The sequence below is a fragment of the Vibrio sp. 1580 genome (genome assembly GCF_033340055.1).
Genome location: NZ_JAWOVT010000001.1, coordinates 1 through 57,671, shown reverse-complemented (window position 1 = coordinate 57,671; position 57,671 = coordinate 1). Strand labels below are relative to the sequence as shown.

49 protein-coding genes and 2 pseudogenes (1 of these 51 running past the window's edge) are annotated in these 57,671 nt (G+C 43.7%); 28 read left to right on the top strand and 23 right to left on the bottom strand.

Annotated features, from left to right (window positions below; translation table 11 throughout):
* Positions 1-1,003 carry the 3' portion of a formate transporter FocA gene (gene focA / locus R7093_RS00250; protein ID WP_047103578.1) on the top strand. The gene continues 449 nt to the left of window position 1, outside the view, so only the last 1,003 of its 1,452 coding nucleotides appear in the window; its start codon lies beyond the left edge, outside the window; the stop codon is at positions 1,001-1,003.
* A gap of 137 nt (positions 1,004-1,140) precedes the next feature.
* On the opposite strand, the gene R7093_RS00245 is transcribed toward focA, so the two are convergent.
* From R7093_RS00245 to R7093_RS00235, 3 genes are all read right to left on the bottom strand, one after another.
* Complete coding sequence (locus tag R7093_RS00245; protein ID WP_017634178.1) at positions 1,141-1,710, bottom strand: YceI family protein; 570 nt, start codon at positions 1,708-1,710, stop codon at positions 1,141-1,143.
* Complete coding sequence (locus tag R7093_RS00240; RefSeq protein ID WP_047103577.1) at positions 1,707-2,246, bottom strand: cytochrome b; 540 nt, start codon at positions 2,244-2,246, stop codon at positions 1,707-1,709. The genes R7093_RS00245 and R7093_RS00240 overlap by 4 nt, the downstream gene beginning before the upstream one ends.
* Before the next feature lie 174 nt (positions 2,247-2,420).
* The gene (locus tag R7093_RS00235; protein WP_042520836.1) at positions 2,421-2,663 is read right to left on the bottom strand and encodes a DUF2164 domain-containing protein; all 243 of its coding nucleotides are present in this window, start codon (positions 2,661-2,663) and stop codon (positions 2,421-2,423) included.
* A gap of 183 nt (positions 2,664-2,846) precedes the next feature.
* On the opposite strand from R7093_RS00235, the gene R7093_RS00230 reads away from it, so the two are divergent.
* Both R7093_RS00230 and R7093_RS00225 read left to right on the top strand, forming a co-directional pair.
* Positions 2,847-3,479, top strand: coding sequence for a hypothetical protein (locus R7093_RS00230; protein ID WP_047103576.1), 633 nt, complete (start codon positions 2,847-2,849; stop codon positions 3,477-3,479).
* Positions 3,480-3,666: 187 nt separating this feature from the next.
* A complete protein-coding gene (locus tag R7093_RS00225; protein WP_047103574.1) occupies positions 3,667-4,455 on the top strand; it encodes an EAL domain-containing protein in 789 nt (262 codons plus the stop codon).
* A 27-nt stretch (positions 4,456-4,482) separates the two neighbouring features.
* On the opposite strand, the gene R7093_RS00220 is transcribed toward R7093_RS00225, so the two are convergent.
* The 3 genes from R7093_RS00220 to R7093_RS00210 form a co-directional block, all read right to left on the bottom strand.
* A complete protein-coding gene (locus tag R7093_RS00220; RefSeq protein WP_318146445.1) occupies positions 4,483-5,736 on the bottom strand; it encodes a DEAD/DEAH box helicase in 1,254 nt (417 codons plus the stop codon).
* Positions 5,737-5,803: 67 nt separating this feature from the next.
* Complete coding sequence (locus R7093_RS00215) at positions 5,804-6,406, bottom strand: ACP phosphodiesterase (RefSeq protein WP_017820947.1); 603 nt, start codon at positions 6,404-6,406, stop codon at positions 5,804-5,806.
* An 81-nt stretch (positions 6,407-6,487) separates the two neighbouring features.
* On the bottom strand, positions 6,488-6,661 hold the full coding sequence (locus R7093_RS00210; protein WP_162488831.1) for a hypothetical protein: 174 nt from the start codon (positions 6,659-6,661) through the stop codon (positions 6,488-6,490).
* A 314-nt stretch (positions 6,662-6,975) separates the two neighbouring features.
* On the opposite strand from R7093_RS00210, the gene R7093_RS00205 reads away from it, so the two are divergent.
* Entirely contained in the window at positions 6,976-8,406 is a 1,431-nt protein-coding gene (locus R7093_RS00205; RefSeq protein ID WP_005376380.1) for a methyl-accepting chemotaxis protein, read from the top strand.
* Positions 8,407-8,836: 430 nt separating this feature from the next.
* Here the strand turns inward: R7093_RS00205 and R7093_RS00200 are convergent, their stop codons facing one another.
* Together R7093_RS00200 and R7093_RS00195 are read right to left on the bottom strand one after the other, a co-directional pair.
* A complete protein-coding gene (locus R7093_RS00200; protein WP_047103569.1) occupies positions 8,837-9,505 on the bottom strand; it encodes an HAD-IA family hydrolase in 669 nt (222 codons plus the stop codon).
* Positions 9,506-9,700: 195 nt separating this feature from the next.
* The gene (locus R7093_RS00195; RefSeq protein WP_005386088.1) at positions 9,701-10,210 is read right to left on the bottom strand and encodes a hypothetical protein; all 510 of its coding nucleotides are present in this window, start codon (positions 10,208-10,210) and stop codon (positions 9,701-9,703) included.
* A gap of 145 nt (positions 10,211-10,355) precedes the next feature.
* Between R7093_RS00195 and R7093_RS00190 the strand changes: the two genes are divergently transcribed.
* The 4 genes from R7093_RS00190 (at position 10,356) to glgC (ending at position 16,105) form a co-directional block, all read left to right on the top strand.
* Positions 10,356-10,826: a CreA family protein gene (locus R7093_RS00190; protein ID WP_005397614.1), complete on the top strand. Its 471-nt coding sequence runs from the start codon at positions 10,356-10,358 to the stop codon at positions 10,824-10,826.
* Positions 10,827-11,060: 234 nt separating this feature from the next.
* The gene (locus R7093_RS00185) at positions 11,061-12,365 is read left to right on the top strand and encodes an inosine/guanosine kinase (RefSeq protein ID WP_005376376.1); all 1,305 of its coding nucleotides are present in this window, start codon (positions 11,061-11,063) and stop codon (positions 12,363-12,365) included.
* A gap of 236 nt (positions 12,366-12,601) precedes the next feature.
* On the top strand, positions 12,602-14,350 hold the full coding sequence (locus R7093_RS00180; RefSeq protein WP_042520819.1) for a formate--tetrahydrofolate ligase: 1,749 nt from the start codon (positions 12,602-12,604) through the stop codon (positions 14,348-14,350).
* Between the two features lie 537 nt (positions 14,351-14,887).
* The gene (gene glgC, locus R7093_RS00175) at positions 14,888-16,105 is read left to right on the top strand and encodes a glucose-1-phosphate adenylyltransferase (protein ID WP_017820952.1); all 1,218 of its coding nucleotides are present in this window, start codon (positions 14,888-14,890) and stop codon (positions 16,103-16,105) included.
* 97 nt (positions 16,106-16,202) lie between these two features.
* Here the strand turns inward: glgC and R7093_RS00170 are convergent, their stop codons facing one another.
* Positions 16,203-19,364 (bottom strand): chitinase C-terminal domain-containing protein, encoded by a 3,162-nt coding sequence (locus R7093_RS00170; protein WP_053307677.1) that lies wholly within the window; start codon positions 19,362-19,364, stop codon positions 16,203-16,205.
* 277 nt (positions 19,365-19,641) lie between these two features.
* The gene (locus R7093_RS00165; RefSeq protein WP_318146444.1) at positions 19,642-20,523 is read right to left on the bottom strand and encodes an AraC family transcriptional regulator; all 882 of its coding nucleotides are present in this window, start codon (positions 20,521-20,523) and stop codon (positions 19,642-19,644) included.
* A 206-nt stretch (positions 20,524-20,729) separates the two neighbouring features.
* Between R7093_RS00165 and R7093_RS00160 the strand changes: the two genes are divergently transcribed.
* The 7 genes from R7093_RS00160 (at position 20,730) to R7093_RS00130 (ending at position 27,271) form a co-directional block, all read left to right on the top strand.
* Positions 20,730-21,878, top strand: coding sequence for an iron-containing alcohol dehydrogenase (locus R7093_RS00160; RefSeq protein ID WP_213970398.1), 1,149 nt, complete (start codon positions 20,730-20,732; stop codon positions 21,876-21,878).
* Positions 21,879-22,172: 294 nt separating this feature from the next.
* Positions 22,173-22,829, top strand: a complete 657-nt coding sequence (locus tag R7093_RS00155; protein ID WP_005376394.1) for a lysoplasmalogenase — start codon at positions 22,173-22,175, stop codon at positions 22,827-22,829.
* Between the two features lie 169 nt (positions 22,830-22,998).
* On the top strand, positions 22,999-23,733 hold the full coding sequence (locus R7093_RS00150; protein WP_017820955.1) for an amino acid ABC transporter ATP-binding protein: 735 nt from the start codon (positions 22,999-23,001) through the stop codon (positions 23,731-23,733).
* Complete coding sequence (locus tag R7093_RS00145) at positions 23,733-24,530, top strand: amino acid ABC transporter permease (protein WP_132936459.1); 798 nt, start codon at positions 23,733-23,735, stop codon at positions 24,528-24,530. The genes R7093_RS00150 and R7093_RS00145 overlap by 1 nt, the downstream gene beginning before the upstream one ends.
* A 9-nt stretch (positions 24,531-24,539) precedes the next feature.
* Positions 24,540-25,358, top strand: coding sequence for a transporter substrate-binding domain-containing protein (locus R7093_RS00140; protein ID WP_086047417.1), 819 nt, complete (start codon positions 24,540-24,542; stop codon positions 25,356-25,358).
* An 81-nt stretch (positions 25,359-25,439) separates the two neighbouring features.
* Entirely contained in the window at positions 25,440-26,360 is a 921-nt protein-coding gene (locus R7093_RS00135) for an amino acid ABC transporter permease (protein ID WP_017820957.1), read from the top strand.
* 92 nt (positions 26,361-26,452) lie between these two features.
* Complete coding sequence (locus R7093_RS00130) at positions 26,453-27,271, top strand: EAL domain-containing protein (protein WP_005386068.1); 819 nt, start codon at positions 26,453-26,455, stop codon at positions 27,269-27,271.
* A 106-nt stretch (positions 27,272-27,377) separates the two neighbouring features.
* On the opposite strand, the gene R7093_RS00125 is transcribed toward R7093_RS00130, so the two are convergent.
* The gene (locus R7093_RS00125) at positions 27,378-27,911 is read right to left on the bottom strand and encodes an RNA-binding S4 domain-containing protein (protein WP_005376400.1); all 534 of its coding nucleotides are present in this window, start codon (positions 27,909-27,911) and stop codon (positions 27,378-27,380) included.
* A 226-nt stretch (positions 27,912-28,137) separates the two neighbouring features.
* On the opposite strand from R7093_RS00125, the gene R7093_RS00120 reads away from it, so the two are divergent.
* Positions 28,138-29,091, top strand: a complete 954-nt coding sequence (locus R7093_RS00120; protein WP_047103544.1) for an endonuclease/exonuclease/phosphatase family protein — start codon at positions 28,138-28,140, stop codon at positions 29,089-29,091.
* A gap of 17 nt (positions 29,092-29,108) precedes the next feature.
* On the opposite strand, the gene cra is transcribed toward R7093_RS00120, so the two are convergent.
* Entirely contained in the window at positions 29,109-30,089 is a 981-nt protein-coding gene (gene cra, locus R7093_RS00115; RefSeq protein ID WP_047103541.1) for a catabolite repressor/activator, read from the bottom strand.
* A 373-nt stretch (positions 30,090-30,462) separates the two neighbouring features.
* Here cra and fruB point away from each other — a divergent pair, with 373 nt between their 5' ends.
* Genes fruB through fruA form a run of 3 tightly spaced genes read left to right on the top strand, consistent with a single transcriptional unit; the run spans position 30,463 to position 34,335 of the window.
* Complete coding sequence (gene fruB / locus R7093_RS00110; RefSeq protein WP_047103539.1) at positions 30,463-31,596, top strand: fused PTS fructose transporter subunit IIA/HPr protein; 1,134 nt, start codon at positions 30,463-30,465, stop codon at positions 31,594-31,596.
* Positions 31,597-31,605: 9 nt separating this feature from the next.
* Positions 31,606-32,577: a 1-phosphofructokinase gene (pfkB, locus tag R7093_RS00105; protein WP_042520798.1), complete on the top strand. Its 972-nt coding sequence runs from the start codon at positions 31,606-31,608 to the stop codon at positions 32,575-32,577.
* 18 nt (positions 32,578-32,595) lie between these two features.
* Entirely contained in the window at positions 32,596-34,335 is a 1,740-nt protein-coding gene (gene fruA / locus R7093_RS00100) for a PTS fructose transporter subunit IIBC (protein WP_033906530.1), read from the top strand.
* Positions 34,336-34,417: 82 nt separating this feature from the next.
* Here the strand turns inward: fruA and R7093_RS00095 are convergent, their stop codons facing one another.
* From R7093_RS00095 to R7093_RS00080, 4 genes are all read right to left on the bottom strand, one after another.
* Positions 34,418-35,128 carry a hypothetical protein gene (locus R7093_RS00095; RefSeq protein ID WP_047103537.1) on the bottom strand — a complete coding sequence of 237 codons (711 nt, stop codon included), beginning with the start codon at positions 35,126-35,128 and terminating at the stop codon, positions 34,418-34,420.
* Between the two features lie 175 nt (positions 35,129-35,303).
* Positions 35,304-38,363 carry an efflux RND transporter permease subunit gene (locus R7093_RS00090; protein WP_047103536.1) on the bottom strand — a complete coding sequence of 1,020 codons (3,060 nt, stop codon included), beginning with the start codon at positions 38,361-38,363 and terminating at the stop codon, positions 35,304-35,306.
* Positions 38,363-39,424, bottom strand: a complete 1,062-nt coding sequence (locus R7093_RS00085; protein ID WP_005376420.1) for an efflux RND transporter periplasmic adaptor subunit — start codon at positions 39,422-39,424, stop codon at positions 38,363-38,365. The genes R7093_RS00090 and R7093_RS00085 overlap by 1 nt, the downstream gene beginning before the upstream one ends.
* Positions 39,424-40,497, bottom strand: a complete 1,074-nt coding sequence (locus R7093_RS00080; protein ID WP_017820965.1) for an efflux RND transporter periplasmic adaptor subunit — start codon at positions 40,495-40,497, stop codon at positions 39,424-39,426. Before R7093_RS00080 ends, R7093_RS00085 begins: the two co-directional genes overlap by 1 nt.
* A gap of 160 nt (positions 40,498-40,657) precedes the next feature.
* Between R7093_RS00080 and vdeR the strand changes: the two genes are divergently transcribed.
* A complete protein-coding gene (gene vdeR / locus R7093_RS00075) occupies positions 40,658-41,386 on the top strand; it encodes an efflux transporter transcriptional repressor VdeR (protein ID WP_005376423.1) in 729 nt (242 codons plus the stop codon).
* 71 nt (positions 41,387-41,457) lie between these two features.
* Here vdeR and gcvT read toward each other — a convergent pair whose 3' ends face one another.
* Complete coding sequence (gene gcvT / locus R7093_RS00070) at positions 41,458-42,576, bottom strand: glycine cleavage system aminomethyltransferase GcvT (RefSeq protein WP_318146443.1); 1,119 nt, start codon at positions 42,574-42,576, stop codon at positions 41,458-41,460.
* A 260-nt stretch (positions 42,577-42,836) separates the two neighbouring features.
* Positions 42,837-43,460 (bottom strand): helix-turn-helix domain-containing protein, encoded by a 624-nt coding sequence (locus R7093_RS00065; RefSeq protein WP_005376429.1) that lies wholly within the window; start codon positions 43,458-43,460, stop codon positions 42,837-42,839.
* 380 nt (positions 43,461-43,840) lie between these two features.
* On the opposite strand from R7093_RS00065, the gene R7093_RS00060 reads away from it, so the two are divergent.
* The 3 genes from R7093_RS00060 (at position 43,841) to gcvP (ending at position 48,561) form a co-directional block, all read left to right on the top strand.
* Positions 43,841-45,136, top strand: coding sequence for a serine hydroxymethyltransferase (locus R7093_RS00060; RefSeq protein WP_047103534.1), 1,296 nt, complete (start codon positions 43,841-43,843; stop codon positions 45,134-45,136).
* Positions 45,137-45,189: 53 nt separating this feature from the next.
* On the top strand, positions 45,190-45,570 hold the full coding sequence (gcvH, locus tag R7093_RS00055) for a glycine cleavage system protein GcvH (RefSeq protein WP_005376432.1): 381 nt from the start codon (positions 45,190-45,192) through the stop codon (positions 45,568-45,570).
* A 126-nt stretch (positions 45,571-45,696) separates the two neighbouring features.
* Positions 45,697-48,561 carry an aminomethyl-transferring glycine dehydrogenase gene (gene gcvP / locus R7093_RS00050; RefSeq protein WP_017820968.1) on the top strand — a complete coding sequence of 955 codons (2,865 nt, stop codon included), beginning with the start codon at positions 45,697-45,699 and terminating at the stop codon, positions 48,559-48,561.
* Positions 48,562-48,802: 241 nt separating this feature from the next.
* On the opposite strand, the gene R7093_RS00045 is transcribed toward gcvP, so the two are convergent.
* The 3 genes from R7093_RS00045 to R7093_RS00035 all read right to left on the bottom strand — a co-directional run bounded on the left by R7093_RS00045 (position 48,803) and on the right by R7093_RS00035 (position 51,454).
* Positions 48,803-49,204, bottom strand: a complete 402-nt coding sequence (locus tag R7093_RS00045; protein WP_005388788.1) for a VOC family protein — start codon at positions 49,202-49,204, stop codon at positions 48,803-48,805.
* 250 nt (positions 49,205-49,454) lie between these two features.
* On the bottom strand, positions 49,455-50,282 hold the full coding sequence (locus tag R7093_RS00040; RefSeq protein WP_025998578.1) for an MBL fold metallo-hydrolase: 828 nt from the start codon (positions 50,280-50,282) through the stop codon (positions 49,455-49,457).
* A 266-nt stretch (positions 50,283-50,548) separates the two neighbouring features.
* The gene (locus R7093_RS00035) at positions 50,549-51,454 is read right to left on the bottom strand and encodes a LysR family transcriptional regulator (protein WP_017634199.1); all 906 of its coding nucleotides are present in this window, start codon (positions 51,452-51,454) and stop codon (positions 50,549-50,551) included.
* A 93-nt stretch (positions 51,455-51,547) separates the two neighbouring features.
* On the opposite strand from R7093_RS00035, the gene R7093_RS00030 reads away from it, so the two are divergent.
* From R7093_RS00030 to R7093_RS00020, 3 genes are all read left to right on the top strand, one after another.
* Positions 51,548-52,459, top strand: a complete 912-nt coding sequence (locus tag R7093_RS00030; protein WP_047104114.1) for a DMT family transporter — start codon at positions 51,548-51,550, stop codon at positions 52,457-52,459.
* Positions 52,460-52,655: 196 nt separating this feature from the next.
* The gene (locus R7093_RS00025) at positions 52,656-53,117 is read left to right on the top strand and encodes a carboxymuconolactone decarboxylase family protein (RefSeq protein WP_047104117.1); all 462 of its coding nucleotides are present in this window, start codon (positions 52,656-52,658) and stop codon (positions 53,115-53,117) included.
* 104 nt (positions 53,118-53,221) lie between these two features.
* Entirely contained in the window at positions 53,222-53,962 is a 741-nt protein-coding gene (locus R7093_RS00020) for a helix-turn-helix domain-containing protein (protein ID WP_196363361.1), read from the top strand.
* Positions 53,963-54,081: 119 nt separating this feature from the next.
* On the opposite strand, the pseudogene R7093_RS00015 reads toward R7093_RS00020, so the two are convergent.
* A pseudogene (locus tag R7093_RS00015) lies at positions 54,082-54,234 on the bottom strand (YcxB family protein); the annotation flags it as partial.
* A 277-nt stretch (positions 54,235-54,511) separates the two neighbouring features.
* Positions 54,512-54,667, bottom strand: a pseudogene (locus R7093_RS28635) (hypothetical protein); the annotation flags it as partial.
* Positions 54,668-54,997: 330 nt separating this feature from the next.
* Between R7093_RS28635 and R7093_RS00010 the strand changes: the two are divergent.
* Both R7093_RS00010 and R7093_RS00005 read left to right on the top strand, forming a co-directional pair.
* Positions 54,998-55,567 (top strand): DUF6795 domain-containing protein, encoded by a 570-nt coding sequence (locus R7093_RS00010; protein WP_052767719.1) that lies wholly within the window; start codon positions 54,998-55,000, stop codon positions 55,565-55,567.
* The gene (locus R7093_RS00005) at positions 55,567-56,763 is read left to right on the top strand and encodes a lipase family protein (RefSeq protein WP_047104120.1); all 1,197 of its coding nucleotides are present in this window, start codon (positions 55,567-55,569) and stop codon (positions 56,761-56,763) included. Before R7093_RS00010 ends, R7093_RS00005 begins: the two co-directional genes overlap by 1 nt.
* Positions 56,764-57,671 lie beyond the last annotated feature (908 nt).

Below are 57,671 nucleotides of genomic sequence, written 5' to 3'. Positions count from 1 at the left end.
TGCGCTTAACATCGCACAACACAAACTTCACCACACTCTCATTCAAGCGTTTGCACTCGGTATTCTCTGTAACCTGTTGGTCTGCCTAGCGATTTGGCTGACATTTAGTTCTGCAAATGCAATGACAAAAGCAGCAATGACAATTTTGCCTGTGGCAATGTTTGTCAGCAGCGGTTTTGAGCACTGTGTTGCGAACATGTTTATGGTTCCACTTGGTATTGTTATCGCGAATTTTGCACCTGAATCTTTTTGGGCATCTGTCGGTGTGCCCGCGTCACAATACACAGACCTAAACATTAGCCACTTTATTACCGCTAACTTAATTCCTGTCACGCTTGGCAACATCGTCGGCGGAGCGGTATTAGTTGGCCTTTCAAACTGGTGTATTTTTCGCCGACCAGAACTAAAAGCAGCGAATATTTCTTCTATCACTACAACTACAACACTGTCGTCAGTTAAGGATTTCACCATGAAAAATGCCTCTTTTGTTAAAGACATTATGAACCCAAAACCAATCACCATTCGTGCAGAAACGCCAATTGCAGCCGCGCTGGATGTGTTACTTGATAACAACGTAACTAGCGCACCTGTTGTAGACGTACAAAATCGATTAGTTGGCTTCTTCTCTGCTCACGATGTGATGGTAGAACTATGGTGTGAGGACTACATTCCGGTGAAAGACCAAAAAGTCGTCGACATCATGAGCCGAGATGTGGTCGCAATTGACGCTGGTGATCGTCTCGTTGATGTTGTGGAATTCCTATGTATCGATAAAGAGCAGTTGTACCCAGCGAGCAGTATGGGTATTGCCACTCGCTTGACGTCTTTGTCTCTCGAAGAACGCGCTAAAAGTATCAAAGTAAGTAAGCCACAAGTGCTTCCTGTGCTTGAAAATGGGCAGATGGTCGGGGTGGTTACTCGTACTGAAGTATTAAAAGCACTACGCCCGATTTTTGGTGAGCGTTTAAACCTAGTGGAAAAAAGCGAGTTAGAAACAGCGTAATTCGCTAAACATTTACAACGTCTATTGGCTTTCAATCGCTATCACTGACTGGTTTATCGATGTTAGTGATGTGATTAAGATAATAAAAAAGCGCTCTTCAAGTGAAGAGCGCTTTTAGTGTATCTAAAAGGAACTAATTACTTCTTAATACCTTCGATATGAAGTTCCATATCGACGTAGCTTGAAGCACCCATTACTGGGATGTCAAAGTCAGCAAGCTCTAGGCGAGTGTTGCCAACAAAGCCAGCGCGCTCGCCGCCCCATGGGTCACTGCCAGCACCAACGAATTCAGCCTCAATAGTAATAGGCTTAGTAACACCGTGTAGCGTTAGATCACCAGTTACATCTAGTTTGCCATTGCCTTTATCAACCACTTTTGTGCTCGTAAAGGTTGCTTCACTGTATTTACCAGCATCGATGAAGTCACCACTACGAATGTGTTTGTCACGTTCAGCATGGTTTGAATCTAGGCTGGTTGTATCAACAACAACATTTACTTTTGAGTCAGCAATGTTGTTTTCATCAAAAGAAAAGTCACCAGAAAATGTATTGAAACGACCTTTGATGAAACTGTAACCCAAGTGGCTAACTTTAAAGTTGATTGAAGCGTGAGCACCTTTGGTATCGATGACATAATCTGCAGCTTGCGCACCAAATGGCAGTGCCATAGCGATAGCTAATCCTGTAGCGAAAAGTGACTTTTTCATTTTGAAGCTCCTAACATTTTTCTTAATGTGTTGTCTTTATCGATAAAGTGGTGTTTTAGTGCAGCAATAGCATGTAAACCTGCAATCAGGATGACTGCCCAAGCTGCATAGAAGTGAATCTCACCTGCAATATCTGATTGGCCTGGGAATAACTCTCCCGCTCCTGGCACGGTGAACCAATTAAACACTTCGATGCCGCGTCCATCAGACGTTGAAATGAGGTAACCTGAAACAAAGATGGTGACCAATAGTAGGTACATGACACCATGCGCTGCTTTAGCAGCAAGCACTTCGTAACGTTTGCCTTCTATCTTTGGTGACGCCGTCACATGTTTCCATACGATGCGTGCCAAAGTTAAAATAGCGAGTAAAATACCGACAGAGCGATGGTAATGCGGCGCAGTTCGATACCATTCGCTGTAATAGCTAAGGTCGACCATCCACAAACCCACTGCAAATAGACCAATAATGCACAGCGCTGATAACCAATGCATCACGCGTGCAGTAAGGTTGTAATTCTTTACCAGTGTATCCATCTCAAGTTCCTAGATATATTCCTAAGTTAATGCTGAGCAAGAAACACTACATTAACCTATTTACGTCATATGAAACAGATTATTTACCATCATTTACATCTAGCCAATGGTACCGTATCTATCAAGTTGTTCGAATTTTTTGAAGGAACTTTAAATCGTTTGTAAAACTGAAACTTACAGCTTAATTTCTTGTTCTATCTCATACAGCTCTTCGGAAACTTCTAACATTCTGCGTTCAACCAGTAACTTAGCATCTTCAACACCCTTGTTATAATAAATTGGCCCTAGTTTTTCTGTAATAAAATCAATTAGAAACTCACTATCGAACTGGCCAATTTCAACATCTAGCTCGTCTTGCATGTAATCTTGAATGGCGGTGGCCAGCGCCTCTTTTTGTGCGCGTTCTAGCTTTATCATTTTTTCCCTTTCAAATTTTTGTTCAACTTCTGCTTCTTTCATGTTGTTCTATGAAAGATTAGACACGGTCATTTGTGAGAAATTTGGTGTTTAGATCAAGAAGTTGCCGAAGTAAATTAGTCTATTCTCAAAAGACTATGCTAACCTTTTGCAGTTCGTTTTGTAATTATTAAGGGATATTCTTTGCTACTCGACCTAGTTATTCAAAGTGTTAATGATTTTCAAGACGACTGTCTTAAGCTGTGTGAAAAGCATTACCCTGCGGTGCATAACCAAGGCATGAGTGAGCATCATCTTGGTCTCGCGTTTTCAAGAAGGATGGAACATACTTTTCGTCACTTTGGATACAACTGCGTGATAAAGCCAATCGAAGTGTTGGATTATCCAGACCTTCCCCATCACTATCGAATTTCATCCGACATTGGCACTGTCTGGGTTCTGAGTCACCATATGGTCAGTGCAGGAAAATCTTGCCGGGAAAACTTACTCTCATCAATTACGGAATGGCAGAGTGAATATGGCTATGCCTTACAGCCTAATGACCTACTCTTTTTGGTTTGCGATCATTGGATAAGTCGCAGCAAAACGAGCCGAGAATTACTTCATTGGTGGATGGGTGAACTACCCGATCAGATCAACGAATACACAGAACAAGGAATCACACTGTACACCAGCGAGTCGCAACTCACGCAATCTTTGGACACTCGATTCGGTATTAGCCCTTGTTACATTAAGTTTGGGCATCCTTTACGGCGTTCGAACAAACAGCAGTTAGTCAGAAAATATTTGCAGTTGTATGCCGTACTGCAATGGTAGCATCAAATTGAAGTGCTGAGATTATCAATTATTTCATCAATTTGTTTGATATCACTCGACAAACCTACCCATCCATTACCATCGTTCTTGCTTGAGTTAATGAGCACACTTAGATTCATTGCCAATGAAATAGAAAAATTAGCGCGATAACGCTGATGTTGAGACATTGATTTAGGTTGTGGTAACAATGATGAGCATCTCGCAACTACTTAGTTGCATCCGGAAAGAAGCCGACGGGCAGTACATTGCGAAATACGCGAACTTCACTCTCCGCAGTGTCTTTCAACCCATATATAAGAACGATATTTCCATCGTTGGCCTTGAAGCACTGGTAAGAATTAGCAATGCCAATGGCACCATGGTTAGGCCAGATCAGTTTTTCCAATCCAAAGCGACTCCCACTCAAGATTTGCTCAATGTTGAACGCTTAAGTCGCCTAATCCATATCAAAAATTTCTCTCAGTCTCGCTTTCACACAAAACAATTGTTTCTCAATGTATTACCGGTAGCGGCAGAGATACTAGTCAAAGACATCACTTATAACCGACTGCTAAAACAAACCATTTATGAATCGCATTTGATGAATGAACAAATCGTCATGGAGTTACTTGAATTGAAGGTGGAGGATGAAGTCTCTTTGTCTCAAGCTGCTCGGGAGTTAAGTCTTGAAGGATTTAAATTAGCGATTGACGATTATGGCGTCAATGCATCGACAACTGAGCGAGTGAGAAGCGTTTGCCCAGATATAATCAAGATGGATCGCTCTTTATTGCTAAGGTATGAAAACGGTGATTTTAAAGCGCTTAACGATGCATTATCACTCGCAAAAGCGTTATGCTCTAAAACCGTTATCGAAGGAATTGAAACCGAGCATCAACTTCGCTTAATGAAAAAGCTCGGTTTCGATATGTACCAAGGGTACCTACTTGCTATCCCCCAAACGTTAGACGTCTATGAAGAGGCAAAAACAGCCTGACTATGTAAGAACAAAAGTTTGCGCGGTTTAGCGAGAGCTACGTGATTTACCACGATTCTTATGAATCGCCAATTTTGCTTTTAGCTTACGCTTCTCAGATGAACGACTACGACGACGCCCATTTTTTTCAGGCTCAACTTCTTCTACAAGACTTGGTTCGAAACCTGCCAGCCATTCTTGGGGTAAGCGTTGATCAAGCAGATTCTCGATAGCTTGCAACAAGTACTCCTCATCTCTACTCATCAGAGAAACCGCCAAACCTGACTTTCCAGCTCTTCCAGTGCGGCCAATTCGATGGACATAATCTTCTGCTTTGAATGGCATATCAAAGTTCACGACTTGTTCTAGCTCTTGAATATCTAACCCTCGTGCTGCCACATCGGTTGCAATCAAAGCACGCACCTTACCTTGTTTAAATTCATCCAAAGCTCTTTGGCGGGCGCCTTGTGATTTATCGCCGTTGATAGAAACCGCTTTGATGCCATCTAACTTGAGCTCTTTCGCTAACTCATCACTGCCTTGCTTCGTTTTTGTAAATACAAGCACTTGCTGCCAATTCCGCGAGCCAATTAAGTACGCTAGCAATTCACGTTTCCGTTTTTTATCCACTGGATAAACCATTTGTGTTACCGTTTCAGCAGTCGTATTTGCTGGTGAAACTTCGACTTCAACTGGCGATTCCATGAGTTTATACGCAATAGTTTTGATTCGCTTCTCAAATGTCGCAGAGAACAATAGGATCTGTTTCTCAGCAGGCAAACGTCGGAAGATGCGCTGCAAGTCAGGCCAAAATCCCATATCTAACATACGGTCGGCTTCGTCTAACACGAGCATATCGGTTTTAGAGATGTTTACGTTACCATTAAACAGGTGATCCAAAAGGCGGCCTGGCGTGGCAATCAAAATATCAGCGCCCTCTTCTAACTTTCTCTTTTGTACGCCAATGCTTGTACCACCATAAACACACACAATGCGAAGTTCTGTTTCTGCCGAGTACTGATTCAAATTATCAAATACCTGCTGTGCAAGCTCGCGTGTTGGAACCAAAATCAATGCTTGAGGTGTGCCGTTAAGTTTCTTTTGCTGAACGGTTTGTATGATAGGTAAACCAAACGCAGCCGTTTTTCCCGTACCAGTTTGTGCAGCAGCAAGTAAGTTTTTTCCTGCAAGGACGTGTGGAATTGACTTTTCTTGCACTGGTGTTGGCGTCACGATATTTAGATTGCCTAGCGTCTCGATTAGCTTTTGTTCGATGCCTAAATCAGCAAAATTAACAGACATGTGTAACCTCATTATTTTTGGAGCGCAGAGTTTACCAGAGCCCCTAAAGCCATACTACTTTTCTATCTCATTGAGTTGAGTCATTAAGCTGTTGCTGAAAATCATACGACTGGCGCAAAACATCTCGATAAAGTGACGAGAACTTCTCTTCTAATTCGGTGTAATCACTTTCAATCACTTTAAATGTTGTAATTAAGTCTGCCATTCTAGGACTTCTTTGCGACATCCGATGTAGTGCAAATTCTATATTGTCTAGATCTTGATAGGATTGAAGCCATCGGCCATGCCACATCCTACTGTGGAGCACCAAAAAACGTGGCGGCAAATGTTCATGAACCTCTCGGTTTACTCTCTCGTATGCCGTTTGTACAAAGTGTTCGAGAGGCACGGAATGAAAGTCGTTCCAGTGTTTTGCGAGGCAATGATCCCAAAACATATCCAAAGCGATAGGTGCAAAACGTCGCGCAACACCAGTGAAATGAGGCTTACATTCGTTGACGATTGGATGATGGTCAGTAATACGGTCAACAAATCTATGTAATCTGATGCCATTTGAGATATCGCGATCATACAGCTTGCTTGGATCTCCTTTTACGAAGTCTCCAAGCAAGTTTCCCAATAAATGGCTGTTACTGTGATCTGCGATATGCAGGTGGGCTAGAAAGTTCATTCGACGCCAGTTTTGGCCTCTAGGGCTTGGTGTGACATGAACCTAGTATAACGTCAATTACGACGAGATGAGAGTGTTCCGCTATTCGGCTTCGTTGTCTGAGCCAACGTATTCCGACAAGATAATGCCAATTTCAAGCGCATCTAGCAGCTCTAGGCTCTCATCGTTTTGGTATTGGTCGCTCATTGTGACCTCCTTTATTTTAAGCTCTCTTGCTTTTACTTGCTGACGGGCTGGCTCTTGCCATATCCACATCAGCAACTCCTTTTTATAGTCTTTATATGACACATTCATGACAGCGAGAAGTAAAGATTTAAAAACCTATGAGCATAATCAAAAGTAAACGATTGCAATTAGGTTTCATATCCACTTAACACTTTAGAGAAATGACTCTTTTATCAACATTCATGTCAATTTAAAGATATAACATACTGTTATAGGCGCCCTTAGATCTCATTTCTTAAACTAAATTTAGTGTTCGTTACATATTTTGCTGATTAACTTCGCATATTTTGTTTCGATATAGCAATAGATTTGGTCAATATCTTTTATCTCTAATGGAGCTTTAAATGAGAGAAGTTGAGTTTAGAACGATAGACAGGCTGTTTATCAAGATGTCTATCAACGACAAAATGTGGGTTATATTCCTACTATTTTTAGTAGCCCTCACTTCAGTGGCTGGAAGCCGCTACTTCAATGAAATACAACAATTTGAGCAGCAAGCCATCTCGGCGAGCGAAGCGAAGCTTTCTGGTATCGTTGATGCTCAATCAAACCGCGCTACAGAAATTGACGGCGTATCGAAATCGAACCGCGTAAGCGAGAGTTCTTTTGTCGATGGGTCTGTCACCGCTTATGCCAAGTTGCATTCTGGGGAAGTGATTAAGCTGACTCAAAATGTGTCCACACAATACGAATCGTTAAAATCATCAGCTCTATCGTCACTATTACTCAGCTTCTTATGGGTTATTCCTTTTGCCCTATTCTCTTACTGGGTGGCAACGTTTATCGGAGGAGCTCTGTGGGTTTTATATACAACAACCGAAAAAATTGGTGACGGTGACTTAACCTCTCGTCTTGGTTTCCATCCAGGTCGAGATGAATTCGGTACCATCGGCTGTGCGCTAGACAAGTCTATGGATACCTTAAGTGAACTGGTTAATAGTGTTAAAAATAATGCAACGATGTTGAGCGAGACATCTTCTGCATTCGAAAAAGATATGCAGTTGAGTGAAACCCAGATATCTCATCAATATCAAACGCTTGATTCAGTCGCGACGGCAATGGAAGAAATGACAGCCTCTGCAAAGGAGGTATCAAGTATTTCTCAACAAGCAACGACGCAGTCAGATCAAGATGCCCAGAAGATCGAACTAAGCAGAAGCCGTGTACAAAACGTGATTGGCGAGATAGAGACGTTATCTAGCTATATTGAACAAGCCTCTACGTCAGTAACCAATTTAAACGAGAATACGACGCAGATTAATGACGTGATCACAACGATTAACGCCATTTCAGAACAAACTAATCTGTTGGCACTAAACGCAGCAATCGAAGCAGCCCGTGCTGGTGAACAAGGTCGTGGATTTGCAGTGGTTGCCGATGAAGTACGTACATTAGCAAGCAGAACTCAACAGGCAACAGTAGAGATCCAAGCCATGATTGAGAAGCTTCAAATTGAGAGCCAGAACATTGCTTCAATCACCAACCGAACCGTTCAGCAAGCTCAAACCAGCAGCCAGCTTATTGATGAAATCGGCCATGATGTTACCTCTATTGCCGAGTCAGCACGCTCATTAATGGACATGAGCATTCAGATTTCCACATCTGCTGAAGAACAAAGCGCAGTTGCTAACGATATTGCATCGGAACTTTCAGAAATTCGTAGTCAATCAAGCACAATCAGAGAAGTGGCGGAGCAATCTACCGCTGGCGTCGCTAATCTCACGCAGGCCTCCGTTTCTCTTGGTGAGATATTACAACGCTACCGCACCGCATAACATTGTGGAACTTATGATCAACAAGGGCTCCTTAAGGAGCCCTTTTCTTTAAACCGTGTTCAACTATTACCTTCGGTATTTTCTACGACATCCAAGTGGATATTTGAAGTGAATCTCAAGTTCTCGCTGTACCGAATGAAATAATGTTCTTAAACAAAGCGTTCCGCTATGCTTGATCTTGCCAATTCCAATTTGCTGCTGGAAAACAATATGAATAATTACAAAGACACAAAAGACATAGAGAACCTGAATTGTCCACTCTGCCAAGGAGATGAATATCTCATTTCATCGGATGGCGAGAAATTCACATGCGCTGCTTGCGGATTTCATACAAAAAACTTCTCATCTATCCAATGTCTACATCAAACGCCTTACCTACAGTCTAAACTTAAGCACATCCACAGCTTAAGTCCGGTTTGCCATTAATAGGTCAAACAGAGCAGCCACACAGCTGCTCTTTTAATTCATCTAAATGATGGATGCGAATTACACGCTCGTCATCAACACGATTGATAGCTTCACCATTAAATAACTGCACCGTTTTGATACCGGCGTTTAGTCCCGCCTCAACTCCTTTAGGAGTGTCATCAATATAAAGACAGTCACTTGGTAAAAAGCCCATGCTCATAGCACTGTACATGATTAAATCGGGCTCAGGCTTCCAACTATTCGCATCGAATGCCGAGAACACTTTCCCTCGGAAAGCATCGAGTAAACCGGTTAACTCCAAAGCGTATTCAATTTTATCTTTAGGTCCATTAGACGCCACACAATATTCGATATTATGCGAATCCAAAAACTGAATTAATCGTTTTGCGCCATCCATCGGCTGTAAGTGACGCACAAAAAGAGACTGGACTTCTTCTCGGTATTGCGGCTCTAAAACATCAATTGGGACTTTGATATCTTTCAATTCTTTAGTATCTAAAAGGATGTCAGCGAGCTTTCCTCCTTTAAAGTGAGAAACGCACTCTTCCATCGTTAACTCAGCCCCATGCTGGTTAAATACATTGACGAGCGCTTGGCAACACAGTCTTTCGCTGTCGACCAACGTACCATCACAGTCAAATATCACGCACTTAATATTGGTAATTGCCATAGCCATCTCCAGACGTCTTAAAGGCTCAAGCCCAAGCTGATTTTAAGAATGTTTGGATTAATCTTATTTGAGTTTGGGATTGTTGAAACGACGAGCTTGGCATTTCATGGAAATAGAAGGGAGCAATTACAGTTTTTCTAAGCAAGATCACCCAACGTCATCTTGCTTTACTTTTTATGCACATTGATGTGTAAATTAGTCTTCGATAACCACTGAGTCTAACAGTTTTTGCTCGGTGCTTAGTCTTTTAGCCAGATCAGCCACAAACGAGCTTTTGTATTTTGATTCAGAAACAGCAACATCAGAGATGAGTGTATTTCCTTCGAGATGGCTAACAATAGCAGCACCAATTGGGACTCCAGATTTAAAACCAACATATAATTCAAAATCTGGTGTGAGGATAATCTGTGTCAGATATTCAATGATCATATCTTTATCATACTGCTGTTCCCAGCGCTGAGATTGCAAGATAGAGAACATAATGGTCAGTCGATGAAAATCGACCAGAAAAATATCGTCGGGGTTAAATTCAGAGTCACTTTCCAGTAGTGTGTCTTTGTCGACTACTTGATACGTTGCTTTTTCTAGCGTTTTGAAATAGACATCGCGCCCTTTCAAACTCTCTGGTGTCGGAAATTCAACTTCGACCAGATCATACAGCCATGTATTTTTACGCTCGATACTGGCTAACTGTTGTTCATTCATCTTGATACCTTCGTTTAGAGCAGTACATTAGCATGAAGCCCGCAACAAACCTAGCGCACATAGACCTTTCCGTGGCTAAATTTTGTTTTAGGTGCAAACCTCTGATAGATTTCATCAATATCTTTCCTAGTTAAGGACAAAAATAATGAAAAAGATGCTGTTAAGTGCATTGCTTGCTACTACTCTAGTTGGTTGTTCAGATAACGATGTTGCTGACGTGGGGCTCGGTTGGTTTACTTTGAAAGACATCAAAGTCGGTGAGTTGAAAGACGAGGTGGTAACAGGTGTCACATGTCACATCGCCTCTATCGAAGCGGATTTCAGCTTAGCAGATCCAAGTGATAGCTCAATATCATGTCGTCAGACTGGCGAAATCACACCGGAAATGATTGCAAAAATAGATAAGAGTAAGTCCGGTGAAATTGTATTTAAGAAGTCAAAAAGCATTTTCTTCAAAACAATGAAGGTTCGCCGTATTTATGATGCCGATAACCAAACCTTACTCTACTTGTCTTATACAACAAAAGAGACCGATGGTAGTTTTAAGCATAGCCTCTCGACAGTCCCACTTTGGGGTACCAAGGCTTACGTTGAGCCAACTGAAGTGAAAAAGTAACGCGGGTAAATTTAGTTAGCGCGGAGCAGGCTCTTTCCGGGCGCTGCTGAGCAACAAGTTTAAAAAAACAACCCATTGCAATACGACAAGCGTCATAAGCTGCAGCTGCTTTGGTTGCTATTTACTCAGCTCGCTGATTTTTTCAGCGAGCAGACTTCTTTGTAATAAATCGCCACGATTTTCATTTTTTTGTGATACAATCCCGCCTCTTTTTTTTCTCACTCAAGAACAAGCATGAAGTTTCCTGGTCAGCGTAAATCTAAACACTACTTCCCAACTCACGCTCGAGATCCATTAGTAAACCAAATCCGACAGGCACCTAAGCTATATCGCCCAACTATTGTTGGTGTCGGTCAAACCATTGTAGATATCGAAGCACGTGTAGATGACGCGTTTTTAGAGAAATACAACCTGAGTAAAGGACATTCGCTCGTTCTTGAAGAAAGCAAAGCAGATGCACTTTACGAAGAACTGGTTGAGCAAGGCCTGATCACACACCAATACCCAGGTGACACGATTGGCAATACTCTTCACAACTACTCAGTTTTAGCCGATAGCAAATCCGTTTTGCTCGGTGTGATGTCTAAGAACATTCAAGTCGGTTCTTTTGCTTACCGCTACCTTTGCCGTACGTCTTCACGCATGAACCTTAACCATTTACAAACGGTAGATGGCCCTATTGGTCGCTGCTACACCCTAATTTCTCAAGACGGTGAGCGTACATTTGCTATCAACGAAGGTCATATGAATCAACTACTTCCGGAAAGCATTCCTGAAGAGATCTTTGAGAAAGCATCAGCCCTGGTTGTTTCTTCTTACCTAATGCGTGGTAAAGAAGAAGATCCAATGCCTAAAGCGGTACAAAGAGCGATCGACTTTGCTAAGAAGCACGATGTCCCTGTTGTACTTACGTTAGGGACGAAGTACGTTATCGAAGGCAACGCACAGTGGTGGCAAGAATACATTCGCGAAAACATTTCTGTTGTCGCTATGAATGAAGAAGAAGGTGCGGCGCTAACAGGTGAAACAGAGCCGCTAGCTGCTGCTGATAAAGCACTTGAATGGGTTGATCTCGTACTGTGTACGGCAGGACCAAATGGTCTGTACATGGCTGGTTACACCGACGAGAAAGTAAAACGAGAAACCACACACGACATCCTTGAAAGCTCCCTCGAAGCCTTTAACCAGTACGAGTTTAGTCGTGCGATGCGTAAAGAAGACTGTCAAAACCCAATGAAGGTCTACTCTCACATCGGCCCTTACCTTGGTGGACCATTAGAGATTAAGAACACTAATGGTGCAGGTGATGCAGCCCTTTCAGCCTTACTGCATGACATGGCAGCAAACTCTTTCCACCAAAAAGAAGTGCCTAACTCAGAAAAGCACGAAGTACGATGCTTAACCTACTCCTCGCTTTCTCAGATCTGTAAATACGCAAACCGAGTAAGCTATGAAGTGTTGACGCAGCACTCTCCTCGCCTATCGCGAGCGCTTCCTGAACGAGAAGATAGCTTAGAAGAGACTTATTGGGATCGTTAAAACGACAGCTTTAAAGCTGAAAATATATCAAGGCCACCATTTGGTGGCCTTTTTGTTTTTATCTAGCACTGTAACGAGTAGATTTTGTTAGTATGTCGCACAATACGAAGCAGTAAACTCTTTACAAGCCTAACCGAAACAGTACCATCACCAAGCAGACCTTTGCCTCACAATAATACTCGTTATAACTCAGGTAGTTTTTCAACGCTACCTGTGTGCCACTTTGGGGATTCTCCATGCAGTCAGATATCGAAATTTGCCGAAACACACCACTTTCTTCTATTGATGTTATCGCGGAAAAAGTAGGACTATTGCCCGAAGAGTATGACACTCACGGGAAGCACAAAGCCAAAGTCCACCCAAAATGTTTGGAACGACTCAAAGCAAATGATGACGGTAAACTTGTACTCGTCACTGCGATCACGCCGACTCCTCTTGGCGAAGGAAAAACCGTTACGACGATAGGATTGGCGCAAGGTTTAGCAAAGCTTAATCAATCTGTTATTGCATGTATAAGGCAACCTTCGATGGGACCCGTCTTCGGTATTAAAGGTGGCGCAGCGGGCGGTGGTTATTCTCAAGTAGCTCCAATGGAAGAGTTAAACTTACACCTTACTGGTGACATTCACGCAGTGACAGCGGCGCACAACCTTGCTTCAGCCGCTCTTGACGCTCGCTTGTTCCATGAGCAACGCGAAGGTTATGATGCCTTTGAAGCACGTACCGGGTTAAGAGCACTTAAAATCGACACGGCCAGTATTACTTGGAAACGAGTGATGGACCATAATGATCGTGCACTACGTAAAGTCAAAATTGGCCTCAATGATGCAGGAAAAACCATCAATGGTTTCGAGCGTGACGAAGGGTTCGATATTTCAGCCGCTTCCGAGTTAATGGCTATCATTGCACTAGCCAAAGATTTAAAAGATTTACGTCAACGTATCGGGAAAATTGTCGTAGCGTACGATTTGAACGGAAACCCCGTCACTACGGAAGATCTACAAGTTGCAGGAGCAATGGCAGTAACACTAAAAGAGGCGATTGCACCAACACTGATGCAAACTCTAGAAGGTGTTCCTACGTTGATCCATGCAGGTCCATTTGCAAACATCGCCCATGGAAATTCATCCATTATCGCGGACGATATTGCGCTAAAACTATCAGGTTACACGGTAACTGAAGCCGGTTTTGGTTCGGATATGGGATTCGAGAAAGCGTGTAACATTAAAGCTGCTGCCGCCAACAAAGCCCCGGACTGTGTAGTGATCGTAGCAACATTACGCGGCCTCAAAGCGAATTCTGGACACTACGATTTACGACCAGGTATGGCTATTCCAGATTCCATTTTTAATCCGGACCAAGCAGCATTGGAGGCTGGGTTTGAAAATTTAAAATGGCACATAAATAACGTTCATAAATACGGTTTACCTGCTGTCGTTGCCATTAATCAGTTTCCACAAGATTGTGTGAAAGAGCTTAAAGCTCTTGAAGATCTGATTCACCAATTTAATCCCGAAGTTAAAGTAGCCATCAGCACCGCTTTTTCGCAAGGCGGACAAGGCGCAACGGAACTAGCTCAACATGTTATTGATGCGTGTACCACGCCTGTAGAGTTTTGTCCGTTATACAACAAAGAGCAATCATTACTCGAAAAGCTCATGGCAGTATGTGAAGGGGGCTATGGCGCAACCAATATAGAAATGACTCCTATCGCGACTGAACAGCTCAACCATTTTGAAAATCTAGGTTTTAACAACTTAGCGGTTTGCATCGCGAAGACACCATTATCGATAACCACAGACTCCGCAGTCAAAGGCGCACCAACTGGTTTTACCGTCCCAATCCGCGAGCTGCGCTTGTGTGCGGGCGCAGGATTCGTTTATGCATTATCTGGTACCGTGATGACGATGCCAGGCTTACCTGATAAACCCGCATTTATGAACTTAGATCTTGATGATGGAGGAAATATCGTCGGTCTCTCTTAGTGCAGTGATAACGTATCGCTATCAGTGAAGTGAGCATATTCATTGAGTGAGTGGTCTACTTACCTATCCACTCACTCTCAACAACTGTGAAAAGAGTTGTCTCAGGCCTTCTACTCTTGAATCGTTGATACAAAGCTCTCCTGCCTTACATCAACACGCCTGTTTTAGACCTTTAGAGTTAAGACGCTAACCCTAAGCCTTGTTTGGCCATAGTTATTAAGCTAGAAAACCCTATTTATCTTCTTGTTTTGTCGCCACTTTACATTGTAAATCCATACTTGTTGACTTCTCCTTTCTACAATTTTGCGCCAATTTGATGCACGGGCTATTTAGCGCTTCACTAATATGGTGCAGTTGTCTTACAGTGAAATTTTAACCTCCTTGATTTTTAAGGAGATATTCTATGGCTCGATTCTTGTAGTAGACTTTTCACTAATAAGCACATTAGCACATGCTTTTCAAAACCTCTGCGTTGCATACCACCTCCTTCAGGTTAGCACCGTTTTGATGCATGTCAGAAAAGGGAAAGGGAATACTATGGAAGACGCACTCGCCGTAATTTTAGCAGGAGGGATGGGGTCTAGACTCAGCCCACTCACCGATGACAGAACCAAGCCAGCCGTGCCTTTTGGCGGAAAATATAGAATTATAGATTTCACACTAACCAATTGTTTACATTCGGGTTTACGCAAGATCCTTGTTTTAACCCAATATAAATCTCATTCACTTCAAAAACACTTACGAGACGGCTGGTCGATATTCAATCCAGAGCTAGGCGAGTACATCACTGCTGTTCCGCCACAAATGCGCAAAGGTGGTGCATGGTATGAAGGAACCGCCGATGCGATTTATCACAACATGTGGTTGCTATCGCGAAATGATGCAAAGTATGTGGTTGTGTTATCCGGCGATCATATCTATCGAATGGACTACGCCGCAATGCTTGAAGAGCATAAAGAGAAAGGTGCTAAGCTCACCGTTGCCTGTATGGATGTCCCCGTAGAGGATGCTTCAGCATTCGGTGTAATGGGCACCGCAGAAAACGGGCTCGTTACTTCGTTTATAGAGAAACCTGAAACCCCTCCTACCCTTCCAGGAAGCACGACCAGAAGCCTCGTTTCTATGGGAATATATATCTTTGATATGGATGTTTTGAAAGAAGCGCTTGAAGAAGACTCAAAACTCGATTCATCAAGCCATGACTTCGGAAAAGACATCATACCTAAGCTGATTGATACAGAATCCGTTTACGCTTATCAATTCTGTGGCAGTAAAGGGCGCGTCGATAAAGATTGCTATTGGCGCGACGTGGGTACCATTGATTCCTTCTATGAAGCGAATATGGATCTACTAGAACCTGTGCCGCCAATGAACCTTTATCAGTCTAATTGGGCGATTCGTACTTACGAGCCGCAGTTTCCACCAGCTCGTACTGTATCGTCGGCTACGGGTAATGAAGGTATTTTTATTAACTCCATCATTGCTACCGGTGTCATCAATTCCGGCGGCTCAGTACAGCACTCCATTATTTCTTCTAATGTACGCATCCAAGACAGTGCAACGGTAGTCGATTCCATAATTTTTGATGACGTGGAAGTCGGTGAAGGAAGTCAGTTGGTCAACTGCATAGTTGATAAACATGTTCGTATTCCGCCACATACTCAAATTGGCATCAACAAACTTGAAGATGCGAAGCGATTTAAAATCTCAGACAAAGGTATTGTCGTCATACCTGAAAGTTACCAATTCGATTAAACGACAAACTATCACAACAAAAAAGCGCACGATAATCATCGTGCGCTTTTGTTTAAGTGCCTGTAAACATTAGGCTATGACAAATAATCCATAATAATTAGATGTTACATACCGTTGACCAGCTACCATCTGTACCCGGTTCAGCCGCTGTCCACCAGTTCGCTTGGTAAACCACACCGTTGTGGATGATCTTATCACCTTGGTTAGCGTGGCTTGGATTACCTGCCCAATCCGTTTGTGGCAGAGCTGGGTATGTCACTAAACCTGTCGTATCACACGTACCTGGTTCAGTGGTACCACCACCCGTGCCCGCATTGAGATCACCAATTGGTAGATCTGGCTGTTCAAACTTAAACGCAAACTCTTTACCACCAGAAATCACTGAGTAGTTAGCCGGACCAGAGATTGGTAGGTAGTAAACCATATCAAGCTCGTAAGTGCCGCCCGCAGGCAAGTCTTTCCATGCTGGTAGAGAGAACGACACACGGTGCATTACGCCATCTAAGCCACCAATGTTGTTTGCTCGAGTATGTCCAGAAGCAATCACTTTCAAACCACCACCTGATTGGTCTTTCGCGTTGTCCGGCGCAGATACTGGGATATCGAATTGGAATTCAGTACCGCCAGGGATCGCTTGACCAGTGTTATTTGTAAACGTGATTTTTGGGTTAATTGGGTAGTTTTGGTCGCCAACTTTGAAACCGCCAACACTAACAGTAATGTCTACTGCTTCAGTTGGTGTTGGACCAGTCGCTACTTTGTTACCGTAAGGCGTCGCAGACTTAAACTTGTCGTAGATAGCTTTGGTCATAGTGTTACCCATGTGGTATTCACCATTACCCGCCGCACAAGCTTGTTCAGTTGCATCTACTTCCGTACGATTACCATTTGCATCCAGTACGTAACAGTTGTAGTCACCGGCTAGTTCCCAGAACATGATACCGCCGATCTCTTTATCGATAACGTAATCGGCTTTCACCTCGATAGAAGCTTTATCTTCCGTAGATAGGAATACGCTCTTCTCCGCGTTCCACAACCAAGGTGCTACAGCAACGCTATCGTAATGACGAGTATAAGTACCAACAAACTTATCTGAAGGATCATTAACTGGGTCAAGACCGTAAGCAGCTGCGTAAGAGCCCCATATACCGTTTTCTAGGTTCTTAGCATGCCACATTGGGTTAGAACCAGCGCCCATTTCGTTTCCTTTAGGGTCGGTATCATGCCACATGTTGTCGATACCAATAGCGCCGTGACCACAGTTGTTCTTCTCACCTTCACCTGTGCCCGGTTGGCACTCTGCTTGGTTTGGTAGTGCCGCTCGGCCCCAAAGGCCATTTTCACCACCAGTAACACCTTGCCAACCACGGGTGTAGTAAGGAACACCAATGTTAATACGACCTGCTGGCATAGAACCACGGAAGTAATGGTAAGCCCAGTCTGTGTTCAAGTAACCGATACCACCGTATGCAGCAGTGCCGTATACGTTCCACTGCGCTAGCTCAGAGTCTTTACCTGTATCGAATAAAGCCGCGTTATGACCAACGTGATCATTCCAAGCCCCATGCAAGTCGTAAGACATGATGTTTACGTAGTCTAGGTACTTAGTTACATCGAAGGTTTCCATCCCACGTAGCAAGTAACCTGAAGATGGTGCTGCGATAGTCAGCATATAATGAATACCATCTTGCGCGGATGCCGCATCAAGTTTCTCACGCAATACTTTCATCAGCTCTTGGTAAGACGCCCATAAATACTGACGACGTGGTTCCATGAAGTCTTTGTCGTAAGGGTTACCAGCACCAGCCATTGACGTCGGGTATTCATAGTCGATATCCAGACCATCGAACTTGTACTGACGCATCATTTCAACGGCAGAAGTTGCGAACTTCTCAATACCAGCATGATTAATAGAACCGTCCGCATTCGTCGTCATGGTGTAGAAGCCACCATCAGCTACACGATCGCCGTTCGTATCGAAGTGACCGCCCGTTTCAGCCCAACCACCAATCGAGATTAGCGTTTTAACATCATGTTTTTGCTTGTAAGTTGCTAGTGCACCAAAATGACCTTTAAAACCAAGAGCGGGATCTACCTCAACGCCTGGCCAAGTTTTACCTGTAGCAGGGTTGTTAGGATCATTTACGTCGCCAACGTTTACTTTGCCGTCAGAACCAATGCTCACAAACGCGTAGTTAATGTGAGTAAGTTGTTCCCAAGGAATGTCTTTAACAAGGTAAGTCGATTGTGGGTCGTCACCTGATCGCCAACTGGTGAAGTAGCCGATTACACGACGTGGGTGATCAGCCCCCATTTTCTCACGGCCTTCTTCGTCATAAATAGAACAGTAAGGAACATCTACACCCGTTGTTTGATAAAGACCATCAGGACGACAATTAGATGTCACTACGCCGCCGTTTACTGTTAACGTCGCAATTGCAGAATCTGCTGTTGCTCCAGCATCATCGGTTGCTCTCGCATAAACACTTAATGAGCCAGCTTGTGAAGGGGTTACATCCAGCGTGTATGGCGCTGTTGTAGCAGTGCCAGCAAGCACACCTGCAACATAAAAATCAACTTTAGCAACGGTACCATCCGCATCCGTAGCATTTGCAGTCAGTGTTACGGAACCACCCAGGTCAATAGAGCTCGCAGAAAGCGCGACATCCACTGTCGGCGCTTCGTTACCAGGTTGCGCTGATGCCACAGTTAACGTCACAACACTTGCCGTACTAACGGCACCTGCATCGTCATAGGCCTTGGTAGAGAACTCGTGCTGTCCTTCAGTTGCTGTCCACGATGCAGCATACGGCGCAGACGTTGCCTGACCAACTAATACACCATCAACAAAGAACTCTACTTTGCTAACAGTCCCATCAGTATCTGCCGCATCTGCAGCTAGGTTAACAACATCACCCGCAGTCACAGAAGCCGACGCAGAAGGCGATGTCAGAGTAACCGTCGGGACTTCATTCTGAGGTGGATCAACCGGTCCAGTGCCATCACAAGCGCCAAGTGTTTCCCACTCGCCCCACTCACCAGATTGCGCTGGATTGTTGTTTTGCGTCCAGTAACGCGCTTTATAAGCATTACCTTCATGCTGAACTTGGTCGCCACCGTTATAAACTTTTGATGATTGCCAAGTTTCTAGAGGGGCACAGTCAACTGCTGCGTAGCTATTGAAGGCCATAAGACAAGAAGCGGTGAGTGTGCTTAGTGTGAACACGTTTTTCACTGCGTTGCCGTTTTTAAGGTGCATAATCGCTCTTCCTTAAGTTATTGTTAAAACAATACTAAATGCGCTAAACGAAGCGCATCTATACTTTTATTTCGACGTAAAATAACTTAAGTACAAGTTGGTGATTTCACACTATCTATTTACGAGTTTTCCACACCGCCTCGCAACAATCCACTAAATGATTGCAACAACGTACCTATTATTTGGCACCAGTAACTAATTTTATAACTCAAATAAATATGTCACTCGCAAATTAATAAAAAAGGTAAAAAAAGTCGCCATTTTGAAATAAAGATCACTAAGCCTTTGTTGACCTTGGCGTTTCATTAAAATGCCGCTTGTACTCGCGACTAAACTGTGATGGGCTCGTGTACCCGACCATTCTCGCTGCATCATTAACACGTCTCCCCTCTAACTGGATCAATTCGCGCGCTTTGTTAAGTCGAACTTTCTTAATATATTGCAGCGGAGATTCAAGCGTGACATTGCGAAATGCTTGATGGAAAGCAGACACACTCATGTTGGCTTCTTCAGCCAATGCTTGTACGTTCAACTGTTCATGATACGCTTGATGTACACGATTTAGTGCTTTAGCGACCCTCGCGTAAGAACCTTCTTGATGTGCTAGGTCAAATAAAACATACCCCTCTTTGCTCACCAAAGTACGATACACAATTTCCTCAAGAAGCAGCTCGCCAAGCATGATGACATCAAGCTCGTTACACATTGCTTTCATTAACCGCTTGCACGCATCCAACATACCTTCATTCATACGTACCGACTTAAGGCCGCAACGGGTAGCATCCAGACACTTATTACTGAATTTCTCAGCCTCTAATTTTTTAACGAGTTTATGAAGAAGCGTTGGCGAAATATCTATCGAAATGCCAAGTAAAGGCTCATTGTTTGTCGCAAACGCTTCGCACTCTAGTGGCATGGGAACCCCGACAACAAGGTAATCATCGGGCCCATATTGCACTGGTGTATCACCAATATGAATATTCTTATGCCCTTGACCCAATACGATGATGCCGGACTGATAGACAAACGGCTGGCGATGATTCCCTTTGCTACTGCGATAAAACCATACGCCATCTATCGCTGTTTTCTTCATACCTTCTAGCTCATGCAGCCCCTGCTTTTCAACATATTGCTGCATGATATCTGCGAGATTGTGCATTAGAGCGCTCCATCAATGACCAACGAGTTTGGTCTCTATTATCGTTTCGAGCACTATACTTCCTCTCGACTTTAACTTTCTAGCTCAAGAGCATTAATTTTGTAGAAATAGGCAAATTATTTGCAGAAATCGACCTGTTAACCATCGTTAATCAGGACTAATATGCATGTATTCAATCTCCTTCACTGGAAGCAAGAGGGCTAATAATGAACTTTTCTTATGTAAACCCAACCAAGATTTTCTTTGGTCAAAAACAAATCGCAGCAATCAAAGAAGCTATCCCATCCGAGCAAAAAGTTTTAGTGGTATACGGTGGTGGCTCCATCAAAAAAAATGGCGTGTACGACCAAGTAGCAGAAGCTCTTGAGGGACATGAATGGCTAGAGTTTTCAGGTGTTGAACCAAACCCAACCAAAGAAACACTCGATAAAGCAGTCGCAATGGTAAAAGAGCATGGCGTTGACTTTATTTTAGCGGTAGGTGGTGGTTCAGTCATCGATGGCTCCAAATACGTAGCAGCGGCATCAAAGTATGATGGTGATGGTTGGGATATCATGATTGGTAAGCACCAAGTCACTGAAGCGACGCCTCTAGCTGCAATTTTGACATTGCCAGCAACAGGCTCAGAGTCAAACATGGGCGCAGTTATCACTAAAAAAGAAACTCAAGACAAACTTCCGTTCATGTCTCCAGCAGTGCAGCCAAAATTTGCCGTGTTAGACCCAGATGTAATGAAAACACTGCCAGAACGCCAGCTTATCAACGGCATTGTTGACGCATGGGTGCACGTATGTGAGCAATACTTGACGCTTCCTACCGGTGCAATGGTTCAAGATGGTTACGCAGAAACACTGCTGAAAACTTTAAAAACACTCGGAGAACAGTTTGCGGAACGAGACGACGATATGTGGCGCGCAAACTTAATGTGGTCTGCTAACCAAGCATTGAATGGGTTAATTGGTAGTGGCGTTCCACAAGACTGGGCGACACATATGATCGGCCATGAATTAACCGCTCTATGGGGCGTTGATCATGCGCGTTCTCTTGCAATTGTCCAACCATCGTTACTTCGTAACCAAATGCAGTTTAAGCGCCCTAAGTTAGAACAAATGGGTCGCAACGTATTTGCTCTTGAAGCAGGTGAGGATTTAGCAGAGCGCACAATCGAAGCTATCGAAGCGTTTTATCATCAACTTGATGTCGCAACTAAGCTCGAAAACTATGGTGAGAGCCGTGAACAAGCTATCGATGCCATCATTGATCAACTAAACAAACACGGCATGACTGTTTTAGGTGAAAACCAGGCGATCACACTTGAACGTAGCCGAGAAATCTTAGAGTTAGCTGTCTCATAACTGCAACAATTCTTCACTGCCCTTCCTAGGGTTTAACGGTATTGTGACTTAACAGTCACAATACCGTTTTTTTATGCTATTTTGTAAGCCACATCACGTTCAAAACGAGGAGGCTTCTAAAAACAACGATTCCCTCCAGACAAAAAATCGGCCGTGTTGGTTAGTAAAGAGACAACTGTCCAGCTTTACACAAATAAAAATAATTGAGATCAAAGAACGAGTTAACTCGTTAATTAAGTTTTGATTTGTTGTAGTGATGTACTACATAATTTTGTCTGTTCGAGAAAACACTTTATGTGGCTAGTTGTTGTCGTATTAGCATTCATACATATCATCAGTATCCGTAAAGGCTCTAAATGGCTCTTTTACGTTTCTAAACCATTACCAGTGCTCTGTATGCTTGGTATTTTAATTCAGTCCCCGGCTTACCCAATGCCATATGCGCATTGGATTTTGATTGGCTTATCGCTCTCGTTGCTTGGTGACGTGTTATTAATGCTCCCTAGAGACAAGTTCATTACAGGATTAGTGCTCTTTTGCTCTGCCCATCTCTCCTATAGTTATGGTTTTGCCATCATGTCAGCGTGGCATTTTACACCTTGGCTCCCAATTGCCTTGTTCGGACTCGGTATATGCGTCTACTGGTTGTTCCGACCGGATCTCGGTAAAGAAAAACGGCCAGTTGCTAGTTATATATTGGTACTGATGACTATGTGCTGGGCTTCGATCGAGTATTATTTGAGTGGGAAAACACAATCCTCCTCTTTTGCAGTGCTCGGAAGCTTTATCTTTATTATCTCTGGCATCGTATTGGCTTTCGAACGCTTTGGAGGACGGTCAATATTTTCACGACAAGTTGTCATGGTGACCTACTATTCTGCACAGACACTAATGGTTATGTCTGTTGTTGCGATTGTTGTTCGTTATCCGTATCTCGTTGAACTGAGTTAGTCATACTCTAGACTCTAGACTGCACCAACATTAAAGAAACATGGATGTATCTTGTAAGCGATCTGAATAGAGTCTTAAAATCATCGCCTAAACATTAGCTTATTCTTAATGAAATTACGCGCACAACTTGCTATTGTAAAAGGATATTTTTCCGTTATAGCGTGCCCCTTTGAAAGAGAATACTCCCGTCGTTGAGTTTAGCGACGTAAATAAGTGGTATGGCGATTACCACGCTCTAAAAGACATCAACTTCTCCGTGCATTCTGGCGAGATCGTCGTGGTGTGTGGCCCTTCAGGTTCCGGAAAATCAACGCTCATTCGTTGCATCAATCATCTTGAATCGATTCAAGAAGGCCAGCTTCATGTGTTCGACCAGCCTTCTCACGCAAAATCTCTCAAGCCCGGTAAAATCGGCATGGTGTTCCAACACTTTCACCTTTTTCCTCATTTGACTGTACTGGAAAACCTCACCTTAGCGCCGATTCGCACACACAAATTATCAAAACAAGAAGCTGAAAAACGCGCAAGACATTACCTAAAGCGAGTCAATATTGAAGAGCAAGCGAGTAAGTATCCTATCCAGCTTTCTGGCGGTCAGCAGCAACGCGTCGCGATTGCCCGCTCCTTGTGTATGGAACCGGATTTACTCCTGTTTGACGAGCCAACTTCAGCGCTTGATCCGGAAATGATCAACGAAGTGTTGGATGTCATGGTTGAGCTGGCTCAAAGCGGAATGACGATGATTTGCGTCACACATGAAATGGGATTTGCCAAAAAAGTAGCGAACCGCGTGGTATTTATGGACGAAGGCCAAATCGTGGAAATGAACTCTCCAGTCGCCTTATTTGAGACACCACAGCATCCACGAACCCAAGCATTTTTGAACCAAATTTTAAGTTACTGATGATAGTTCGCGTAATCAAACCTGTCCTTCAAGCTTTACTGCAAATGACGCTCCTCTTCATCGCGATTGTGTGGGTGTTGGACTCTGGTGCCGACGCTATGGGCTATCAATGGCAATGGGAGCGCGTACCTGATTACATCGCTTTTTATGAAGATGGCGAATGGTGGCCGGCAGAACTTATTGATGGGCTATTGGTCACGCTTAACATCTCGGCTATTAGTCTATTTTTTACCTTAGTATTAGGGTTGGTTACCGCGTTACTAAGGCTTAGCGATTCGAAAGTCGGCAATGTTATTGGTACCACTTATGTCGAAGTAATACGTAACACGCCGTTGTTGGTGCAAATCTATTTACTCTACTTCGTGTTTGGCCCCGTGATTGGTTTGGACCGATTCAGTACCGCCGTTTTGGCATTATCCCTTTTCCAAGGTGCCTACACCGCGGAAATATTCCGTGCAGGTTTAAACAGTATTCCTAAAGGGCAATTCGAAGCAGCACAAACTCTTGGAATATCAACGCTTTACACCTACAAAGACGTAATTTTGCCTCAGGTTTTACAGCGCACATTACCGCCATTAACCAATGAAGTGGTTTCTTTGATCAAAAACTCTTCCATTGTAAGCGTGATGGCGATTTTTGATCTAACAACACAGGCACGCAACATCGTCTCAGAGACGGCGATGCCGTTCGAAATTTGGTTTACCGTGGCAGCAATTTATCTTGCTCTCACTCTTTCACTTTCTGGCTTGTCTGCAAGGCTAGAACACAAACTCGGAGCCAGTTGGCGCAAATTATAAGGAGATAACATGAAGTTATTCAAAGCGACCATTACTGCATTATTAGGGCTAGCCATCGCTATGCCTACAATCGCGAAAGAAGATGTCGCCACACCCAATGTAGATCAAATCAAAGAACGAGGCACTTTGCGCGTTGGTATGTCAACATTTGTACCTTGGGCAATGCGTAACAAGCAAGGTGAGTTAATCGGTTTTGAAATCGATGTTGCCAAACGCTTAGCACAAGATTCAGGTTTGAAAGTGGAATTCGTACCGACTGCGTGGGATGGCATTATTCCCGCACTACTGGCGAAAAAGTTCGACGTGATCATCGGTGGCATGTCGGTTACGCCTGAGCGTTCCAAAAGCGTCTTGTTTACTGAGCCCTACTCGCACTCAGGCGTTCAAGTAGCAGCAAACAAAGAACTCGCCTCTGGTTTTAGCGAATTTTCGGATTTTGACTCACGACGCGTAAAAATTGCGGCTCGTCGCGGCGCATTCACCGTTCAAGTAGCCAGAGAAACCTTCCCGAAAGCGAAGATCCTGCAATTTGATGACGACGCGCAAGCGTTCCAAGAGGTGCTGAATGGTAACGCCCACGCGGTCATTGCTTCTAGCCCAAAACCAGAACATGAGACAGTGAAACACAGCGACAAACTATTCCTTCCATTCTCTGAGCGACTATCACAAGGTAACGAAGCCTTTGCAGTTCGCTTGGGGGAAGAAGATAAAAAGGCCTTTTTCAATAAATGGATTGAAGCAAGAACCCAAGATGGATGGTTAAAACAACGTTATGAATACTGGTTCTCGACATTAGATTGGCAAGATCAAGTCGCGCAAGGCCAGTAATCTAAATGGCTCGTGGACGCCGCGAGCCTATACTCTCCAATCATCCATTTTACTTTTCCATAACTTATCGGAGTCAAATTTTTGGGCGAACACACTACCACTCGCACAGCACCCGCGAAATCCAGCACAGGCTACCTTTTACCGCAATTAAACACACTAGACTGGGTACTACTTGTTATGTGCGGTATCGGTGGTGTTTGGCTGTACCATCGGTCCGCTGTTGGTGTGCATTATTTGTGGCAGTGGAAAGAGGCGCTTGAATTACTTTTCACGCCTAGAGCAGATGGTGGTTTGCCCTACTTCTTCCAAGGTTTGATTTCGACGTTAAGGCTCAGTATTTGGGGCATCAGCTTCGCATTAGTGTTTGGCACTTTGTTAGGCTTAGCACGCTTCTCTCGTTCCGTTTGGTTGCGCACACCTGCCAATGCGTTTATCCAGTTAGTGAGAAACATCCCTCCGTTGGTGTTTGTTTTTATTTTCTACTTTTTCATTTCTAACCAATTGATCCCGTTACTCGGTTTGGAAGATCTTCTACGAAACTACAACGGCGAACCAAATGCGCTACAGCGCTTTCTGTTTGGGCCTTCTAACCTTTGGGAAAACCTTGCCTCTGGCGTGTTATGCGTCGGCTTACTCTCTTCTGCCTACATTGCAGAAGTTGTGCGCGGTGGTTTACAAAGTATCGACCAAGGTCAGTGGGAAGCGGCTGACTCATTGGGCTTGTCTCGATGGGTGAAATACCGATTTGTTATCGCGCCACAGGTGCTTAAATCAATAACACCTGCACTTGCCGGTCAAACCATCTCTTTGGTGAAAGACACCTCTATTGTTTCACTGATTTCGATACAAGAAATGACGTTTGTTGGGACAGAGATGGCAAATTCATCAGGGTATATATTTGAAATTTGGTTGATTGTCGGCCTCGCTTACTTCTTAATTTGTTTTGGTCTGTCACTTATTTTTCGCCATATTGAAGCAAAATCGGAAGCCATTTCAAATTAACTCAACCGCATATGTAATTAGGCACATTTGATTCTTCAAATCAGAATTGCACCCTGTTACATTGGCAAGATGCTAAATTTTCGGCGTTTTTCATGGAGTTAAAGAATCAATCCGACTACGAGCGATACATAAAACAAGATAATCTTGGTGAATATTACGTAGTTCTCAATCAATTCACTTTTCACAGTGTTTATCAGCCAATTTTTGATAGACGCCAACGTATTATTGGTATGGAAGCCTTACTGCGTATTCGTGGCATTGATGGTTCCCTAATTCGTCCTGACGTGTTTCTGGCCAATAATGGTCTTGATCCCTACTTTCGCTTATGTGTAGAGTTTTTATCCAGAGCAATGCACATTCGAAATTTTGCACGCTATTTCGCAGGGACACCGATCAAACTGTTTCTTAACGTCATGCCTCAAACGCTACTCACGCTAACCAAAGACATGGGCTTTAAAGATAACGGCCTGCTTTACAAACGCCTTTCCGAACTTGGTATGAGCCCATCAGACGTAGTTTTTGAAGTAGTCGAAGAGTCATGCGGAAATACGGATTTATTAATCAAAGCCGTACAGTTAATGAAAGCGAATGGTTTTATCTTTGCTATCGATGATTTTGGCGCCCAACATTCTGATATCGCACGTGTTCAGCAGCTCTGCCCTGACATCATCAAAATCGATCGTTCCTATTTGCTAGACTACTGCGCCGGAGAAACCTTTTCCATACATAGCGCCGTTGATCTAGCGGATCATATGGGAGCAAAAGTCATTATAGAAGGGGTTGAAGAAGACGTGCAGCTACAAGCTATGTATCAACTTAATTTGGATTATTACCAAGGCTTTTACTTAGGAAAGCCTTGCGCCATTCATCACTGGACAGATAGCCTAAACATCGAGACGACAGTGCATTAACACTGCCCACTTACAGCACAGTGAAACCAAAAAAGCGCCGATATAATATGCTCGGCGCTTTTTAGTTTTACTCAGATGTCACTTATTTAGTTAAGCGTTCATTTCCCTAGAAAAAATCAATAGAATTACGACCGCTCTTCGGATCACGAGTGGCTTGCGGTTTGTCTTCTTTTTTGCCTTTCTTAGCAGACTGAGACAACGCTTCTTTCTGCGCTTTACGCTCTTTATGTGCTGCTTTACGGCCTGTTGATTTAGGCCCAGAGGCTTTAGGTGACTTACTTTGACGAGACTTATCTTTACGAGAAGACTGCGCTTCTTTTTTCGCTTTCTTTTCTGCTTTTTGCTCTGCCGTTTCAGGTTCGGTTACTGGCGCATCGCAAACCACAACATAATATTCCTGGTTAAACTCAAAAAAGTCACCATCATACATCTTGCGGCGCTTACGTGTTTCTAGTTCACCATTCACCGCGACGTAGCCTTCCTCGATGATATGTTTTGCTTCGCCGCCACCGCTGACCAAGTTTGCGATTTTAAAAAGCTTGTATAGTTCGATTGGATGCGCATCAACATCGATGCCAATCGCTTCGATCTCAATCTCTTCGCCTTCTAAATACTCTTCGTGGTCGTAATCTTGGGTCATGTTACTTACTCTTACTATTTGATGCCCTGAAGTTTAAACGCAATGCTTAAAAATAGAAACCTCTGCCGATGTTCAATCACCGATTCGCCTTGGCGTTTGAGCACCTCTTAACCCATTTAACTTGTCGCTCGTTAGCTTGTATCTCGATGCGTAGCTCAAACGAAGCTGCAATTACGCAACCTGAAGGTATATACTCTCTAAGTTATTGTTGAAAAGAGCGAATACTTTGTCTCAACCAAGTAGAATTACCTTTGTCACTGCGAACTTGTTTAATTTTGTCGCACCGCCTAACGCCTACTATGATTTCGAGAACATATACTCGTTAGAGCAATGGCGAGACAAACTTTCGTGGACGCAACGTCAAGTTGAAAAACTGGAAGGCGACGTGATTGGCTTACAAGAAGTGTTCAGTATCGAGAAGACCCAGGAATTTTTTTCAACCATCGGCTACCCCTACTTTGCGACCGTTGACACCCCACATGTTGAAGATGAGTACATTTACTCAAGCCCTGTTGTGGCAATCGCATCTCGGTTTCCAATAGAAAAAGTACAAGCGGTAGAGTTTGACTTAGCAACGCTTGAGCCTTTTGGAGTAAGTGTTGTTCCAGAGTTCAGTCGCAAACCTATCTATGCCCAAGTAATACATCCTGTACTTGGTCATATCGCCGTTTACGTAACGCACCTGAAATCTCAACGCCCGGCCGACTCAGAACAACCAGAAACGTCTAGCACGATTATTGGGCGCTGGTTATCCACCCAGCAAAGAGGCTGGGAAGCAGCGATGTTAAGAGACGCGATGCAAAAGAGGTATCGAAAAGAACCAATGCCGACAGTGTTAATGGGCGATATGAATCAACCTATCACTCCTATCAGCGTTAACAGCGCATTGGTATCCAACACTGGTGACAGTGTCACTGAATTACAACTCAAAGATGGTTGGATATTGCAAAGTGACGCTCAGAAGGATGAACGCCCCGCCACGCACTATCATTTTTCCACTGGGAACGTACTCGACTATATCTTGCTCTCACAAGAGTTTGACACCTTATCAGATATATCGGTTGCCGAGGTTGTTGACTATCAGGTGTCTAACCAACATCTGATCAACCCGATTTATGACAGAGATAAAAACGCCAGCGACCACGCATTTGTGGCGCTGACGGCTGAAGTAAAGCTTTGAGCAACCTATTTAGTTACTTAGTGACGTTTCACAATTTTACGCGGGATAAGTTCTACGCCAGGCTTGTAACGCTTAGCGGAAGCATTGAGTGCTAACTCCATTGCGCTGTCCGCGATCAACTCAAACTGTTGAGGCAAAGAGTTGATTTTCACAGGCAAAAAGTCCAACAGTCGATTATCACCAAATGTCGCTAAACGCACCTTTCCCATCAGTTCTGGTTTTTCTAGCATTACATCCAACACACCTTCTAACAGTGTGTATGACGTTGTAACAATGGCATCTGGCAATGCGTTCTCTGCTAACCATCTCTCTAAGACTTTCTTGCCTTCTTCCCGGGAGAAGTGTTGTCCATAACCCACTGTTGCCGTTTTACCACCTTGTTGAGAAGCAGATAGAAAACCAAGCTCACGCTCTTTTGAGACTTGAAGATCTTGCAATGCACCGATTAAGCCAATGGACTTAATATCCTCTGACAGTACTGACTGAGTGAGTTCAAGTGCGGCATCAAAATCTTCGCTGATGACACAACAAAAGTGCTCATCATCCATTGGACGGTCTAGCGCGATAACTGGCGTACCAGAATTTTGTAACTTAAGGTAATACTCGTTTGCAGTGGGCATACCACTTGCCACAAACAACGCATCAATGCGACGACTGACTAATGCTTCCGCCACCTTTTGCTCTGTATCAGGATCATCATCAGAGCAGCCAATCAAAATTTGGTACCCCGCTTTCCGAGAGTTCTGCTCTATCAGCTTTGCAAGACGCGCATAACTGGTGTTCTCTAAGTCTGGGATGATAAGCCCAAATGAGCGTGAATTACCTGCCCGCAAGGAAGACGCCGCATGATCTGGCTTATAATTGTACTCATCTACAACGGCCATCACCTTTTTCTGAGTCTTCTCGCTGATGCGGTATTTCTGCGCTTTTCCGTTAATCACATAGCTTGCAGTTGTCTTAGAAACACCCGCTAATTTGGCTATTTCATCCAGTGTCATATTCTAAACCTTATTCTGTGCGCGCGATCATATTAATACATCAACGATCTTTCGATAAGTTGAATTATAAGCTGAACCGATTCAGTATAAAAGCTGAAAGGATTCAGCAAAACTTAAAAATTGACGTAAATCACCCGAACACGCAACAAACCAATTTGTGAGCTAGGCTATAGGACAGCGGCAAAGGCTCGTTTGTTAACGTCAGTTTTTAAAACAGTTTTTCTGAGTCTTTTAAAAAATTTACCAACAAGCTGAATCGATTTAGCTTGAAAGATAAAAGGTTTGAGGAGTGATAAGCGCTCAGAAGAAGCGGCGTTCAACTTCTCACACAGAATACATTTTTAAATTGATACCTTAAGGCTGGAGAAGCACCATGCTTAAGCTAAATAAGAACGACATTACCCTCTCGCAATCAGCGACAGATAAGTTTGAAGCAATAAAGAGTATTGCTCATAGCCTGACTGATAAAGGCCTAGTTGAACGCGGTTACGTTGAAGGCATGCTAAACCGTGAAAACCAAAACTCTACGTTTTTGGGGAACGGTATCGCCATCCCGCACGGTACAACCGACACTCGTGCAATGGTGAAAACAACGGGTGTTGCTGTGCATCACTTCCCACAAGGTGTCGACTGGGGTGATGGCAATACTGTGTTCGTCGCTATCGGTATCGCAGCTAAATCTGATGAACACCTTGGCATTCTTAAACAGCTCACCAAAGTGCTAGGCGCAGATGGCGTAGAAGAGCGTCTGCGTAATGCAAAAAATGAAGACGAAATCATCGCCCTACTGCACGGTGATGTTCAGCTTGAAGCAGACTTTGACGCTTCTTTAATTCAACTGATGTTCCCTGCGAGCGACATGCTACAGATGAGTGCTGTTGCAGGTGGTCTGTTGAAAAATACGGGATGTGCTGATAACGAATTCGTTGCCGATCTCGTTACCAAACAACCAACTCACTTAGGTAATGGCCTGTGGTTAATTGGCAGTGACAAACATGTCACTCGCACAGGTGTGTCATTTGTCTCGACGGCAAACGACTGCGAATATGAAGGTCAAAAAGTGCGTGCACTTTTCGCGTTCGCAGCATGTAACAATGCTCACCAACCTATCCTAAAAACGCTTTCTAATATTGTGTTTAACAATGAACACGGCAAGCTTTTAGATGCATCAGTAGAACAGATTCTTGCTTTGTTCAAAGGTGAAGAAGTCACAGCCGCATCTTCAGAAGAAGGCAATACCGCTGTATTTAAAATCAAAAACTCTCACGGCCTACATGCTCGTCCGGGGGCAATGTTAGTCGCAGAAGCGAAAAAGTTTGAATCCACTATACGTGTTGCCAACCTAGACGGAGATGGAAAAGCAGTAAACGCGAAGAGCCTAATGAAAGTTATCGCGCTGGGCGTTAAGCACGGTCACCAACTTCAATTTACAGCAGAAGGCCCTGATGCCCCGCAAGCCTTGGAGTCTATCGGAAATGCAATCGCTTCTGGCCTTGGTGAAGGTTAAGGATCCGATATGACAAACAAAACAAATAAGGTTGTCACTATTACGCTCAACCCGGCATTGGATTTAACAGGTTCAGTAAATGAACTAAACGTTGGTTCCGTGAGCTTAGTACAGCAAAGCAATCTCCACGCTGCAGGTAAAGGTGTCAACGTAGCAAAAGTGTTGAGCGATTTAGGCGCAGACGTCACGGTTACCGGCTTTCTTGGTAAAGATAACCCTGAGCTATTCCATCAGCTTTTCAATGACATCGGCGTTAAGAATGAGTTTGTAGAAGTACAAGGTGCAACTCGTATCAACGTCAAGCTCGTTGAGGCTAATGGAAACGTTAGTGACATTAACTTCCCTGGTGTTCAAGTTACGGCAGAAGAAATCGCGCGCTTTGAAGAAACCCTATTCCGCCTTGCTGAAACACACGATTACTTTGTATTGGCAGGCAGCCTACCGGGCGGTGTTACTGCAGAGCAATGCGCTGCATGGATAGAAGCACTGCATCAACAAGGCAAAAAGGTGTTGTTCGACAGTAGCAAAGCCGCATTGAAGTCAGGTATTGATGCTCACCCATGGTTAATTAAACCTAACGATGAAGAACTTGGTGATTTTGTTGGCGAACATCTAGCAACACCTGAACAGTGCCAAGCTGCAGCGCAAACACTGAGCGACAAAGGCATAGAAAACATCGTGGTTTCTATGGGACCTGACGGTGTTATGTGGCTCAACCAAGGCGAATGGCTTAGTGCAAAACCGCCTCGAATGCATGTCGTGAGCACCGTTGGCGCAGGCGATACGCTGGTCGCTGGCTTGTGTTGGGGCCACATGCAACTGATGCCTAAAAACGATTTATTGCGCTTCGCTACGGCACTTTCTGCTTTGGCAGTTAGTCAAGTTGGCGTAGGGCTAACCAGTCAGGAAGAACTGGAAAATATCAAGCGACAAACTGAAGTTAGCGCGCTTTACCCTATTACAAACTTAGAACAAAACTAAGGAACAGAAGGTTATCGTATGAATATTGCCATTATTACTGCCTGTCCGAGCGGTGTAGCAAATAGCATCCTTGCGGCAGGATTACTAGAACAAGCCGCCGCAAAATTAAACTGGAATGCCAAAATAGAATGTCAATCAAGTGTGGTTGAACCAACACTATTGACGGAAGCTGACGTTGAACAAGCAGAAGTCATTGTCATTGCGGCAAATACTAGCGTCGACACTTCTCGTTTTGTAGGAAAAAAGGTTTACCAAGCGGAAATTAGCGAAGTAGCAAAAGACGCAACTGCGTTTCTCCAGCAAGCGGTTGAAAACGCCACTTTACTTGAAAAAGCAACCACACTTGCAGCCCCTATCACTACAGATACAACATCAGCATCAAAGAAGATTGTTGCAATCACGGCATGCCCTACTGGCGTTGCGCATACCTTTATGGCGGCAGAAGCTTTAGAAGAAGAAGGCAAGCGTCGTGGCCATCAAATCAAGGTGGAAACTCGTGGTTCAGTTGGCGCTAAAAACCAACTGACTGAGCAAGAAATTGCAGATGCCGATCTGGTGATCATTGCTGCGGATATTGAAGTGCCACTTGATCGCTTTAACGGAAAAAAGATGTACCGCACGAAAACAGGCCCAGCTCTGAAAAAAACAGCCGAAGAGATGGACAAAGCATTCGAGCAAGCCACGATTTACCAACATTCAGGTTCTGCAAATTCTGCTTCGGCAGCAGACGAGAAGAAAGGCGCTTACAAACACTTGATGACAGGGGTATCGCACATGCTGCCTGTGGTTGTCGCTGGTGGTTTGATCATCGCCCTATCGTTCGTGTTTGGTATTGAAGCATTTAAAGAAGAAGGCACACTAGCAGCAGCCTTGATGAACATTGGTGGTGGCTCTGCATTCGCATTGATGATTCCTGTACTTGCTGGCTATATTGCGTTTTCAATCGCTGACCGTCCTGGTCTGGCTCCTGGTCTTGTTGGTGGTATGCTAGCAAGTTCAACGGGTGCTGGTTTCCTAGGTGGTATCGCAGCTGGCTTCATTGCCGGTTACGCAGCGAAACTCCTCGCAGATAAGGTGAAACTGCCACAATCGATGGAGGCGCTTAAACCGATTCTGATCATTCCATTTGTAGCAACATTGTTCACTGGCCTTGTGATGATCTACATCGTAGGCGGCCCAGTTTCAGGCATCATGAACGGCCTGACTGACTTCCTAAACAACATGGGATCTGACAGTGCAGTACTACTGGGTATTATCCTTGGCGCAATGATGTGTTTCGACCTAGGAGGCCCTGTCAACAAAGCCGCTTACGCATTTGGTGTTGGCCTTTTGGCTTCACAAACTTACGCGCCAATGGCGGCAATCATGGCCGCAGGTATGGTTCCTGCGCTAGGTATGGGTTTAGCGACCTTCATTGCGAAGAACAAATTTGAACAAAATGAACGTGAGGCAGGTAAAGCATCATTTGTCTTGGGCCTTTGTTTCATCTCTGAAGGCGCAATTCCATTTGCTGCGAAAGATCCAATGCGCGTGATTCCATCTTGTATGGCAGGTGGCGCACTTACTGGTGCCCTATCGATGCTATTCGGTGCGAAATTAATGGCACCACACGGCGGTCTATTCGTGCTGCTAATTCCTAACGCAATTTCACCAGTATTAATGTATTTAGTGGCTATTGCAGCAGGTACAGCGGTAACTGGCTTTACTTACGCATTCTTAAAAAGCAAAGCAGAAGCGAAACAAGAAGTCGCAGCTTAATTAGAGCGACTCCGGTTAACAATGCCACCCTCGAATTTGGCATTTAGCACCTCCCTTTAATTCCGGTTAAGGGAGGTGTTTTTTATTCCGCAGCCGGAACGGCTACAATGTCTACTTCCCCACTGCTCATATCCACCGTTGCTTGATAAGCGCTATGCGGGTCACCGTAGTGCTTGAAGGTAAAGTGGTAAACGTTAGCTGGCGTCCACAAGGTTTTTGACTCTGCGGGCAGAATGTCATAGCCGTCTTGCTGATAAAGCTCTGTCGCCATTACATTTGCGATTGCCGCCTGCTGGTTAGCGTCTCGATCCACCTTTTGCTCTAGTGACGGGTTACTTGGATAAGACTCACCGTTGTAACTCATGAGTCGATATGAGCCATTACTCCAAACGATAAAGTCCTGCCAACCATTACTGTAACTGTCGGCTAGTACAATAGGCGTGCGAGTTACCGACATTCGATTAATAACGTTTCCCTCATTATCAAACATATATGCAGAGCAGCCACCACTACCACAGAAATAGCGATCTTGAAGCAACACTATGTGTTCTGCCTTGCCGTCGCTGTTTAGGTCGGCGCTACCCGATAGATAACGTAGATTGTCTTGCTCGAGCGACAGCCCTTCAGGGGCTAAAACCTTACTATCAATCCAACTGGAAATGACTTCAGCACTAACACTGTTGACTTTAGGGGCAGGTTGTTTGGTTTCTGTCGGCATGCTATCCGTCGCGGTGCAGCCAACCAAGGTGAAAGAACCAACGAAGAAGAGTCCGTTTAATATACGCTTATTCATGTAATCTCAATCTTTGATGTGTCGTTACATCAGTATACGCATGATTTGCATTGTAATCGTAAGAAAATCATTAAAATCAAGCAAATGAATGGTTTGGTATATATTAGTAAGATCAAAAAAGCCCCGAAGAAAACCTTCAGGGCTAGGCAGGAAGCTGGCAAATAGCCAGGAGTCCCTATGCAGTGGTCGGTTTTACCCTAAACAGAATTGCAAACATCACTGGCACCACTATCAGTGTCAGTACAGTAGCAAAACCAAGACCTGCCATAATCGTTATTGCCATCGAGCCAAAAAAGGCGTCGAAGACCAATGGAATCATCCCCAAGATAGTTGTTAGTGCCGCCATACTTACCGGACGAACGCGGCTTATCGCACTATCAACAATCGCGAGGTAAGGATCTTTACCAGACTCCAACTCAAGGTTAATTTGGTCAAGCAACACAATACCGTTTTTCAAAATCATGCCACTTAGGCTTAACAAACCAAGGAATGCTGTAAAACTGAACGGCATGTTCGTGGTAAGCAAACCAAAAGCAACGCCAATGATCGCTAACGGAACGGTGAACCAAATGACCAACGGTTTTTTGATTGAGTTAAACAGTAAAATAGTAATGATGAACATCAACAAGTAACCCATCGGCAATGAACCGAATAGGCCTTCTTGTGCATCTTTGGATGATTCGTACTCACCACCCCATGTGATTTCGTATCCTTCTGGAACATGCAATGCCATCACTTTAGGCTGTACACGAGCAAATAAGCTTGCTGCCGTGTCGTCACTCAACACATCATGGTCCGCGAGAACGGTTAACGTACGCTTACGGTCACGACGCTGAATTAGCGGCTCACTCCAATCCAGTTGAACGCCATCAATCACTTGATCAACCGGAATGTACGTTTGCAACGAAGGACTCCAAATGGTCACGTTTTGTAGTGATTCAAAATCTACGCGTTCTTCTTCAGGAAGGCGTGTCATAATTGGCAACGTATGTGTACCATCACGCAAGTAACCTAAGGTGCTACCACCAAACGCCATTTGCAGTGTGCTTGAAAGATCTTCTTTCGAAATACCTAAGCGACGAGCTTTAGACTCATTGAAAACGGGTACAAGTTCCTTGGTGCGCTCTCGCCAATCGTGACGAATGTTTCGGGCACCAGGGTCGGTATGAAGGATGTCTTCGACTTGCACCGCCAAGTCACGTAAAACTTGTGGATCAGGGCCAGTAATACGCGCTTCGATCTTAGACGCTGGTGATGGACCAAATTCCATCAATTTAAACTGGAACGTAGGCGCATCAAATGTTTTCGCCAGATTCGCATCTAACTTATGCAGTAAACCAAACATTTTCTCACGATCAGTCGCGCGAACTTGGAACTGAGCGTACGCTTCGTAACTTTTTTCTGGTTGATAGGTTAAAGCAAAACGCTGTAGGCCCTGCCCAATCGAAGCAGAAACAAAGTCAATATCATCTTGCTGACGAATGTAGCTTTCGATCTCTTCAGCTTTTTTGATCGTTTCACGGATGTCAGTACCCTCTGGCATCCACATATCCACGTAGAACATCGGCGTATTCGATGGTGGGAAGAACTGCTGTTTTACATTACCAAATGCCACGACAGCACCCACTAATAGCGCCACCATGCCAGCAACGGTAAGCCAGCGGAATCGCAATGCAAATTTCAGTGATGCCCCAAATACGACAAACAACCAGCCTTTATAAGGATCATCTTCGCTAGTACCCTGCTCTTTGTTTTCCTCTTTCAACAAAAGATCGGCAAGGAAAGGCGTCAGTGTAATAGCGGTAATCCAGCTTAAAAATAGTGAGAAACACAGCACCCAGAATAGAGAGCCCATGAACTCACCTGTCGCATCTTGCGACAAGCCGATAGGTGCAAAAGCCGTAATTGCAATAACAGTTGCGCCCAGCAAAGGCCATTGTGTTTGCTTTACAATATCGACAGCCGCTTGAACTTTGGTACGCCCTTTCTTTAGGCCAACCAATATGCCTTCCACGACAACAATCGCGTTATCAACCAGCATACCCAAGGCAATAATTAACGCGCCAAGAGAAATACGATGCAGTTCGATGTTGTTGTAATTCATCAAAATGAAGGTACCAAATACCGTCAATAACAACACAACTCCAATGATGACACCACTGCGTAAACCCATAGTAAACAGCAACACAATGATTACGATCGCCACTGCCTCCGCTAGACTAATTACAAACGCTTTAACAGATTCATCCACCTCATTGGCTTGGTTGTAAAAGTAGTTCATATCGATGCCAGCAGGCTTGATAGACTCAAGGCTCGCGAGCTCCGCATCCAAACGTTCACCAACCTCAACCACGTTCACACCCGATGCAAACGAGATACCGATATTAATCGCTTTTTGACCGTTAAAGAGTACGACGTTGCTTGGCTTCTCTTGAATACCGCGAGAAATCGTTGCTACGTCTTTTAGACGAATTAGATTTCCTGTGTCACGGCCATGAATGATCAGATTTTCTAGTGCTTCTACAGTGTTTAAGGTGCCGCTTGGGCGAATAACCAGGCTTTCGCCATTGACCATCACTTCACCTGCTGAAACCACATTGTTTTGCTGGTTCAACAAGCTCGAAACCACATTCATGTCTAAGTTCAGTGCAGCAAGGCGATCAAGTGAGATCTCAACGAATAGCATTTCTTGCTGATCGCCCGTGATGTCTACCTTACCAACACCATCAACAAGCTCGATTTCACGGGTCAGGTAATCCGCATAACGTTTCAGCTCTACATAGTCGTAATCGTCACCAGTGAGCATTAACATCACGCCATAAACGTCACCGAAATCATCAATGATCTGTAAAGACTGAACACCTTGAGGCAATGATGGTCGTAAATCATTAATTTTACGGCGCATTTCATCCCAAATTTGCGGCAGTTCATCAGGACCATAGTCCATTTCCATGCTCACCGTTATTTGAGACATACCATTAGAAGACGTAGAGGTAATTTTGTCGATATAAGGGAGTTTTCGAATCTCTTTTTCTAGAGGATACGTCAGCTCTTCTTCAACTTCTTTTGACGTCGCGCCAGGGTATGTTGAGATGATCATGGCATCTTTGATCGTAAATGCCGGGTCTTCTAATCGTCCAAGCTCCAAAAATGACGTTAAACCACCAACAGCAAGGATAATAATGAACAACCAGCTGATGACTTTGTTTTTTATTGAATACTCAGCAATGTTCATTATTGGTTATTCTCCACAACATCCACATGTTTACCTTCGCGTAATTTACGCAGATTTGAATTAATCAGAATATCGCCCTGGCTAACACCTGACGACACAATGGCTCCATTGCCATTCACTTGAGAAATCATGACAGGCACTCGTGTGACAATGTCACCTTCTTTTTTCCACACAAAGAACTCATTCCCTTCACTGCCTGCTTGAAGCGCCGTGACAGGAACACTGTAACCATCAATAGAGGTAATGCCCGCCTTCACCATATCGACCAAAACGCTTACGCTGGTTCCCGGCAATATCTCTGTTTTTGGCTGTGGCATCGTCAAGTACATTTCGTAGGTTTGAGTTTCAGCGTTGGGTTCACTTGTGTGCTCTAAATAGTCCAAAGCAAATCTGCCATCGATGCCGGAGAAGGTTGCTCTAGGCTTGTAGCTCATGCTGTCTGAGTTTGGGTCTACCATCGCTAAAACATTGTCGGAAAGCTCAATACGCACGTAAACCAAATCGTTTTGGTATAGGTTTAACACGGGTTCACCAATTGCCACACGCTCAAAACGTTCTTTGAAAACATCGGATACTTTACCGGCGAACGGGGCGAATAAACGGGTGTAATTCAATTGATTGGTCGCGTTATAGAAAGTAGCCTCAGCTAGCTCTTTATTGGCGGTTAGCTCATCAAGTTCCGCTTTTGAAATCATTTGACGTGCATGCAAGTCTTCACCGCGTTTAAGCTGACGAATTGCGAGTGTGTATTGTGCTTCTGCGTCATTCACGGCTTGCTTCTCTTTGCTATCATCTAGCTTTGCGATCATTTGCCCCTGCTTCACAACGTCACCCGCTTTAACCAATACGTGCTGAACTTCCCCAGCGCGGCGAAATGCCATTGGCGTTTGCTCTGCAGGCACTACTATGCCTTTGAACGCGCGATGTTGACTTTGTACTGGTGCATCCACCGAGATAGTCGACACAAAAAGTGGCTGCTCGACGATAGCTTGGTTTTCATTTTTGCACCCTGTTAAAACTGCAAGTGCAATCGCAGAGATCGTAAGTAGAGAACGTTTCATTAAATGCCTCCCTCACGAACCCAAGCTTTCACCACTTGTCCTTCAACCAGTCTCTCAACACCAGCAATAACAACGTAATCATTGTTATCAAGCCCGGCTTTCACACCACCTGCTGCGTCAAGTGACACAGTGACTTTATTGACCTGCTGCGTGCTTCTGTCCATTACCCAAACTTCACCTTGCGTCCCATTTTTGTTGACCCAAGCAGACTGAGGTAACGTCATCGCGTCCGATACATGTTGTTTAGCAATGTGTACCTGCCCAGTCATACCTGTCAGCAAATTGCGATCTTCTGGTCGAGTGATGGTCACGATCGCCTCATAACTATTGGTATCGATGTTTGGCTGCGTCGAAATTTCTTTAAATTGCCCAGGGATACGTTTTCCTGGCTCGCTATCCATCGTCACCCACATATCGGAGTTTTGCAGTGACTCAAGTGATACAGATTCCGCATAACTTACTGGCAAGGTGAAAGATACATCCAACGTCGTGTTATCAATGAGATTCAAGATCTCCTGCTTCTCTGCTACTACTTGAAACGGGTTGACATAGGTATATGACACAATGCCATCAAACGGTGCGTGAATTTTGGTATAGCTCAAATCGGTTTTAGCTTGTTCGTAGTTCGCCAATGCCGCTTTATATTGAGTTTCTTTCTGATCGTACTCATCAGTACTAATGAGTTTTTTTCCGTAAAGGTTTTTCGCGCGGTCCCATTGTGTTTTCGCTAACGCGTACTGCGCTTGAGCGGCATCTAACGCAAGCTGAAGATCTTTAGGGTCTAACGTTGCGAGCACTTCACCTTTTTGGACTTTTTGACCCATGCGTACACGTAATTCATCAACCTCTCCACCAACCTGAAAAGAAAGCTGCGCGCGATGTGTTGCATCAATACGCGCTAAAAAGGCGTGCGAGTCTTCAAGTTCTAGGTCTTTCACCGCCAGTAATTTTACAGGTTTGATTAAAGGTTCAGACGGCTCAGAAATGGCTTTATTACACCCAGTTAGCATCCCAGAAAGACTTAATGTCACCACTGCGCCAACTAAAGTGCGCTTTAAATATTGTTTTCGCACCCGCTTTCTCCGTAGGTTTTATATATTACACAGCCGTGCAGTATAAGCAGAATTTGAAATTGATCAACATATTTTCCAGGTGGATAGCAAATTAATTAGTCAAAGCGTTCGGTTTCTGGTAAAAGTAAGCGCGTGATTAATATTCGGGAAAATTCGAACTATGAATGAAAGAAAGCAGGGGCGTAGAAGTGCTGAAGCAGCAGAACAAACTAAGTGTCTGATCCTTAAAGTGGCAGCAGATATGTTTTGTGAACTTGGTTACGAGCGTGTCTCGCTGCGCAATATCAGTGAAAAGGCTGGTGTTTCACATAGTTTGATCCGTCACCACTTCGGCAGCAAAGAGAAAATCTGGCAAGCGGTTAGCGATGCAATGGACGAGTTCATGCAGTGCTATATGGCTGAACTCATCAATGAAATGCCGGAGAACACACCTTCGAATAGAAAAATTTATCTGTTTATGGTTCGCATGCTAGCATTTGCTCTCGTCAATCCTCATCCAGTACAGATGATCGCCGATGCCATTCGACAAGGCGATGACGGTGCTCTGCTGCAGTATTTCTTAAAGTCAAAAGATGAGTTCGCTGCGATATTTACCGGAATTTTCGAGCAGTACAACAGCGAAAACCCTAATGCACAATTTGATCAGTGGGAATCAAAGTGGCAAATGTTGATCTTCGCACATGGTGCTGTCAGTCTCGCGCCAATGATGCAAGAAACATGGCCGGATATTGCAGATAATCGCGAAAAACTGCTGATCAAGCATTGGGAATTGTTTAATACCATTATGGCCTCTCAATTTGGGATCCCAAAAGAAGAGATGATTCATCCGGAAAAGCTTGAAGATATCGTTATTGATATGTGCTGTACTATTGATGAAGCAGTAAACTAAAAGTAAACAAGCGAAAAGAAGACATAAAAAATGCCGAGCTACAAAGCTCGGCATTTTTGTTTCAATTCGTTTTAACCACGGTAGTAGCGTTGTGGTACGAACGGCATTTTTTCAACTGTCATTGGTAGCATTTTGCCACGCACTTCAGCGAACACTTCAGTACCAATCGCCGCAAAATCCGCACGAACATACCCCATTGAGACTGGCTTACCTGCATTCGGGCCCGCCGTACCGCTGGTTACAACGCCAATTTTAACGCCGTCAGCATCAAACAGTTCAACACCTTCACGCACTGGCGCTTTGGTTTGACCTACTAGACCCACACGCTTACGCGCCACATCTTTAGTCTCAATCTGCTTAAGAATAATGTCTGCGCCAGGGAAACCACCTTCACGTTCACCACCAATACGACGAACTTTTTGGATACCCCATAGCAAGCTCGCTTCAACAGGTGTTGTTGTTGTGTCTAGGTCATGACCGTATAGACAAAGGCCACACTCAAGACGAAGTGAATCACGAGCACCAAGGCCAATCCATTCAACTTCATCTTCCGCAGTCAGTTTACGTGCTAGCTCTTCCGCTTTGTCAGCAGGAACCGAGATTTCGTAACCGTCTTCGCCTGTATAACCACTACGAGAAACAATGCACTCGGCGCCTAAAACATCGACTTTACAAATATCCATGAACAGCATTTCAGAAACTTCTGGTGCAAAACGCGCCAATACAGCTGCCGCTTTAGGGCCTTGGATTGCAAGTAGAGCTCGGTCTTCGATAATTTCTAGCTCAACACCAGATGGTAAATGCGCTTGTAGGTGTGCGATATCTTGTGCTTTACATGCTGCGTTCACAACCACAAACAGATGATCGCCTAGGTTAGCCACCATCAAGTCGTCCATGATGCCGCCCTCTTCATTAGTGAAAAAAGCGTAACGCTGTTTACCAGACTCAAGATCCACAATATCCACTGGGACTAATGTTTCTAGGAACGCAGCTGCACCGTCACCAATTAGGCGAAGCTGTCCCATGTGAGAAACATCAAACAGACCTGCCGCATCACGAGTATGTAAGTGTTCCTTCTTTACGCCTAGAGGATACTGAACAGGCATATCGTAACCCGCGAACGGGACCATTTTGGCACCAACTTCAACGTGAAGTGCGTGTAGTGGTGTTTTCAGTAGTTCTTGAGTCATTTTCGTCTCCATTTAGATAGACCCGAGAATGCTATCGGCATTCGATGTGTTTCCAATAATAAACATGGCTCATTCTATTTTGCACGAACAAGACGTAGATCGACTTGCAAAAGTGTGACTCTTAACATTTTAATCACAACAAATCGTACAAAAAAAGCGCTTTAATGAGTAAGCTCTCATCAAAAAAGCGCTTTTTCATCATAACGACCACCAATAGCAATCGTTTGCTTTCACTATAGGAAATTTACAAGTATTTATCACTATTTGGCTGTCACCCACAAAATGAGCGCATCTTCCTCGCTAACACTGGTCAACATATGTCCCATATTTGCATCGTAATAAACGCTGTCTCCCTCGCTTAAAACAACAGGTTCGTAAAACTCAGAATAGAACATGACCTCACCAGATAAGATAAGTAAAAATTCTTCGCCGTCATGACGAACCCAGTCTTTATATTCATCAAAACTACGAGCTCGAATTTGGCTCTTAAACGGCATCATTTTCTTATTGGAAAGTTGAGTAGCGAGCAGTTCATGTTCATAAGTTTGTGTTGGGTGTGGTTTACCTTCATTCTTCTTGGTAACATCCCTGCGCCCTGTCGCTACCTTTTTTCTAGGTGGTTCAAAGAGTTGTGGCATGTCAATTTGTAAGCCTAGTGCCAATTTTTGCATCGCTTGAAACGTCGGGGAGATCTGCTCATTTTCTATTTTGCTCAGTGTAGATCGAGCAAGCCCGGTTCGCTGACTCGCTTCTTCTAATGTGATACCAAGTTTCGAGCGGATATCCTTAATACGCTGGCCCAGTTTTAACGGCTCGATATTTTGGTCATGTTGCTCTTTTGCCAACGTCATCGATGGGTATTCATCGTAAATACTTTCTGCCATAAATCCCTCTATAGATATCCATATTTTTTGTCTTACTCGCATTGTGCATGAAGCACATAGTGGATAGAAGTCCACCAAGTGAATTAAAGCGTGCTCTTGTTAACAAATTTTGAAATCTTGTTTCCTATAGGAAATTTTTGGTTGATTGTTCCCGCCACAGGCGCTATGTTACCAACTTGTTAGATGTAGAGATGCATATTTCCGTAAGAGATTGGTAAAGGAAACACGCAATCCAACGGAGTTTTTTGCCCAAATTTAGGGCCGGATGTTCACTCTGTTCTGCTACGCAGTTCAGCTGTTTTTGAGGACAAATGAACCACAACCGCAAATCATAACTCATCTATTGCGGGTTCATTTTCAGATTTGGAAGGTCAACTACCATGAATAAGAGTTACCCTAACCACAGCTTGGAAAACTTTTTCTCTACCAACCTCTCTGCGACAGATGATGCTGTCTTTGCTGGAATTCAAGCGGAATCCGCTCGCCAAAACGAACAAATCGAACTTATCGCTTCTGAGAACATTGTTTCTAAAGCGGTAATGCAAGCTCAAGGCACATGCCTAACAAACAAATACGCTGAAGGTTACCCAGGTCGCCGTTACTATGGTGGTTGTGAGCACGTAGATACAGTGGAAGCCATTGCTATCGAACGCGCAAAAAAACTTTTCAATTGTGAATACGCAAACGTTCAACCACACTCAGGCGCACAAGCAAACGGCGCAGTAAAGCTGGCACTGCTTCAACCTGGTGACACCATTCTTGGTATGTCTTTAGACGCAGGTGGTCACCTGACGCACGGCGCACGCCCTGCACTTTCTGGTAAATGGTTTAATGCAGTTCAATACGGTGTTGATCGCGAAACACTAGAAATTAACTACGAAGATGTTCGTGAGCTTGCACTTGAGCACCAACCTAAAATGATCATCGCAGGTGGTAGCGCTATTCCACGTACTATCGACTTTGCAAAATTCCGTGAAATCGCAGACGAAGTAAATGCAATTCTTATGGTCGACATGGCGCACATCGCTGGTCTTATCGCAACAAGCGCACACCCTAGCCCACTGCCACACGCACACGTTGTTACGACTACAACACACAAAACATTGCGTGGCCCTCGCGGCGGTATGATTCTTACTAACCACGAAGACATCATTAAGAAAATCAACTCAGCCGTATTCCCTGGCCTACAAGGTGGCCCACTGATGCACGTTATCGCAGCCAAAGCGGTCGCATTTGGTGAAGCGCTTGGCCCTGAATTTAAAACTTATATTGATTCGGTGATCAATAACGCAAAAGTCCTAGCGGAAGTATTGCAAACTCGCGGTTGCGACATCGTAACTGGTGGCACAGACACGCACCTAATGCTGGTTGACCTTCGTCCGAAAGGGTTGAAAGGCAATAAAGCAGAAGAAGCTCTAGAGCGTGCTGGGATCACATGTAACAAAAATGGCATCCCATTCGATACAGAGAAGCCTATGATTACATCGGGCATCCGTTTAGGAACGCCTGCGGGTACAAGCCGCGGCTTTGGCGCTGAAGAATTCAAACTCATCGGTAATTGGATTGGTGACGTACTGGACGGTTTAGTGAACAACCCTGAAGGTGACGCAGAAGTTGAAAAACGCGTTCGCAAAGAAGTAAAAGAACTTTGCAGTCGCTTTCCTCTATACCAGTAAACGATTTTTTTGAAATCATAATAATTCCTGACAAGTTATTCGGAGATTAAGCAATGGACAAAACACTGAAGTTTGCAGATAGCCACGAGTGGGTACGTGACAACGGTGACGGCACAGTAACAATTGGTATTTCTGAGCATGCACAAGAAATGCTAGGTGACGTGGTATTCGTTGACCTACCAGACGTAGAAGACGAAGTTGAAGCAGGTGAAAGCTTCTCTCTCGTTGAATCTGTAAAAGCAGCGTCAGACATCTACGCACCAATCACTGGTGAAATCGTAGAAATCAATGAAGAACTAGAAGACAGCCCAGAGCTAATTAACGAAGAGCCGTACGAAGGTGGCTGGATCGTAAAAGTGAAGATGTCTGATGTATCTGAACTAGATAACCTGAAAGACGCAGACGAATACCTAAACTCTATCGAAGAAGAGTAATTAGGATGTGACGAAAGCTGTTCCCTAGCCTGTTTAGAGAACAGCTTTTTTTCTAGGTTCGGACGTATAATTTAATTTATCAGTAACGCAAATCCGTTACCCGAACCAAGGAGTAGGTAAAGGACAATGACTGAATTACTTCAAAGCCTCAGCACACAAAACGAGTTCGTTGCTCGCCACAATGGACCAAACAAATCTGACCAACAGAAAATGTTGGAAGCGATCAACGCAGTTAGCCTAGATTCGCTTATCGACGAAACCGTACCAGCACAAATTCGCCTAGAGCAACCAATGAGCTTGGCAGAAGCGAAAAGCGAAGCAGACATGCTGGCAGCAATGCGTAAGTTCGCCGATCAGAACCAAGTTAAACGTACATTCATTGGTCAGGGTTACTACAACACCTTCACGCCGAACGTGATTCTACGCAACGTGATGGAAAACCCGGGCTGGTACACCGCTTACACCCCTTACCAACCAGAGATCTCACAAGGTCGTTTAGAAGCACTTCTAAACTACCAACAAATGGTGATGGATCTTACTGGTATGGAAATCGCGAACGCGTCATTGCTCGATGAAGCAACGGCAGCAGCAGAAGCGATGACACTTTGTAAGCGTGCGGGTAAAAGCAAGAGCAACGTATTCTTCGTTGCTGACGACGTTCACCCACAAACCATCGAAGTGGTAAAAACTCGTGCGAAATTCATCGGCTTTGAAGTCTTGGTTGGTTCTTTAGAATCACTACCAGAGCAAGACGTGTTCGGCGCACTAGTTCAATACCCAAGTACAACAGGTGAAGTTCGTGACCTAACGGACATCATCGCTAAAGCGCAAGCAAACAAAACACTAGTGACTGTAGCAACGGACCTTCTTGCTTCTACCCTACTTAAACCTGCAGGTGAAATGGGCGCAGACGTAGCAATCGGTTCAGCACAACGTTTTGGCGTGCCGATGGGTTACGGCGGTCCACACGCTGCTTTCATGGCAACGCGTGATAAGCACAAGCGTACAATGCCTGGCCGTGTTATCGGTGTTTCTATCGATACCAATGGTAACCAAGCACTGCGTATGGCAATGCAAACGCGTGAACAGCACATCCGTCGTGAAAAAGCGACATCAAACATCTGTACTGCTCAAGCACTGCTAGCGAACATGGCGTCTTTCTACGCGGTTTACCACGGCGCAGAAGGTCTACGCACTATTGCTCGTCGTACACACCACATGACAGCCATCCTAGCCGCTGGCCTAACTAAAGGCGGCTTCGAGCTTGCTCACAACAGCTTCTTCGACACCATCACTATCAACACAGGTGCACAAACTGAAGACCTATACGCGAAAGCACTAGCCGCAGACATCAACCTACGTAAGTTGGGTACTCAGCTAGGTGTGAGCTTCGACGAAACTACAACCGTGGCAGATGTAGAAGCCCTATTCGCAGTATTCGGTGTGAAAGAAGAAGTCGCAGCACTATCAACTGAAATCGCAGGCAACGAGTTTGCAGCCATTCCAGAAGCATTGCGCCGCACAACAGAATATCTAACACACCCTGTGTTTAACACGCACCACAGCGAAACACAGATGATGCGTTACCTAAAACAGCTAGAGAACAAAGACTTCTCACTCACGCACGGCATGATCCCACTGGGCAGCTGTACGATGAAGCTGAACGCAGCAGCAGAGATGATTCCAGTAACTTGGCCTGAGTTTGGTTCGATCCACCCGTTCGCACCAGCAGAACAAGCAGCTGGTTACGCAGCACTCGCAAAAGACCTTAAAGAAAAGCTATGTGAAATCACTGGCTATGACGCATTCTCACTACAACCAAACTCTGGTGCATCGGGTGAGTACGCAGGTCTTATCGCGATTCAACGCTACCACGAAAGCCGTGGCGAAGGTCACCGCAACGTATGTTTGATCCCAAGCTCTGCGCACGGTACTAACCCTGCGACAGCATCTATGGTGTCAATGAAAGTGGTTGTGGTTAAGTGTGATGAAGAAGGCAACATCGACATCGACGACCTAGCAGCGAAAATCGAGAAACACAAAGACAACCTATCAAGCATTATGATCACTTACCCTTCTACGCACGGCGTTTACGAAGAGAAAGTGAAAGAAGTGTGTGAAATGGTTCATGCCGCCGGTGGTCAGGTTTACCTAGACGGCGCTAACATGAACGCGCAGGTTGGTCTAACATCACCAGGCTTCATCGGTTCAGACGTTTCTCACCTAAACCTACACAAAACCTTCTGCATCCCGCACGGTGGTGGCGGTCCGGGTATGGGTCCTATCGGTGTGAAATCTCACCTAGCTCCTTTCTTACCAGGGCATATTGAAGACGGTGTAGAAGGCGCAGATTTCGCAGTATCAGCAGCAGATATGGGTAGCGCTTCTATCCTGCCTATCTCTTGGGCTTACATCGCAATGATGGGCGAAGCTGGCCTAACAGATGCTACAAAAGTAGCAATTCTGAACGCAAACTACGTGATGGAAACACTTCGCCAACACTACCCTGTTCTTTACCGTGGCAAAAATGGCCGCGTAGCGCACGAATGTATTATCGACATTCGTCCGCTGAAAGAAGAAACAGGTATCAGCGAAGAAGACATCGCGAAGCGTCTAATGGACTACGGTTTCCACGCACCAACTATGTCGTTCCCTGTAGCGGGCACGCTAATGGTTGAGCCAACGGAATCGGAAGATCTAGAAGAGCTGGACCGCTTCTGTGATGCGATGATCGCTATCCGCGAAGAAATGGAGAAAGTGAAAAACGGTGAATGGCCACTGGATAACAACCCACTTGTTAACGCGCCACACACTCAAGTTGATCTTTCAGCTGAAGATTGGGACCGCCCTTACTCTCGCGAGATTGGCTGCTTCCCGTCTAAAGCGACCAAATCTTGGAAGTACTGGCCAACGGTAAACCGCGTAGATAACGTATACGGCGACCGTAACCTAATCTGTTCATGCCCAAGCATCGATAACTACGAAGATTAATTTTTGTAGTCTCTAAATCGACAAAGGCGAACCGTTTGGTTCGCCTTTTTGTTTTTGCTGTGCCGCCCTAACATTTGTTGATACATCAAGAAGGAATGATGGCTAGTTATTGTTTGCGCAAAAGTGATTTAGAAATACAGTGACTTCTGAGAACCTTTGAATTAGCACTAATATCTCAGAGCCTTAAAAGCTTGTTGGAAACTCCTCATGAACACTATGTTATGCAGGTGCTATGTAGTTTCTAGTTCAGTTGCAGTAAGTCCCATTTATTACCATAGAGATCTTGGAACACCACCACTGTCCCGTATTCTTCCACACGAGGCTCTTCATTAAATACAACACCATTTTTCTTCATCAATTCGTAGTCACGCCAAAAATCATTAGTTTGCAGAAACAGGAAAACACGGCCACCTGTTTGATTTCCTACTGCATGCGTTTGCTCCGGTGTACTCGCTTGAGCTAAAAGTAGGTTTGTACCATTGGAGTTTGGAGGAGAAACTTGAACCCAGCGTTTACCACCACCTAGGTTGGTATCTTCAACCAGAGTGAATTGAAGTTTTTGAGTATAGAATTCGATAGCATCGTCGTAATTTTCAACGACTAGAGCAATGTTTCCGATTTGCTGCTGAACAGTTTTGGCCATGATGATTTCCGCTGTGTCAAAACGCTAATTGTACGCTATTTTGAGACTTTTCTAGAAAGCACGTAACGCCTTGCAAATGTTTAAGGCACACAATACGAATGTTTACGCACAGCGCCTTTGCCACTAGAACCTACAAACAATATAGCTACCACAAGTGTCGAATCTTGATTGAGCAACTCATCAAAGCCTTAGCTATAACTCAAGAGCAAATCTCTAACCTAATAACGAAGGCTGCTCGTATACCACGGTATTATAGTTCTTCTAGTTTTCCCTTAGCTAAATCTTCTTGTTGCTTAAGGAACATGAAGAAGTTTGCCTCACTGATAAACGGGTTACCGCTTGTACCGAGCTTCTTCCTATTTTCAAAAAGGAAATTTTTATGTGGATGGTTCGAAAGGTTAACGTTCACAATAGGTGCCTGTAGTGAAATTTTTCTAATTTTCTCCATGCTAGTCAGGAACTGGCCAATAACTTCTGGATCATTGCTACTTACGCTATGCCCACCAACGATAAAAGCACGATATTGTTCGCCATTATCTTCAACAGTGAAGTCTAAGGAATAATCACCTTCCGTGTGGCCAGGTGTGAGATAGAACTTAAACTCATGTCCACCAATAGCCATAGAGCTATCGCTTTTTATCTCTATGTCTAAATTTGGAGGAAGGAACTTGTTCTCACCTTCGCTTTTGTTTGATTGCTGTATAGATAGTTCATGAGCGCTTTTGGTCATCACAACTTTGGAACCATACTTCTCTTGAAGTAACTGGGCGCCTCCAACATGGTCAGAATGCCCATGAGTTACCAATATGTGCGTTATTGGCTTATCTTTTAGCCCTAGCTTCTCTAGGTTGATAGGTATCCACTCAGAGTAAGGGAAATCAAGCGTATCAATGATAACCAGTCCGTCGTCTGTAGCAATGGCATATGATGAGACCCACTTGTCTCCTACATAATAGACATTATCAAACATTTGAAATGGTTCTACATAACCGTTCTTATCATTCATTGCTGGAACATATTGACTTAAAGAAGCAAAAGACGAAGCACTTAAAAGTAAACCTACAACAATTTTTTTCACGAAATCACACACAAATATATCCTTAATAATTTCTTATAGAACCTCGCGGATGAGAAAGCTCTAAACGATTTTCAGAGGCAAATACAACTGCAAATACTTTCTACTTAGCTTTAGTTTTAGCTGACCGAATCACTTGTAAACTCGAATCCCATTAACTGCCTATGTATTCATGATTCTTTTAGAGGTTAAATAAATGAACTCAATTGAAGCAGAGTCATGAAGCTTCAATTGAGGTTACCGGCACAGCACAATGTGATAAACCTCTTTCAAGCAAACATTTGAATGCGATTTTTCCAATTTAAGACATGTTCAATAAATGCATCAACTCTTGCAGGCCTTTTATCGCGGTCTCGATACATAATGAATACTTCTTTACCCGAGCATTGCCATTCTGGCAACAAAGGCAGCAGGTTATGTTGATCATGATTTAGCTCATGAAAGTAATAGGTTGGAATCCAAGCAATTCCTAAACCATGGATGACGGCGTCTCTAACTAGTAGTACATCATTTGAAGTGAATTGAAACTTTAGCGAATGGTCAAATGTTTCATTGGTGATTTGATTAACTAATTTCCATTGGCTGTCGTTGTTTACCGTAATTAGGCGATGATGGATAAGTTGTTCTGGATGGGTAATCGGTTGGTGTTGTTCTAAATAGCTTCGTGACGCACAAAGCGCAAATGGAATCGACCATAATTTCTGAGCAATCCAGTCTTGTTCAATAAGATCACCAAGACGAAAACTAACATCGACACGGTTAGATACAAGATTGATTTTTTCATTCTGTACATCTAAATCGATACATATCTTCGGATGTTGCTCTGCAAATTCATAAACGCACCGCTTTAACCACATCTGTGTCATGTTAATTGGCGCTGATATTTTGATCGTTCCGCTTAAAGACTGACGCTCAGTCGCAATTCTCGATGTCACATTATTTAAGCTAAGAAGTAACGGCTCACAGAGTTGGTAATATTTTTCGCCATCAGTTGTTAACGCAAAGTGGTGTGCACTGCGGTTAAATAGTCTGCAATTTAAGTTTGTTTCCAGCCTTTTTAACTTCCGGCTTAGCGTGGCTAACGGGACATTAAGACGCTCAGATGCTTGTGTTAGGCTTTGATAGCGAGCAACAGAAACGAATAACAAAAGATCATCCAAAGAGTGACGTTCCATATTTGGGATTAACCCTCTTAAATTTGGCTATTAAAAATCAAATATGAAATATATAGCATTATCGCGTCAAGTTAATTTTTATCAGGAAGATCTATGTCTAAGCATTTATCAATTTGGTGCGGTGTTGTTGTCGCTATCTTTTTTTGGTCTAGTAACTTTAACGTAATAAAGGCTATTAATAGCGATGTCTCTCCTTTGGATTCAGCGACGTTACGGTTTTCCGTTGCAGCTTTAATACTCTTGTTGATAAGAGGTACTAAACGCTCTCCATATGGAGCCAAGCTCACACGAAAAAGTATGTTGTCGTTGTTTGTTATAGCAACCGTGGGTGTAACTATCCAAAACTTCTCTATTTTCTCTGCAATGAGCTTTACTACCCCAGTGAACGCAGCGGTTGTTCAGGCAAACCTACCACTTGTCACTATCTTGTTGTCGGGCTTTATTCTCAAAACTTCCATTTCGGTTAAAACTATTTTAGGTGCACTAATCAGTTTTTGTGGAGTGGTAATCGTCATTACAGGGGGAAATATTCATTCTATTAGCAGCAATAGTAATATTGGTGATCTATACATGTTATTTGCTTTAATTAGTGGGTGTTTATACACAATTCTAGCGAAGCGTTTAACATCTCATATCCCAGTAACTCAGCAGTTACGTTGGGTGTTAAGTATTGGTGCCATTCAAATGGTCGCTATAGCGATGTACCACGGCGACTTTAGCCGTAGCTTAAATGCCATAACATTTAAAGACCTATCACTAATAGCGTACATGAGCCTGTTTGGCACTTTGATCGCTTATTACTTTTGGATGAAAGGTGCTATCGTTCTTGGTCCAGATAAAATGTCTCCATTATTTAATATTATGCCGGTATTCACTCTACTGATTTCGTTCATTTCTGGTGAGCAGGCTCAATGGGAAAATGTTTTAGGCGTCTTTATCGTTGCGGCTGGCGTGTATATAGGTAACTCAGCACCTTTTGCTCGTTTACGGAAGGTGGTGGAGTAAAAATAGACGCCAACCTTAAGTCGCATTATTTAGAGCAATACTTTGTTAATTGGCATAAGTTTTCTTGGTTTCCAATAGGTACACTTTTCGCTTTCGTCGTTCACTCTTTTATCTAACTTTATTGAGTGCATGTCGAAAATCTTCAATCTTTTGCTAAGAGCGTTTTTTACTATGTAAAAAACAGAGGAGAATGACCATGAAAAAACGACTCAACTATATTGAAGTAGCGCCAAAAGCAATAGAAATCCTATACGCTCAGGAAGCTTACTTCCATGAACAATTTAGCCAATCAGAAACTATGAACATGATCATATGGGAACTGGTTAAGTTACGCATATCGCAAATCAATCAATGTGCATTTTGTATCGACATGCATAGTAAAGATGCGCTTAAGTTAGGTGAAAAGCCGGAACGCATATGGGGGCTTAGTGCATGGAAAGATATGCCATTCTACAGCGATGCAGAACACGTTGCACTAGGTTGGGCTGAATTACTAACTGCTGGCCTACCAGTAGATGATGATAGCTATCAGCTGACCTTGAATACCTTTGGAGAAGAAGCTATGGTCAACCTAACAATTGCGATCAACGCGATCAATAGTTGGAACCGAATAGTTAAGGCATTTAAGCCAAAGGTTGGAGTCTATAAACCTCGATAATTCTATTTGACGGTTCTTACTTGTAAGCCACTGCTTATACCTCAACTTAATAGGATGAAAAGTACATGTGTATCACTTTCTCATTTAAGTTGAGGTTAAATAGGATGATTCATTTGAACTTAGAATTTGATATTTTAAAACCTCAAAAGGCTTTAGCTGGCTATGTTCAAGCCATTTGGTCAGCATCCGTCAAACCTGATACGACGCAAACCGTACGTAAACAATTACTCAGTGATGCTGGTACAGGTGTGGTATTCATTTTACAGAATGAAGTACAAATAGATGGTGAGTGGCAGACGCCGGGGGTTGTCCTACTGCCTATAAGCATTCTGGCACATCAGGTCTGCCTACCGCCAGGCGCGGTGATGACTGGCGTACGCTTTCATCCTGCTGTTGGTTATCAACTATTTGGTAAACGTCTAGAACAGCTATTGCGGATTCAAGACGACCACCCTTTGGCTTCTTCTGCACTAGCAACATTTGAGTCTCTGCAAACAGCTCGTTCGCCATATGCAAGGATTTCTACGTTATATCGCTGGGTTCAAACACTGATTGAGGAATATGAACCGCAGTATGTCGGCCACATTATTGAACAACCTACAGGGACGATCAGTCAGCGCCAGAGAGAGCGCAATTTTCAGAAATGGTTGGGGATTACTCCTAAACATTACCAACGCATTAAACGAGTGAAGCACACTTTAGAGCAACTCCGAGCGCAACCCGATCTTACTTTATCGGAATTGGCGCTGGAGCAAGGCTTTTCCGATCAAGCACACATGACTAGAGAGTGTAAGCAGATTGCGCGCATGACACCGAAGCAGTATGTCCGAAAGAGAAACCTCTAAGCCTTATTAGCTTTCTACATCAAACCCAATTGATTCAGAATCGACGATATACTTGCTACAATGTTCGATCATATATCACCTACTTTTTAGAACGCTCATTCCAGCTTGATATGAGCTGGTTAGCTCGCTTTTGATGCCGCGTGCTGCTCTACCATAAACGCGATCACTTCTTCGTTTAAGCAAGATTTGCTGATGTATTGGCGTTGTTTACCAAGGTGAAGGATAAAGCCCAAATCAGTTTGTTCGAGTTGGTCGATATCATTGATAGCTAGGTAGAGTTGGTAATCATGCTGTTCAACACGGCCACAGTATTCAGTGCCTCGGTCAGTCAAAATTCTCAGTATTAGCATAGGTCGAGCTCCAACGTTGAAGTATTCTCTCTGGGTGCTTTTCTAAGGTTGTTAGGACTTTTCTTACTGGCTCTAGTCAACTAAAGCTTGTGCTTGCTTATCTGTCATCGGACTCTCAACATCCTTTAACACCGCCCAACGAAGAGCTTTTTGCGTGCCATTGTTTTCGAGCGTCATCAACAGCTCGTGTAAATAAATGCACTACATGGAACCAGTCGAGAGTAACATTCGCTTGCGGAAGCTCATCTTTGACACCACTCCAACCTGCCCAGGCACATCGATGAGCTTTATAGTGAACTCGAGGTATTTTCGCTGTGATATAGCAATGGTGCTGAAAAAGTTGAGATGGCGCCATGTTTTATCGGTTATAAAAAAACAACCATCTGCGCGGTGGCTATTGTTAACTGATCTTCATGATAAGAATTCAGAATGAGACAACGAGTATGCAAGCTTACGAAATGGACGTGGATAAGTACTTTAACGAATAGCTCGGTATTTTTTGCCAGAGGGAGTCTACTTATGTTTAACCCATGAAAGTAATAGACATGTCATTTACATTATTTTTTAAAGTATGCCTAGATATAAGCTTTGACATGACTTATTTTTGAGAATTGGGGCGGTCCTAGGCTAGCACTTGAGAGCATTAGGACATAGTATCGTCTCACGCGTGGATATGGGTTGACCTATGTACAATATTGGTAAACAAATGACTAAAATACTGGTTTCCCTTATGAGTGCCACAATATTATTGCTCTCAACAGGTTGTAACGCAGATATGTTTAATTTCTTCAAATCAAAAAAGTTTCAATACATACTTAGCTCAGAGATCACTGGTCGCTTATACTTAGACGGGAAAGCGTTTACTAGCGAGGTAGTTTATCTACACACGGCTTTTTCTAAAAACCGTTATATCACCGAGACAATTACGTCAGAAAATGGTTATTTTCATTTCGAACCTACATACCACTATCAGACGTTTAAAGAACCTGCCCTTCATGAATCCTCTAGCTACATTGGTATTTACATTTTTGTAGATGGCAAAAAATACTACTTACTAGAGACTCGCTTTTCTGACGTGAAACCCTATGAATTTATTTCAGATAATCTTCTTGATTTAAGTTGTGAGATTAATTCGGACGAATATCGTTACTTTTTTAAAAATAAATTTGTTGAGAATGGCCTCGATCTTGAAATTATTAGTAGGTGTGATTTGAAAGGATTTTCTGAAAAAATATTACTAAATAAGGACACGTAATGGCAAAGTTAACACCAAAAATGGCTTCAGAAATAGCGGATATTCCTTACAAAGCTTATGAAAATAATGGCCGTTTTATCATGCCGGGCAAAAACAGTTTTTCAAATCACTTTTCTTTTTCTGAAGATGATGTATTTGATGGTTTTACAGGCGGTGTAGCGGGTTTATCCAATGTACCGGTATTGCGTAAAGTTATCCCTGGCTTGATGAGAACTTCAGAGGCGTTTGCAGTGGTTGGCACTGGTAAAGGTTCTACATTTGAGAATGAAATTGTCATTTCAATTCGAGGAACACAAAATGCTAATGACTGGATCACAAATGCGAATATAGGGGTGAAAGGATCACCAAACGGTTCGCCCGCTCATGCTGGTTTCAACAATTGTTTTCAAAGTCTTAGCCCCAAGTTGAAGCAGTATATTATGCAGATGAATCCTAAACCAAAACGTATACATTGCGTTGGGCACAGCTTAGGTGGAGCACTCGCATCACTTTGCGCTGATTGGGTGCGTAATGAGATGAAGGTCAGAACCACCTTATACACCTTTGGCGCTCCTAGAGTTGGTCTGGAAGCATACGCACGCTCATCGGAAAAGCTAAACGATGGTGTTTATCGATGTACGCATGGTGCTGATCCTGTACCAAAAATACCGCTTTGGCCATTTATTCATGCTCCAATCTCAACAGGCGAGTACCGCTTGGACTCTGGCACTGGGTTAAGCATATCAGCCCATTTGATGGCAAGAAACAAAAATCCGGGTTACTTAAACACTGCTTCCTCGGATTCTTGGGGAGCGTTGAAGAGGAAATCGAATGACCACTTATTTACCCCTATCCGTCTAAAGTATGAGCAACGAAATCAAGCTTCTTTTTCGGAGTATTGGGCCGATAGAATACAGGGCGCACTTATCACCTATTTGAAAGATGTGGCTCTTTTGTCAACGGTAACGATTCAAGCAGGCGTGATTGCTGGCTTGACCTTTTATGATTGGCTTTCAAGAAAGCTAGAAGCCGTTGCTAAATCATCTAAGCGCAATGAAGAGCAACTAAAAGGCTTATTAGGCCATATGCTTGTTTTTGCCGGTCACTATGGGACCATAATTGAGGATCTATCCGCCCGATTCATTAGATGGGTTTTCGAAAGAACCATTGGACGACTAGTCAGAGTATCTAAACAAGCGATATCGTTGCTAAGTTAACCTAACCATTGCAATGGCATAGTAACGTGATTGCTTAGTTAGAGGTGAACTCATCACCTCATAAGTTAACTGGTGACATTGACATAACGCCGCTAAATGGGATTCTTATTAAGCACTTTTTAGATGAAACTTTCTAACCAAATCGGGTCGCGATTTATCAAAACGAATTTGAAAATAATGAATTTTTCACTATTTTCAAATTCGTGATTAGGAGCCAAAATGTAGGTTTACAGTTTCAACTGTTTTTGGATTTCTGTTGGAAAAGTAACTTAAAAAATTGACATTAAATAGATTTAATGGGAAATAGCTCTTAAAAAACCCGAACTGCGCCCCCTTCCAAGCTGATGATGATGTAGGTTCGATTCTCGCTGCACACTCCATTCTTATAGGCTACTTTCCCTAAAACTTCGAACGCCTCCCATGGGGCTCGAATCGCAATTCCATGGATAACCCCTCAAATCGAATAAATTTCTTCCGCATAGAAGTTACCTTTAGACGCATAAGTCCAACACTGGCCACATGAACTTTATTAGGGAAAATCCAACAAACTAACGAATGTCAAACCTTTGCCGAACATAGTAATAGAGCAAAAATGCTCTAGAAGTTAGCGTCATCACTTTAGGCTCACAATAAACTATCTCATTGTCACTTTTTTGGTTCAGTTTACACACTAACTCCGCAGCACACTTAAGGAGTTCATATACTGGAAAGACGCAACCAGAAACACCGAGTGTAGTGGTTCAGATTTTGAGTCTGAATCAGAGCTACCCCATAAGCATCAAACCCTAAGATCAAAAAAGCAAACCCACGGACTCGCTTTTTTTGTTAGCTCTGTGCCGTCCTAAATAAGGTTGACACTTTCCACCCCCAAAATTGGAGAGTGTTATGAAATCAACAACTAAAAGAAC

Excerpts from the sequence above, each read along its gene's own strand:
- R7093_RS00245 (WP_017634178.1), bottom strand. The coding sequence starts at position 1,710 with ATGAAAAAGTCACTTTTCGCTACAGGATTAGCTATCGCTATGGCACTG.
- R7093_RS00240 (WP_047103577.1), bottom strand. The coding sequence starts at position 2,246 with ATGGATACACTGGTAAAGAATTACAACCTTACTGCACGCGTGATGCAT.
- R7093_RS00235 (WP_042520836.1), bottom strand. The coding sequence starts at position 2,663 with ATGATAAAGCTAGAACGCGCACAAAAAGAGGCGCTGGCCACCGCCATT.
- R7093_RS00225 (WP_047103574.1), top strand. The coding sequence starts at position 3,667 with ATGATGAGCATCTCGCAACTACTTAGTTGCATCCGGAAAGAAGCCGAC.
- R7093_RS00220 (WP_318146445.1), bottom strand. The coding sequence starts at position 5,736 with ATGTCTGTTAATTTTGCTGATTTAGGCATCGAACAAAAGCTAATCGAG.
- R7093_RS00215 (WP_017820947.1), bottom strand. The coding sequence starts at position 6,406 with ATGAACTTTCTAGCCCACCTGCATATCGCAGATCACAGTAACAGCCAT.
- R7093_RS00210 (WP_162488831.1), bottom strand. The coding sequence starts at position 6,661 with ATGTGGATATGGCAAGAGCCAGCCCGTCAGCAAGTAAAAGCAAGAGAG.
- R7093_RS00205 (WP_005376380.1), top strand. The coding sequence starts at position 6,976 with ATGAGAGAAGTTGAGTTTAGAACGATAGACAGGCTGTTTATCAAGATG.
- R7093_RS00200 (WP_047103569.1), bottom strand. The coding sequence starts at position 9,505 with ATGGCAATTACCAATATTAAGTGCGTGATATTTGACTGTGATGGTACG.
- R7093_RS00195 (WP_005386088.1), bottom strand. The coding sequence starts at position 10,210 with ATGAATGAACAACAGTTAGCCAGTATCGAGCGTAAAAATACATGGCTG.
- R7093_RS00190 (WP_005397614.1), top strand. The coding sequence starts at position 10,356 with ATGAAAAAGATGCTGTTAAGTGCATTGCTTGCTACTACTCTAGTTGGT.
- R7093_RS00185 (WP_005376376.1), top strand. The coding sequence starts at position 11,061 with ATGAAGTTTCCTGGTCAGCGTAAATCTAAACACTACTTCCCAACTCAC.
- R7093_RS00180 (WP_042520819.1), top strand. The coding sequence starts at position 12,602 with ATGCAGTCAGATATCGAAATTTGCCGAAACACACCACTTTCTTCTATT.
- glgC (WP_017820952.1), top strand. The coding sequence starts at position 14,888 with ATGGAAGACGCACTCGCCGTAATTTTAGCAGGAGGGATGGGGTCTAGA.
- R7093_RS00170 (WP_053307677.1), bottom strand. The coding sequence starts at position 19,364 with ATGCACCTTAAAAACGGCAACGCAGTGAAAAACGTGTTCACACTAAGC.
- R7093_RS00165 (WP_318146444.1), bottom strand. The coding sequence starts at position 20,523 with ATGCACAATCTCGCAGATATCATGCAGCAATATGTTGAAAAGCAGGGG.
- R7093_RS00160 (WP_213970398.1), top strand. The coding sequence starts at position 20,730 with ATGAACTTTTCTTATGTAAACCCAACCAAGATTTTCTTTGGTCAAAAA.
- R7093_RS00155 (WP_005376394.1), top strand. The coding sequence starts at position 22,173 with ATGTGGCTAGTTGTTGTCGTATTAGCATTCATACATATCATCAGTATC.
- R7093_RS00145 (WP_132936459.1), top strand. The coding sequence starts at position 23,733 with ATGATAGTTCGCGTAATCAAACCTGTCCTTCAAGCTTTACTGCAAATG.
- R7093_RS00140 (WP_086047417.1), top strand. The coding sequence starts at position 24,540 with ATGAAGTTATTCAAAGCGACCATTACTGCATTATTAGGGCTAGCCATC.
- R7093_RS00130 (WP_005386068.1), top strand. The coding sequence starts at position 26,453 with ATGGAGTTAAAGAATCAATCCGACTACGAGCGATACATAAAACAAGAT.
- R7093_RS00125 (WP_005376400.1), bottom strand. The coding sequence starts at position 27,911 with ATGACCCAAGATTACGACCACGAAGAGTATTTAGAAGGCGAAGAGATT.
- cra (WP_047103541.1), bottom strand. The coding sequence starts at position 30,089 with ATGACACTGGATGAAATAGCCAAATTAGCGGGTGTTTCTAAGACAACT.
- fruB (WP_047103539.1), top strand. The coding sequence starts at position 30,463 with ATGCTTAAGCTAAATAAGAACGACATTACCCTCTCGCAATCAGCGACA.
- pfkB (WP_042520798.1), top strand. The coding sequence starts at position 31,606 with ATGACAAACAAAACAAATAAGGTTGTCACTATTACGCTCAACCCGGCA.
- fruA (WP_033906530.1), top strand. The coding sequence starts at position 32,596 with ATGAATATTGCCATTATTACTGCCTGTCCGAGCGGTGTAGCAAATAGC.
- R7093_RS00095 (WP_047103537.1), bottom strand. The coding sequence starts at position 35,128 with ATGAATAAGCGTATATTAAACGGACTCTTCTTCGTTGGTTCTTTCACC.
- R7093_RS00090 (WP_047103536.1), bottom strand. The coding sequence starts at position 38,363 with ATGAACATTGCTGAGTATTCAATAAAAAACAAAGTCATCAGCTGGTTG.
- R7093_RS00085 (WP_005376420.1), bottom strand. The coding sequence starts at position 39,424 with ATGAAACGTTCTCTACTTACGATCTCTGCGATTGCACTTGCAGTTTTA.
- vdeR (WP_005376423.1), top strand. The coding sequence starts at position 40,658 with ATGAATGAAAGAAAGCAGGGGCGTAGAAGTGCTGAAGCAGCAGAACAA.
- gcvT (WP_318146443.1), bottom strand. The coding sequence starts at position 42,576 with ATGACTCAAGAACTACTGAAAACACCACTACACGCACTTCACGTTGAA.
- R7093_RS00065 (WP_005376429.1), bottom strand. The coding sequence starts at position 43,460 with ATGGCAGAAAGTATTTACGATGAATACCCATCGATGACGTTGGCAAAA.
- R7093_RS00060 (WP_047103534.1), top strand. The coding sequence starts at position 43,841 with ATGAATAAGAGTTACCCTAACCACAGCTTGGAAAACTTTTTCTCTACC.
- gcvH (WP_005376432.1), top strand. The coding sequence starts at position 45,190 with ATGGACAAAACACTGAAGTTTGCAGATAGCCACGAGTGGGTACGTGAC.
- gcvP (WP_017820968.1), top strand. The coding sequence starts at position 45,697 with ATGACTGAATTACTTCAAAGCCTCAGCACACAAAACGAGTTCGTTGCT.
- R7093_RS00045 (WP_005388788.1), bottom strand. The coding sequence starts at position 49,204 with ATGGCCAAAACTGTTCAGCAGCAAATCGGAAACATTGCTCTAGTCGTT.
- R7093_RS00035 (WP_017634199.1), bottom strand. The coding sequence starts at position 51,454 with ATGGAACGTCACTCTTTGGATGATCTTTTGTTATTCGTTTCTGTTGCT.
- R7093_RS00030 (WP_047104114.1), top strand. The coding sequence starts at position 51,548 with ATGTCTAAGCATTTATCAATTTGGTGCGGTGTTGTTGTCGCTATCTTT.
- R7093_RS00025 (WP_047104117.1), top strand. The coding sequence starts at position 52,656 with ATGAAAAAACGACTCAACTATATTGAAGTAGCGCCAAAAGCAATAGAA.
- R7093_RS00020 (WP_196363361.1), top strand. The coding sequence starts at position 53,222 with ATGATTCATTTGAACTTAGAATTTGATATTTTAAAACCTCAAAAGGCT.
- R7093_RS00010 (WP_052767719.1), top strand. The coding sequence starts at position 54,998 with ATGTACAATATTGGTAAACAAATGACTAAAATACTGGTTTCCCTTATG.
- R7093_RS00005 (WP_047104120.1), top strand. The coding sequence starts at position 55,567 with ATGGCAAAGTTAACACCAAAAATGGCTTCAGAAATAGCGGATATTCCT.